Here is a 56,307-nt window from a genome sequence, read left to right on the forward strand (position 1 = left end):
GTTGGAAAACTCGTCATCGTCATTGTCGTTGCAAGTATTCTACTTCTTATCTTGGGTACCCTAGTGCCATTCTTATAGTCAAAAGGGGAAATACGGATGAAATCCTATATTACAGAATCAATCAAAGAGGATTTTCTTCAAAGTTTGAAAACAATCATCTCTTATCCTTCTGTTCTCAATGAAGGCGAAAATGGCACTCCCTTTGGTCAAGCCATTCAAGATGTCCTGAAAAAAACTCTGGACTTGTGTCAAGAACTTGGTTTTAAAACCTATCTGGATCCTCAAGGATATTATGGTTATGCAGAAGTTGGTGAGGGGGATCTCCTTGCTATCCTCTGCCACCTAGATGTCGTTCCTGCAGGCGATTTGACAGACTGGGAAACTCCTCCATTTGAAGCTAGTATCAGAGATGGACGGATTTATGGTCGGGGTGCGCAGGATGATAAAGGACCTTCTCTTGCAGCCCTTTACGCAGTCAAAAGCTTGCTTGACCAAGGAATTCAATTCAAAAAACGGGTTCGTTTCATATTTGGTACTGATGAAGAAACCCTTTGGCGTTGTATGGCAAGATATAATGCCATTGAAGAACAGGCCAGCATGGGATTTGCTCCTGACTCATCATTCCCATTAACCTATGCAGAAAAAGGGCTCCTTCAAGTCAAACTTCATGGACCTGGGTCAGAACAACTCTCCTTAGATATAGGTGGAGCCTTTAATGTCGTACCTGATAAGGCAACTTATCAAGGACCACTTATGGAACAACTCCAAGAAGGTCTAGTAGTTGCTTGTTATGATTATCAACAAAATGATCAGTCCCTTACTGTTCTAGGACTATCTAAGCATGCCAAGGATGCCAGTCAAGGGATTAATGCAGTCATTCGTCTAGCCACCATCCTTGATTCTATTCAATCCCATCCTGCACTGACATTTCTTGCCAAAGAAGTTGGTCAAGATGGTCAAGGAAAAGGAATCTTTGGTGATATCAGCGACCAGCCTTCTGGACATTTATCCTTTAATGTGGCCGCCTTAACCATTACTCCCGAAAGTTCTGAGATTCGAATTGATATCCGAATCCCAGTCCTTGCAGACAAGGATGCCCTTGTTCATCAGCTGAAAGAGCGCGCAAAAGCTTACCAACTTAGCTACCAAGAATTTGACTACCTAGCGCCACTTTACGTGGCAAGAGATAGTATGCTCGTCACTACACTCATGCAGGTTTATGAAGAAAAAACTGGTGACAATAGTCCCGCTCTATCATCTGGCGGCGCAACCTTTGCACGTACCATGCCAAACTGTGTCGCTTTTGGTGCCCTCTTCCCAGGAAGAGAGCAAACAGAACACCAAGCAAATGAATATGCTATCTTAGATGATCTCTATCATGCTATGGATATCTATGCTGAAGCTGTTTACCGATTAGCGACCTAAAAGACCTCCTAAACTCCGTCCCAAATCGGGACGGAGTTTTAGGAAAATTAGGAAAATTTTGAATAGCAAGCTACAACAAAAGCCAAGGAAGGGATTTTCTTGGCTTTTTGCAATAGTTTTAAGGTAAGTTACCAACTCAGGCACTCTTTTTTCATTAGGACACGAAAACGATTATTTTTCGCCAATGAGTTAGCAAGGCAGTTAGGACATACACTATCTAATCGTTACGACGTAAAGTTTTACGAATCGATAATATTCGTAAAACTTTACTAGTGGAGCGCCTAGCCAAGTTCCATAGAAACTTGGCGTTAGTTACTTAGATTGTTACACAATCAAGTAACTTTGGAGATCTACATCTTTTCCTCCAACTCTACATCTGGATACTTGTCCGCAAACCAACGGAGGGCAAAGTCATTCTCAAAGAGGAAGACTGGTTGGTCAAAACGGTCCTTGGCCAAGATATTACGACTAGATGACATCCGTTCATCCAAGTCCTCAGGCTTGATCCAGCGAACGGTCTTTTTACCCATTGGGCTCATAACCACTTCTGCATTGTACTCATTTTCCATACGATGTTTGAAGACTTCAAACTGCAATTGACCAACGGCACCCAACATATATTCACCTGTTTGGTAGTTGGTATAAAGCTGAATAGCTCCTTCTTGCACCAATTGCTCGATTCCCTTGTGGAAGGATTTTTGCTTCATAACATTCTTAGCAGAAACTTTCATGAAAATCTCAGGAGTAAAGGTTGGCAGCGGTTCAAATTCAAACTTGTTTTTTCCAACTGTCAAAGTATCCCCAACCTGATAAGTACCGGTATCGTAAACTCCAATAATATCACCTGCCACGGCATTGGTCACATTCTCACGACTTTCCGCCATAAACTGAGTGACATTAGACAGTTTAGCCCCCTTACCAGTACGAGGCAGATTAACACTCATCCCACGCTCAAATTCACCTGACACGATACGGACAAAGGCAATACGGTCACGGTGACGAGGGTCCATGTTGGCTTGGATTTTAAAGACAAATCCTGAGAAATCCTTGTCGTAAGGATCCACAATTTCGCCATCTGTTTTCTTATGCCCATGTGGTTCTGGAGCAAACTTGAGGAAGGTTTCAAGGAAGGTCTGCACACCAAAGTTTGTCAGGGCTGAACCGAAGAAGACAGGCGTCAATTCTCCAGCAAGGATTGCTTCCTCTGAAAACTCATTCCCAGCTTCATTTAAAAGCTCAATATCGTCTTTGACTTGCTCATAGAAAGGATTGCTTCCAAAAAGCTTGTCTCCATCTTCTAGGCTAGCAAAACGCTCATCCCCCTTGTAAAGTTCCAAGCGTTGGTTATAAAGATCATACAAGCCTTCGAAGGCTTTCCCCATCCCGATTGGCCAGTTCATCGGATAGCTCGCAATGCCCAAGACTTCTTCTAATTCTTGCAAGAGGTCCAGTGGCTCACGACCGTCACGGTCTAGCTTGTTCATAAAGGTAAAGACTGGAATGCCACGGTGTTTCACGACCTCAAACAATTTCTTGGTTTGAGCCTCGATACCCTTGGCAGAGTCCACGACCATAACAGCAGCATCCACCGCCATCAAGGTACGATAGGTGTCTTCTGAGAAGTCCTCGTGCCCTGGTGTGTCTAGGATATTCACGCGCTTGCCGTCGTAGTCAAATTGCATAACAGATGAAGTAACGGAAATCCCACGCTGCTTCTCGATATCCATCCAGTCAGACTTGGCAAAAGTCCCAGTTTTCTTTCCTTTTACGGTACCAGCCTCACGAATCTCGCCCCCAAAGTAGAGCAACTGCTCAGTAATGGTTGTTTTCCCCGCGTCCGGGTGAGAGATGATGGCAAAGGTACGACGTTTCTTAATTTCTTCTTGAATATTCATAAGTTCTCTTTCTTTGATTCTCTATTTTTCTTGTTTCAATAACTAAGAATGATTTCTACATTGGATTTTACCATTCCTTTCAACACTCCATTATATCGGATTTTGCCATTTTTTTCAATTTCTATTTTATGTTAGACTATACTTAGACTATACTTGAATAAAAGCTATTCCTTGTAGTCAAATATATCGAAAACCGTGACAATTCTAGCAAAAATGATATAATAAAAGAAAAAGGAGAAGCACTCATGTTCAAGGAATTTGGTGTAACTAATTTAGAAGTGACAAAAGATGATATTTACAAGAATCCAAGCAACCCTATTTTACGCATGTATGATGACGATGAATTAATTGGAACCTTTAGTATTCTAACTGGAGAAGTATTAGAAAATTTGGACTTGGCAGACTATGACATTCGTTTTGCTCAAAAGCAAATTGAGTTAAATCGCGATAACTACCTTGAAACATGGAAGGACTACGTGGGACTACTACATGCCTAAATATTCTTTCCTAATACTCTTCAAAAATCAAATTCAAACCACGTCAGCGTCGGCTTGTCGTACTCAAGTACTGCCTGTGCCTAGCTTTCTAGTTTTCTCTTTGATTTTTATTGAGTATAAAAGTATGGTATTGAAATTCATCCTAACGAACATAACCATAAAGGTCAAAAAGCGCATATTCACTTTTATATCCACGGAAAAGAAGTGGATTCAATGTTTCTGAACGGTGAACTGAGAGATGGTAAAGCAAAAGCAAAAGACCTAAAAATGATAAGGCAATATGTCTTAGAAAATGCAGATGAACTTCAGGATTTATGGAATGAATACCAAAAGAGTGCATATTAAAATCAAAGAATCTTAGTTTGCTAATCAACAACAAACAAAAACTATCTAGCAATTTTAATGCCTACTATTCAACTATTGCCCCACTTAGGTGCTAACCATCCTACTCCCCTTGCAATTTTTAAAGTAAATGTTGCAATGAATATAGAAAAAGGTGTTGCGACAACAACACCCCACAGAGCCGTTTAAGACGGTGGCTGTAATTACATAACTAAAAAATAGCTCGTTAACTCGCCAAAGTTAGGACGGCTATTTTTTTGTCTCTTTAAAAATCTCTTTCTTGACTTGCCAGATGTCTTTTTTCAGCTTTACCTCCCTTATTTATAGGAAAATATGGTAAAATAGAACAGATAAAGAATCATCATTTCACGAAAGGATGCAAGATGAAAATTACGCAAGAAGAGGTAACACACGTTGCCAATCTTTCAAAATTAAAATTCTCAGAAGAAGAAACTGCTGCCTTTGCGACAACCTTGTCTAAGATTGTTGATATGGTCGAATTGCTGGGCGAAGTTGACACTACTGGTGTTGAACCAACGACTACCATGGCAGATCGTAAGACCGTTCTTCGCCCAGACGTAGCCGAAGAAGGAACTGACCGTGATCGCTTATTTAAAAATGTACCTGAAAAAGACAATTACTATATCAAGGTACCAGCTATCCTGGACGATGGAGGAGATGCCTAATGACTTTTAACAATAAAACCATTGAAGACTTGCACAATCTCCTTGTATCCAAGGAAATTTCTGCAACCGAACTAACGCAAGCAACGCTTGAAGATATCAAGGCGCGCGAAGAGGCTATCAACGCTTTTGTTACCATCGCTGAAGAGCAAGCTCTTGCTCAAGCCAAAGCTATTGATGAAGCTGGAATTGACGCTGACAATGTCCTTTCAGGAATTCCGCTTGCTGTTAAGGATAATATCTCTACAGACGGTATCCTGACAACTGCTGCCTCAAAAATGCTCTATAACTATGAGCCTATCTTTGATGCAACAGCTGTTGCTAATGCAAAAGCGAAAGGCATGATTGTCGTAGGGAAAACCAACATGGACGAATTTGCCATGGGTGGTTCAGGTGAGACTTCACACTACGGAGCAACTAAAAACGCTTGGGACCAAAACAAGGTTCCTGGTGGCTCATCAAGCGGTTCTGCTGCAGCTGTAGCTTCTGGACAAGTCCGCTTGTCACTTGGTTCTGATACTGGTGGTTCTATCCGCCAACCTGCTGCCTTCAACGGAATCGTTGGTCTCAAACCAACCTACGGAACAGTTTCACGTTTCGGTCTTATTGCCTTTGGTAGCTCATTAGACCAGATTGGTCCTTTTGCTCCTACCGTTAAGGAAAATGCCCTCTTGCTCAATGCTATTGCTAGCGAAGATGCCAAAGACTCTACTTCTGCCCCTGTCCGCATCGCTGACTTTACTTCAAAAATCGGTCAAGACATCAAAGGCATGAAAATCGCTTTGCCTAAGGAATACCTTGGTGAAGGGATTGACCCAGAGGTTAAGGAAACTATCCTGAACGCAGCCAAACACTTTGAAAAACTCGGTGCTATCGTTGAAGAAGTTAGCCTTCCTCACTCTAAATACGGTGTTGCCGTTTACTACATCATCGCTTCATCAGAAGCCTCATCAAACTTGCAACGTTTTGACGGTATCCGTTATGGCTATCGTGCAGAAGATGCGACTAATCTTGATGAAATCTATGTAAACAGCCGTAGCCAAGGTTTCGGTGAAGAGGTAAAACGCCGTATCATGCTGGGCACTTTCAGTCTTTCATCAGGTTACTACGATGCCTACTACAAGAAGGCTGGACAGGTCCGTACCCTCATCATCCAAGATTTCGAACAAGTCTTTGCGGATTATGACTTGATTTTGGGTCCAACTGCTCCTAGTGTTGCCTATGACTTGGATTCACTCAACCACGACCCAGTTGCTATGTACTTGGCTGACCTCTTGACCATCCCAGTCAACTTAGCTGGTCTACCAGGAATTTCGATTCCTGCTGGATTCGCTCAAGGTCTGCCTGTTGGTCTACAATTAATTGGTCCTAAGTATTCTGAGGAGACCATTTACCAAGCTGCTGCTGCTTTTGAAGCAACAACAGACTACCACAAACAACAACCCGTGATTTTTGGAGGTGATAACTAATGAACTTTGAAACAGTCATTGGACTTGAAGTCCACGTAGAGCTCAACACCAATTCAAAAATCTTCTCACCTACTTCTGCCCACTTTGGAAATGACCAAAATGCCAATACCAACGTGATTGACTGGTCTTTCCCAGGAGTTCTGCCAGTTCTCAATAAAGGTGTTGTCGATGCTGGTATCAAAGCTGCTCTTGCCCTCAATATGGACATCCACAAAAAGATGCACTTTGACCGCAAGAATTACTTCTATCCTGACAATCCTAAAGCCTACCAAATTTCTCAGTTTGATGAGCCAATCGGCTATAACGGCTGGATTGAAGTCGAGCTAGAAGACGGTACGACTAAGAAAATCGGTATCGAACGTGCCCACTTAGAGGAAGACGCTGGTAAAAACACCCACGGTACTGATGGCTACTCTTATGTAGACCTCAACCGCCAAGGGGTGCCCTTGATTGAGATTGTATCTGAAGCCGACATGCGTTCGCCAGAAGAAGCCTATGCTTACCTAACTGCCCTCAAGGAAGTTATCCAGTACGCTGGTATTTCTGACGTTAAGATGGAAGAAGGGTCTATGCGTGTGGATGCCAACATCTCCCTTCGTCCTTACGGTCAAGAAAAATTCGGTACCAAGACTGAGTTGAAAAACCTCAACTCCTTCTCAAACGTTCGCAAGGGTCTTGAATACGAAGTCCAACGCCAGGCTGAAATCCTTCGCTCAGGCGGTCAAATTCGCCAAGAAACACGCCGTTACGATGAAGCGAATAAAGCAACCATCCTCATGCGTGTCAAAGAAGGTGCTGCAGACTACCGCTACTTCCCAGAACCAGACCTACCACTCTTTGAAATTTCTGACGAGTGGATTGAAGAAATGCGTACGGAGTTACCAGAGTTTCCAAAAGAGCGCCGTGCACGCTATGTCTCTGACCTCGGCTTGTCAGACTACGATGCTAGCCAGTTGACAGCTAATAAAGTTACTTCTGACTTCTTTGAGAAAGCTGTTGCCCTCGGTGGTGATACTAAACAAGTTTCTAACTGGCTCCAAGGTGAAGTCGCTCAATTCTTGAACGCCGAAGGTAAGACACTGGAACAAATCGAATTGACACCAGAAAACTTGGTTGAAATGATTGCCATTATCGAAGACGGTACTATTTCGTCTAAGATTGCCAAGAAAGTCTTTGTTCACCTAGCTAAAAATGGTGGTGGCGCTCGTGAATACGTGGAAAAAGCTGGTTTAGTTCAAATCTCAGATCCTGATGTTTTGATTCCAATTATTCATCAAGTCTTTGCGGATAATGAAGCCGCTGTTGCCGACTTCAAGTCAGGAAAACGTAACGCCGACAAGGCCTTCACAGGATTCCTCATGAAAGCAACCAAGGGTCAAGCCAACCCACAAGTCGCCCTTAAACTACTTGCCCAAGAATTGGCTAAGTTGAAAGAAGATTAATATGTAAAAGAAACCAGCCCTAAGGTTGGTTTTTCTTGACAAACGCAAGGAAAGCGTTTACAATATTACATGTAAAGTTTCCTAAAAGGAAAATTAAAAATCGCAACAATAAGGAGTTATTCATATGCCTACAATGAAAGCAGCTCGCTGGCATGCAGCAAAAGATGTTCGTATTCAAGAAGTAGAAGTCCCTGAGGTACTTCCGCACCAAGTAAAAGTTGCTGTTAAATTCACAGGAATTTGTGGTACTGACCTCCACGAATTTTTAGATGGCCCTATCTTCATCCCAACAGAAGAACATGTCTATTCTGGTCAAAAAGCACCAGTAACACTGGGACATGAATTTTCTGGTGAAATTGTAGAAGTCGGAAGCGATGTTACTCGTGTTAAAGTTGGTGATCGTGTTGCTGTAGAACCAATTCTAGCTAAGAATAACTTAGTTGGTAATTATAATTTGGATCCAAACCTTAATTTTGTCGGTTTGGCTGCAGACGGTGGATTTGCCAAATATTGTGTTTTAGACGGTGACTTAGTACATGTCATTCCAGATAGCTTAAGCTATGAGCAAGCTGCTCTCACTGAGCCAGCTGCTGTTGCAGTTTATGCAGTTCGTCAATCAGCACTAAAAGCTGGTGATACTGCTGCTGTCTTTGGCTTAGGTCCGATTGGTCTCTTAATTGTAGAAGCCCTTCGTGCAGCGGGTGCTTCTAAGATTTATGCTGTTGAACTATCACCTGAACGTCAAGCAAAAGCTGAAGAGTTAGGAGCTATCGTTGTCCGTCCGGAAGAAGGTGAAACAGCTGTTGAAGCTATTCATCGTTTAACAAACGGTGGTGTAGATGTTTCTTATGAAGTAACGGGTGTGCCAGTAGTTTTAGGACAAGCCTTAGCTGCCGTACATAAAGCAGGTGAGTGCATGGTGGTCTCTATCTGGGAACGAGAAGCAAATATTAATCCGAATGAATTTGCAATCCAAGAAAAGACACTAAAAGGAATCATTGCTTATCGTCATATCTTCCCTAAAGTATTAGAATTGATGGAACAAGGCTACTTCTCTGCTGAAAAATTAGTTACTAAGAAAATTAAATTGGAAAATATCATCGAAGAAGGCTTTATCGAATTAACTCAAGATAAGTCACAAATTAAAATTTTGGTAGAACCAGAATAAAAATCAATCTTTTTAAGACAATACTAACAGGTCGGAGTAAGCTTACTTCGGCCTTTTGAAATATAATACTCTTCGAAAATCTCTTCAAACCACGTCAGCGCCACATTACCATATATATGGTTACTGACTTCGTCAGTTCTATCCACAACCTCAAAACAGTGTTTTGAGCAGCTTGCGGCTTGCTTCCTAGTTTGCTCTTTGATTTCCATTGAGTATGAGAAGAAATATAGTGGATACTATTTAACATTAACCACTCCACCTGACTAGGCAATATTCTTTTTCTCCTCTACCATCTCCCAATAACTATTTTGGCTTTATTTCCAGAAGATTTTATGGTAGAATGAAGAGTAATAATATTTATAAAAGAGGTAAAAACATGATTGAAGCAAGTAAACTAAAGGCTGGTATGACTTTTGAAACAGCTGAAGGAAAATTGATCCGCGTTTTGGAAGCTAGCCACCACAAACCAGGTAAAGGAAACACTATCATGCGTATGAAATTGCGTGATGTCCGTACTGGTTCAACATTTGAAACAAGCTACCGCCCAGAAGAAAAATTTGAGCAAGCGATTATCGAAACAGTTCCAGCTCAATACTTGTACAAAATGGACGACACAGCTTACTTCATGAATACAGAAACTTATGACCAATACGAAATTCCTGTTGTAAATGTTGAAAACGAATTGCTTTACATCCTTGAAAACTCAGATGTAAAAATCCAATTCTACGGAACTGAAGTAATCGGTGTGACTGTACCAACTACTGTTGAATTGACAGTTGCTGAAACACAACCATCTATCAAAGGTGCTACTGTTACAGGTTCTGGTAAACCAGCAACAATGGAAACTGGTCTTGTCGTGAACGTTCCAGACTTCATCGAAGCAGGACAAAAATTGATTATCAACACTGCAGAAGGAACTTACGTTTCTCGCGCCTAATCTCTAGAAACTAGAAAGAGGTCATTCTATGGGAATTGAAGAACAACTTGGCGAAATCGTCATCGCCCCACGTGTACTTGAAAAAATCATTGCTATTGCAACTGCGAAAGTTGAAGGCGTACACTCTTTTTCAAACAAATCAGTATCTGACACCCTTTCAAAACTTTCTCTTGGTCGTGGCGTATATCTAAAAGAAGCCAACGATGAACTTACAGCTGATATCTACCTCTACCTAGAGTACGGTGTCAAAGTTCCTAAGGTTGCTATGGCTATCCAGAAAGCTGTTAAGGATGCTGTCCGCAATATGGCTGATGTTGAAATCACTGCAGTCAACATTCACGTTGCTGGTATCGTTCCAGATAAAACACCAAAACCAGAATTGAAAGACTTATTCGACGAGGACTTCCTCAATGACTAGTCCATTATTAGAATCAAGACGTGAGCTACGTAAATGTGCTTTCCAAGCTTTGATGAGTCTCGAATTTGGTTCAGATCTAGAAACCGCTTGTCGCTTCGCCTACACGCATGATCGCGAAGATGCAGATGTGCAACTTCCTAACTTCCTTGTGGAGCTCGTTTCTGGTGTCCAAGCTAAAAAGGATGATCTGGATAAACAAATCACTCAACATTTGAAAACTGGTTGGACCATCGATCGTCTGACTTTAGTGGAAAAAACTCTTCTACGCCTAGGAGTTTTTGAAATCACTTCATTTGATACTCCTCAGCTCGTAGCTGTTAACGAAGCCATTGAGCTTGCTAAAAGCTTTTCAGATCAAAAATCAGCCCGTTTTATCAACGGACTCCTCAGTCAATTTGTGACAGAAGAAGATTAAATAATATAGAAAAAGTGTTTGACAGTTATCAAACACTTTTTTCTTTGCCTTCCACTATCTAAAAAAGTGATAATAGACATAATTATAAACAAATATCCAGATGGGCTTGGCATAAGTGAGAAAGTTGAAAAAACTATGGCATAGGATTGTAATTCTCAGGTTCTTTGTCCAACGGTAGACAAGGGCATAGAAGAGACCGCCTAAACTATAAATGATCAAACTGATAGGATCTCGGTGAGTTAAGATCAAATGACTAAGTCCAAAGATAAGAGCAGATAGGATAACATCCAGATAGTACTTGGACTGGGGGAAAAAGGTATTCATAAAGTACCCTCTATGAATCAGTTCCTCCAATATAGGTCCGACGACTACTGTTAAACTAAAACTGAGAACAGTTGATAGAAAAGTTGGTTGTCCATTTGAATACAAGGCTGAAAGAAGGTCTTGAAAGATATACTTGTTATCAATGAAGTGATGAAACTGTAACTGAAAAGCATCCACCAATTGACGATCAAAATAAGTAGCCACTAGACCAACTACAAGGTAAAAGAATCTTGACTTCTTTGAACCCTTTTTTTCAAAAATATAGAGCATCTCTTTCTTTTTGAGCCAGTAGATAAATAATAGCAAAATAGCTATTACTTCAACTGTTAAAAAGATAGAATAGCCATTTATCCCCCATCCTAAAAACTTAGTCAGATGCACAATCCCTAACTCTGGTAGATAAACCGATAGAAATACCAGTAAGATAAAGACTCCAAAATGCCAAAGTTTTTTCATACTCATTCCTTAAAAAAATTAAAATTACCTTGATGGAGGGAAAAATTAACACCCCCCTATTCAGTTTATCAGTTATATACTGACATAGCACAGCATAAAATCTATAAAAACTTATACTCTTCGAAAATCAAATTCAAACCACATCAGCTTCACCTTGCCGTACTCAAGTACAGCCTTCGGCTAGCTTCCTAGTTTGCTCTTTGATTTTCATTGAGTATTAATCTATTCTCTGTAGCACTTATAGATTATCATTCCTTATTATAAAATATACATCTTTTTTAAACGCCCCTCAGTTCCATTTCCTCAACTGTCAATTATTAATCCTGAAATGTCTTTTTTTATAGAAGCTAAAAAGCTAGAACCACTTTTGTTCTAGCTTTCTTTTTAATATTTTCTAAAGCGTTGGTAACGTTCTTCAATGAGTTGATCTAGCGGAAGTTTGCCAAGTGCATCGAGTTCTGCTTGGAGTTGTTCCTTCACTTGCTTGATTAAATCTTTGCTTGAAAGACCAACTTCAGAAATAACCTTATCTACAACTTGCATATCCAACAACTCATACGAGGTGATTTTCATCAACTCAGCTGCTTCCATGGCGCGAGTTCCATCTTTCCATAAGATAGAAGCAAATCCTTCAGGACTCAGTACGGCATAGATGGAATTTTCAAGCATCCAAACACGGTCAGCTACTGCAAGGGCAAGGGCACCACCAGATCCACCTTCACCGATAATAATCGCAATGATGGGAACTTTTAAATCAGTCATTTCAAAGATGTTACGGGCAATAGCTTCACCTTGACCCCGTTCTTCTGCTCCTACACCAGGATAGGCTCCCGCAGTATTGATAAAGGTAACAACTGGACGACCAAACTTTTCAGCTTGCTTCATCAAACGAAGGGCCTTGCGGTAGCCTTCTGGATGGGGTTGTCCAAAGTTACGGTTAAGATTATCTTGTAAACTTTTACCTTTTTGGATTCCAACTACAGTTACTGCTTGGTCTCCCAACCATCCGATACCACCAATAACAGCACCATCATCTCTGAAAGAGCGATCCCCATGTAGCTCCACAAAGTCATCAAAAATTCCTGTTGCGAAGTCCAAGGCAGTTAAGCGGGTTTGTTCGCGTGCTTCTCTGACGATTTTCGCTATATTCATCAACGATCCCCCTTATGCAACCTTACTAATCGAGCAATCGTATCTGGCAATTCTCGCCGTTTAATAATTGCATCCACAAAACCATGTTCCAGTAAAAACTCTGCTTTCTGGAAATCCTCTGGTAAGTCTTCCCTTACCGTATTTTCAATCACACGGCGTCCAGCAAAACCTACCAAACTTTGGGGTTCTGCCAAGATGATATCCCCTTCCATAGCGAAGGAAGCTGTTACTCCTCCAGTAGTCGGGTCAGTAAGGATTGTCAGATAAAAGAGACCTGCATTGGAATGACGTTTGACTGCGGCAGAGATTTTGGCCATCTGCATCAAGCTCATGATTCCTTCTTGCATGCGTGCTCCACCAGAAGCTGTAAACAATACGACAGGTAATTTTTCAGCGGTCGCATATTCGAACAAGCGGGTAATTTTTTCACCAACAACTGTCCCCATTGAAGCCATGATAAAGTTAGAATCCATGATGCCAAGGGCAACCTTCTCTCCCTTAATCAAAGCTGTTCCTGTTACAACAGCCTCATCAAGACCTGTCTTTTCACGCATCAAAGTCAATTTTTTACGATAGCCTGGAAAATTCAAAGGATCCTGAGTCTCAATCCCTTTAAACATTTCCAAAAACGTACCCATATCAATGGTTAAAGCTAAACGCTCTTGAGCTGAAATACGGAAGGTATAGCCACAGTGAGGGCATATACGCTCACTCCCCAAGTCCTTTTGGTAAATCGTATATTTGCAACCTGGACATTGGGAGAAGAGCTCATCTGGAACCTCTGGTTTGATCTGAGGTTGATTTACAGTCGAACGATTGGGATTGATTCGAATATATTTATCTTTTTTACTAAATAGAGCCATACATCCCCCTTTTCGGTCTTATACTATTCTTATACTCAATGAAAATCAAAGAGCAAACTAGGAAGCTAGCTGCAGGTTGCTCAAAGCACTGCTTTGAGGTTGTAGATAAGACTGACGAAGTCAGTCACATATATAATCCAAGGCGAAGCTGACGCGGTTTGAAGAGATTTTCGAAGAGTATTACATTATTCTTTTTCTTGATAGTGTGGTAAGAAAGTTTCCATCAAGAATGAAGTATCGTAGTCCCCTGCTATCACTCGACGATCTGAAATCAGATCCAGTTGGAAATCAGCATTGGTGACCACCCCTTCAATTTCGAGTTCATAAAGAGCTCGTTGCATTTTCATGAGTGCATCAAAACGATTTTCACCATGAACAATAATTTTAGCAATCATACTATCATAGTATGGCGGAATGGTATAACCAGGATAGACTGCTGAATCCACACGCAAGCCCACACCACCACTTGGTAGATAAAGATTGGTAATCTTACCTGGACTTGGTGCAAAATTAAAGGCTGGGTTTTCCGCATTGATACGGCACTCAATAGCATGTCCTTTTAGAACAATATCTTCCTGCTTCAAAGTCAATGGTTGACCTGCTGCGATACGGATTTGTTCCTTGACAATATCCACACCAGAAACAAATTCGGTTACTGGATGTTCTACTTGGATACGCGTATTCATCTCCATAAAGTAGAATTTACCACTTGCTTCATCTAGTAAGAATTCAATGGTACCAGCGTTTTCGTAGCCTACAGACTCCGCTGCACGTACTGCCGCTGCACCAATTTCATTACGAAGGGTTTTTCCAATAGCAATCGAAGGACTTTCTTCTAAAACCTTTTGGTTATTCCGTTGAAGCGAACAGTCACGCTCACCTAGGTGAATAACATGACCCATCTGGTCAGCAAGAATCTGTACTTCAATATGGCGAGCAGGATAGATCACACGCTCAAGGTACATCGCTCCATTACCAAAGTTGGCTTTGGCTTCACTAGAGGCTGTTTCAAAGGCTGACACGAGATCTTCTGCTTTTTCAACCTTACGAATCCCTTTTCCACCACCTCCAGCTGAAGCTTTCAGCATAACTGGATAACCAATTTTTTCAGCAATAGCAAGAGCCTCTTCTGCAGTATGGACTTCTCCATCTGAACCCGGAATGACGGGAACATTAGCCTTAATCATTTGAGCACGGGCGTTAATTTTATCTCCCATGATATCCATGACACGAGCTGATGGTCCGATAAATTTAATCCCAACTTCTTCACACATGGTTGCAAATTTGGAATTTTCACTTAAAAAGCCAAATCCAGGGTGAATGGCTTCAGCTTCAGTCAAGACCGCAGCTGAAAGGATGGCATTGATGTTCAGATAAGATTCTGTAGCCTTCCCAGGGCCGATACAGATAGCCTCATCAGCCAAAAGCGTGTGGAGAGCTTCCTTGTCAGCAGTCGAATAGACAGCGACTGTTGCAATTCCTAATTCTCGTGCCGCACGAATAATACGAACAGCGATTTCACCACGATTGGCAATTAAAATCTTACGAAACATGGAAAACCTCCCTAGTTTCCAATAGCAAAGGTCAGAGTACCGCTTGCTGCAAGCTTACCATCTACTTCTGCCTTCGCTTCTACTACGGCGATTGTGCCACGACGTTTGACAAAAGTTGCTGTCATGACAAGCTGATCACCAGGAACAACTTGTTTTTTAAATTTAACTTTGTCCATACCAGCGTAGAAGACCAGCTTCCCTTTGTTTTCAGGTTTTGATAATTCCAAAACACCTGCTGTTTGTGCCAAAGCTTCCATAATGAGGACTCCAGGCATAACTGGGTATTGAGGAAAATGACCATTGAAGAAAGGTTCGTTAATCGTCACATTTTTAATAGCAACAATGGTATCTTCGCTAACTTCTAAGACACGATCCACTAAGAGCATGGGATAACGGTGTGGCAAAGCTTCTTTAATTCCTTGAATATCAATCATTTGATACGTACCAAGCCTTTCCCAAACTCAACCATTTCTTCATTTTCAACTAGAATTTCTGTTACAACACCATCTTTAGGTGCTGGAATTTCATTCATGATCTTCATGGCTTCGATGATGACCAAGGTTTGGCCTTTTTTAACAGTATCACCGACTGAAACAAAATTAGATTTGTCTGGTCCGGCAGCCAAGTAAGCAACTCCGACAAGTGGACTTTCTACAAGGTCCCCCTCAGCTACAGATTCACTAGCACTTGATTCTGAAACTACTTCTACAACTGGTGTAGTTTGAGCTTGAGGTGCTTGACTTGCTTCTGCAACAAGTTTTGCTTCATTTTTGCTGAAGACCAACTCATCCGTTCCATTTTTATAAGAAAATTCTCTCAAGCTCGACTGGTCAAACTGCGCCATCAAGTCTTTGATTTCATTTAAATTCATCTTTACTTATTCTCCCAACGTTTGAAAACAAGGACTGCATTATGCCCACCAAATCCAAAGGTATTTGAGATAGCACATGGAATTTCACGTTCCAAGCCTTGTCCATAAATAACGTTTGCTTCGATATAGTCTGATAATTCTTTCGTTCCGGCTGTCATTGGAACATAGCTCTGACGAATAGCTTCAATAGTAGCAATGGCTTCAACAGCCCCTGCTGCTCCCAGCAAATGACCTGTGAAGGATTTGGTTGAAGAAACTGGAACATCCTTACCTAGAACAGATACAATCGCTCCACTTTCTCCCTTTTCATTGGCAGGAGTCGAGGTTCCATGAGCATTGACATAGGCTACTTGGTCTGGAGAAATCTCAGCTTCTTCCAAGGCTAATTTGATAGCCTTAATAGCTCCTTGTCCTTCTGGATGTGGTGAAGTCATATGGTAGGCATCACAAGTGTTACCGTAACCAACAACTTCAGCTAAGATAGTTGCACCACGTTTTTCAGCATGCTCTAAACTTTCAAGTACCAACATACCTGATCCTTCACCCATGACAAATCCATTACGATCCTTATCAAATGGAATAGAAGCACGAGTTGGGTCCTCTGTTGTTGAAAGAGCTGTTAAGGCTTGGAAACCTGCAATCGCAAATGGAGTAATAGAAGCCTCAGAACCACCAACTAGCATAACATCTTGGTAACCAAACTTGATGGAACGAAAGGCATCCCCAATTGCATCATTTGAAGAAGCACAAGCAGTATTGATAGATTTACAAACACCGTTTGCTCCAAAACGCATAGCAACATTTCCTGATGCCATATTTGGTAAAGCTTTTGGAAGTGTCAATGGTTTTACACGTTTTGGTCCCTTATCATGAAGTCGAAGCACTTGATCTTCGATTTCCTTGATTCCACCGATACCTGAAGCAACGATGACACCAAAGCGGTCTCTATCAAGAGTCTCTACATCAAGATTAGCATTGTTCACTGCTTCTTGTGCTGCATATAGTGCATATAAAGAATAAGCATCAAAACGGTTGGTATCTTTTTTTACAAAATATTTGTCAAAAGGAAAATCCTGGATTTCTGCCGCATTATGCACCGCAAATTCACTATGATCAAACTTGGTGATTTCAGCAATTCCGATTTTTCCAGTTGTCAAACTATTCCAAAATTCTTCTGGTGTATTTCCGATTGGAGATGTCACTCCATAACCTGTCACTACTACTCGATTCAGTTTCATTCTTCTACCTCTATTTTAACTCTTATTGCATAGTTAGTCCACCATCAATTGCAATGACTTGTCCTGTTAGATAATCTTGACTAGCCAGAAAGGCTGTCACATCAGCAACCTGCTCAGCTTGGCCAAATTGTTTCATCGGAATTTGTGCCAACATGGCATCCTTTACTTTATCTGTCAAGACTGCGGTCATATCCGATTCAATCATCCCTGGCGCAATAGCATTGACACGTACATTGCGATTGGCAACCTCACGTGCTACTGATTTAGTAAATCCAATCAAACCAGCTTTGGATGCGGCGTAGTTGGCTTGACCGATATTTCCCATGAGACCAACAACACTAGACATATTGATGATAGCACCTTCGCGTGCTTTTATCATCGGTTTTAAGACTGATTGTGTCATATTGAAAGCCCCTGTCAAATTGACTTTCAAGACCTTCTCAAAATCTTCTTCTGTCATCTTGAGCATGAGAGTATCTTGAGTAATCCCAGCATTATTAACGAGGACATCAACTGAACCCAGCTCTTCAATGGCTTGGTCTACCATACGTTTTGCGTCCGCAAAATCAGACACGTCACCAGAAATAGCAAGAACCTTCACCCCGTATGGTTTAAATTCGGCAAGAAGTTCCTCGGAGATTTCACCACGACTATTCAAAACAACATTGGCTCCCAAGCTGGCAAATTTATGAGCAATGGCGAGACCAATTCCTCGACTTGAGCCTGTAATAAAGACATTTTTCTGTTCTAGTTTCATGTTTCTCCTTTCAGAACTTCTACCTCATGAAATTTAATTCTCTAGAAGTGCTTCTAAGCTTGCTTGATCTTCCACATTAGCAAGTTGAGCTGTTTTATCAATCTTTTTGACGAATCCTGACAAAACTTTACCAGGTCCAATCTCGATAAAACGAGTGACACCCGCTTCTTGCATGACTGCAATACTTTCATAAAAGCGAACGGGTTCCTTAACTTGACGAGTCAGGAGTTCTGCAATGCGTTCTTTTTCCACGACCTTTGCTTCTGTATTGCCAACAAGTGGACAAGCAAAGTCACTAAACTCAACATCTTCTAGGGCTTGAGCTAATTTCTGACTAGCAAATTTCAATAAAGCTGTATGGAAAGGTCCAGAAACATTTAGCGGAATTAAGCGTTTTGCTCCTGCTTCTTGCAAGAGTTCAACTGCACGATCCACAGCAACCACCTCACCACCAATAACAATCTGGCTTGGGGTATTGTAGTTAGCTGGAGTCACAACACCAAGTTGAGAAGCTTCTTGACAAGCTTGTTCAATTACTTCAACCGGTGTATTAAGCACAGCTACCATTTTCCCTGATCCTGCTGGTGCCGCTTCTTCCATATAAGCTCCACGTTTAGCAACTAGAGCCACTGCATCTTCAAAATCCAAGGCACCACTAGCTACCAGGGCAGAATATTCTCCAAGAGACAAACCTGCCACCATATCAGGCTGATAACCTTTCTCCTTTAGTAGTCGGTAAATAGCAACGGACGTAGCTAAAATAGCTGGTTGCGTGTAACGAGTCTGATTTAGCTTTGTTTCATCATTATCAATCAAGTCACGAAGGTCATAACCTAAGACCTGACTCGCTTGGTCAATTGTTTCCTTGACGATAGCATATTGATCATAGAGTTCACGGCCCATTCCAAGGTACTGGGCTCCTTGACCTGCAAATAGAAAGGCTGTTTTAGTCATTTCTTTTAACTCCTGCCCAACGAGCGGCTTCTGCTTGAATTTTTTCAGCTGCACCGTAGTAAATATCTTTTAAGATTTCTTCAACCGTTTCTTCTTTAGAAACCAAACCGGCAATCTGACCAGCCATCACCGAGCCACCATCCACATCACCGTGGACAACTGCTTTAGCTAAGGCTCCTGCACCCATCTGTTCAAAAATTTCTAAATCTGGATTTTCCTGTTTAAAGGCATCTTTTTCAGCTTGTTCAAAATCACGGGTCAATTTATTTTTAATAGCCCGAACTGCGTGTCCAAAATGTTGTGCTGAGATAGTTGTGTCAATATCACGAGCTTTTAAAATTTTAGCTTTATAGTTTGGATGGGCGTTTGATTCTTTAGCAACTACAAAACGAGTTCCTACTTGCACAGCTTCTGCACCGAGCATAAAGCCAGCAGCGGCTCCCTCACCGTCTGCAATGCCTCCAGCTGCAATAACAGGGATAGAAACAACAGCTGCAACTTGACGAACCAAGGTCATAGTTGTTAGTTTACCGATGTGTCCACCTGCTTCCATACCTTCTGCAATAACAGCATCTGCACCGATTTTTTCCATCCGTTTAGCCAAAGCTACGCTAGGAACTACAGGAATAACGGTGATTCCTGCTTCATGAAATCGATCCATATATTTACTTGGGTTTCCTGCACCAGTTGTGACTACCTTAACCCCTTCTTCAATGACGAGGTCAACAATATCATCAACAAATGGAGACAGAAGCATAATGTTGACACCAAAAGGCTTATCTGTTAAAGATTTAATCTTATCGATATTAGCTTTAACCACTTCTTTAGGAGCATTTCCTCCACCGATGATACCTAGACCACCTGCTTTTGAAACAGCTCCAGCAAGGTCACCATCTGCAACCCAGGCCATTCCCCCTTGAAAGATAGGATATTTAATGTTCAATAATTCTGTAATACGTGTTTTCATAGTGCCTCCATGAGTCTTGCTTAGGTAATAGTTCGACCACATTATACTTTGACTGTCAAACTATTACCTGAACAAGAGGGAGCGGGTTCCCCCTACTCCTTCTTCATTTATTTTAATTATTTTGTTTGCTCTTCAACGTAGGCAACCAAGTCACCAACTGTTTTCAAGTCATCTTCTGCTTCGATTTGAATATCAAAAGCATCTTCAATTTCTGAGATTACTTGGAACAAGTCCAATGAATCTGCATCCAAATCATCAAAAGTAGATTCAAGTGTTACTTCTGATGCATCTTTTCCAAGTTCTTCAACGATAATTTCTTGTACTTTTTCAAATACTGCCATGATAGACTCCTTTAAAATAAATAGTTTTTATAACAATGTGTTCACCACATGATTACCTAAATTGTAACAATAAGCGTGCCCCATGTCAAACCTCCGCCGAAGCCTGACAAGAGAATTTTTTGGCTTCCATCCAAACGAATGAGCCCTTCCTCTACACACTCTGAAAGTAGAATCGGAATACTTGCCGCACTGGTATTTCCATACTTGGTCATATTGGCAGGAAGCTTGTCTCGATCTACACCGATCTTTCTAGCCATTTTATCTAGAATGCGGATATTAGCTTGGTGAAGCAGGAGATAATCTAGTTCTTCTGCCGACAGAGGACTCTCTTCTATGGTATTTTTTATAGACTTAGCAACATCTCGAATCGCAAAATCAAAAACTGCTCGGCCGTCCATTCTCAAGAAAGCATCTGGATTTTCTTGAACTGAAAATGGCGAAGTCAAGCCTGTCTGCCCATAGGTCAAGCACTCACTACGTGAACCATCGCTATTGAGACTCTCCGCTAGGAAATGTTGCTTATCGCTTGCTTCTAACAAGACGCCACCAGCTCCATCTCCAAATAGGACAGCTGTTGAACGATCTGTCCAGTCCAAGGTTTTGGACATAGTTTCACTACCGATGACCAAGCCCTTGCCAAATCGTCCAGATGATATGAATTTCTCAGCAGTTGAAAGGGCAAAGGTGAAACCACTACAAGCGGCAGTTAGATCAAATGCAAAGGCCTTACGAGCACCAATACGAGCCTGTACACGTGCTGCAGTAGAAGGCATCATTGAGTCAGGTGTCATCGTAGCTAGGATGATAAAATCCAACTCTTCCGCAGAAATCCCTGACTTCTCTAGGAGTTGTTTTGCAACTTCCGTTGCCAAATCTCCTGTTGATTCTGTCTTAGAAATGCGACGTTCCTTAATCCCAGTTCGACTTGAAATCCATTCATCACTCGTATCCATAACCTGAGCCAAATCTTCATTTGTGACAATCTGCTCTGGAACATAATGAGCAACCTGGCTTATTTTCGCAAAAGCCATTATTTCAAATCCTCCAAAAATTGATAAAGATTGGTCAAACCTTTACTCATGACATCCATTTCCTCTGGGCTCATGCCTTCGATGATCCTTTCGACCATGGCCTTGTGAAAACGTCTATGGAGCCGATGTACCAAGCGACCTTTCTTTGTCAAATGCAGATGTACTACACGACGATCCTGATCTGATCGCAAGCGCTCGATATAACCTTTTCGTTCCAAGTTGTTCAAGCTAGTTGTCACGGTTCCTAGAGTTACCATCAACTCTTTGGACACTTGACTTGGAGTCACATCTGGAAACTTGCCAATCACATCGATCGTGTGCATTTCCTTGATGGAGATATCCTTGAAACGACTACCTCTCAAACTCACTTCCTCAATCACAAGGACGTTATTAAAAATAGATGTTAAATAGTCATTGATCCGTTGGTAGTCCAATTTTCTTCCCTCCCTCATCAAAAAAAGTTTAACTATCAAAACATTTGACAAAAAAAGTATATCAAACTTCAAAGAATTGCGCAAGTATTTTATTATTTCCCCAAAAATTTTGGACGTCTTCTTTCAGAATGTGCACGAACACCTTCTTTGAAATCCTCCGTATAAGATAGAGATTTTTGCAATTCCAATTCTAGCTGTGCGTACTCGTGCCACTGCTTAAACTCGCTCTCCCAGACTAACTTCTTAATAGCAGCATAGGAGTTAGAGGAGCCTCTTCTCAACTTCTTCAACAATTGTTCTCTTGTCTTTTCCAGTTGATCACTAGCACACATACGATAGACAGCACCTGCTTCTAAAGCATTCTCAGCTGTAAAAGCTTCACCGGTCATGGCAAGCTGCGTTGCCCGAGTCGTTCCTAGCGATCGTGTCAGCAAGAATAAACCTCCCGCGTCTGGAGCCAAGCCCACACCTACAAAGGCCTGGATGAATTTAGCTCTGTCAGAAGCAATACAGAAATCAACTGCCAAGGCCATATTAGCCGCAGCTCCAGCAGCTGCTCCATCCACTTCCATGATGACAGGCTTAGGAATTTGCTTCATTTTATAAGAAATGGCATTGACTAATTCTGCAATCTGAGCCAAGGATGCAATATCATCCTCATCGACAGCTCGTCTCATCTCTACCAAGTCCCCTCCGACAGAAAAAACCTTGCCTCTTGCATTGATAAGAATATAGGAAACAGCACTATCTTTTCCAGCTAATTCTAAGGCTTCTAAAATTTCCTGACACATAGGAATATGAAAACCATTGGCCACCTCAGGACGATTTAAAGTTAGTATCGCTAAATCGCCTTGAACTTGATAGAGAATATGATCCATAACCACTCCTTTAAATTTACAACGAAGATTAAATTGTTTTATTTTCAAATTATATCTTTTTCCAGCTTATAAGACAAGAGAAAAATCGACCGAAAGTGTATCGGCCGATTTTAAAAACTTAGTTTGGTCTCTAAAAATACAGGAAAACCAGTACTTGTATCATCCATGAAGTCATAAATGACTTCAAGCATCCGCCCTCCTTCTCTTTGATAGAGTTGTTCTTGATTGGAGCCTTTATGGTAGAATTCTCCTGAAACCATGTAAAAAACACGATTTGGATCTTCAAGGTAGGCAAAAAGATTTCCTGTAAAAGGAGTTTCCTTATCCCCGTCCTTGTTGACCAAACTTGTAGCTAAGAGTTTCGTGATTCCTCTAAATTGTCCACTCTCATCTGTTTGACAGTAAAACTTGACTCTAGCTTCATAGTTAGGATTGACGATAATCTTTTCAGAGAGAATTCGATAAGTCCTTGACTTACTATCTGATAAGCCGATAGACAAGATAATTTTAGCCCTCTCAACTGAAATCTGACCTTCCTGAGCATATTCAATAGCTAATTCTTCTCCGGTCAAACGACAACTGGGAAGAGGTTGAGACCTTGCTCCGATATTTGTAGGAATCATCACGAAGGTAAGGACTAGTATTAAACAAAACACTCTTTTAATCATCTTTCCCAACTCCTTTCATCAGAAGAGTTTTCCCCTACACCTTTATTATAAGCTTTCCTGATGAGACATTCAAACAATTATATAGGAAATTTTCCAGATTGAAAAAAGCCCCTCTTTCTGCTATAATCGTATAAAATACTTACTTTAGGAGTTCTTATGAAGGTTGTTAAATTTGGTGGAAGCTCGCTTGCCTCTGCTAGTCAATTAGAAAAAGTTTTAAATATTGTCAAAAGTGACCCAGAACGTCGTTTTGTGGTTGTATCTGCCCCTGGTAAACGTAATTCTGAAGATACTAAGGTTACAGATGCCTTGATTAAATACTACCGCGACTATGTAGCTGGTAACGATATCAGTAAACGTCAAAACTGGATTATTGATCGTTATGCTGCCATGGTTAGCGAATTAGGTCTTAAACCAGCCGTTTTAGATAAAATTTCAAAAAGCATTCGCTCTCTAGCTACTCTTCCAATTGAAGATAATAAGTTTCTTTACGATACCTTCCTTGCTGCAGGGGAAAACAACAATGCCAAATTGATTGCAGCCTACTTTAACCAAAATGGCTTGGAAGCGCGTTATGTTCATCCTAGAGAAGCTGGTATCGTTGTGACAAGCGAACCTGGAAATGCACGTATCATCCCATCAAGTTACGATAAAATCGAGGAATTGACAAATTCAACTGAAGTTCTTGTTATCCCTGGTTTCTTCGGTGTTACGAAAGAAGATCAAATTTGTACCTTCTCACGTGGGGGTTCAGATATCACTGGTTCTATCATCGCTGCTGGTGTCAAGGCTGACCTCTATGAAAACTTTACTGATGTAGATGGAATCTTTGCAGCTCACCCTGGTATTATCCATAAGCCACACTCTATCCCTGAATTGACTTACCGTGAAATGCGTGAATTGGCCTATGCTGGATTCTCTGTACTACACGATGAAGCACTTCTACCTGCCTACCGTGGAAAAATTCCTCTTGTCATTAAAAATACCAACAATCCAGACCACCCAGGTACTCGCATTGTGCTACAACATAGCAGCGACAAATTCCCAGTTGTTGGGATCGCTGGTGATTCTGGCTTTGTCAGCATTAATATGTCTAAGTATCTCATGAACCGCGAAATCGGTTTTGGTCGTAAAGTTCTTCAGATTCTTGAGGACCTTAATATTGGTTGGGAACACATGCCAACTGGTATCGATGACCTGTCTATCATCTTACGTTCACGAGAATTGACTCCGATCAAGGAAGAAGAAATCCTTCGTCAGTTAGTCCAAAAAGCAGAGGTAGACCACGCTGAAATCGAACACGACCTCTCTATCATTATGATTGTTGGGGAAAAAATGAAGCGTCATATCGGGGTAACTGCTACAGCCACTCGTGCCTTATCTGAAAACAACATCAACATCCAAATGATGTCACAAGGTTCTAGTGAAGTTTCTATCATGTTTGTTGTCCATAAAGACCAAGAAAAAGCCGCTCTTAAATCTCTCTATCAAGCATTTTTCGGTGAAAATAAGGAAGACTAAATATGGCACAATCCCTCAACAAGGTCGTCGACTTGCAAACAACTGGAACTTCCTATCTCTCCATTACAGGAAAGGTTGGAAAATTTCTGGTTGGAGATCATGCGCTAGAATTTTACGCAGATCGAAATGTCGAGGACTATATTCAAATTCCATGGTCCAGCATTAATCAAATCGGAGCCAATGTTTCAGGCCGCAAGGTTAGTCGTCATTTTGAAATCTTTACAGATCAAGGAAAATTTCTCTTCGCCTCAAAAGACTCTGGAAAAATTCTTAAAATAGCTCGTGAAAAACTGGGAAATGACAAGGTAGTCAAACTTCCTACCTTAGTCCAAATCATTGGTCGAAAAATTAAAAATCTATTTGCAAAAAAATAGAAAGTTTAGTATAATCATAGAAACGGATAAGTAGGTTACTTACTTCTTTCAGAAAGTCTGCGGGTGCTGCGAGCAGATAGAAGATTTAATTGAAATTCTACCGTTGTTACAAACTAAATACATAATCAAGTGCACACCTGTGAAGTTGGATGGAACCGTGGCCCTGCCACTCCAACGCTTTGTCGGGTGTGCTTTTTTCATAAAGGAGTTTATATGTTAGATATCAAACGTATTCGTACAGACTTTGATGCTGTCGCAGAAAAACTAGCTACACGTGGTGTAGATGCTGCTATCTTGAACGAGATGAAAGAAATCGATGCCAAACGACGTGACATCTTGGTCAAGGTTGAAACTCTCAAGGCTGAACGTAACACAGTTTCTGCTGAGATTGCACAAGCTAAACGTAACAAGGAAAATGCCGATGACAAGATTGCTGCGATGCAAACCCTCTCTGCCGAGGTAAAAGCTCTTGATGCAGAATTGGCTGAAATCGATGCTAAATTGACAGAATTTACCACTACACTTCCAAATATCCCAGCTGATAGCGTGCCTATCGGTGCAGACGAAGATGATAATGTAGAAGTTCGCCGTTGGGGAACTCCTCGCGAGTTCGACTTTGAACCAAAAGCTCACTGGGATCTAGGTGAAGATCTTGGTATTCTTGACTGGGAACGTGGTGGGAAGGTAACTGGAGCGCGCTTCCTCTTCTATAAAGGCCTCGGGGCTCGTTTGGAACGTGCTATCTACAACTTTATGTTGGATGAACATGGAAAAGAAGGCTACACTGAAGTCATCACACCTTACATGGTTAACCATGATTCTATGTTCGGTACAGGACAATATCCAAAATTCAAAGAAGATACATTTGAATTGAAAGATACGAACTACGTCCTCATTCCTACAGCTGAAGTTCCTCTGACCAACTACTACCGTGATGAAATTCTTGATGGAAAAGACTTGCCAATCTACTTTACTGCTATGAGCCCATCATTCCGTTCTGAAGCTGGTTCAGCTGGTCGTGATACTCGTGGTTTGATTCGTTTACACCAATTCCACAAGGTAGAAATGGTGAAATTTGCTAAACCTGAAGAATCATATGAAGAACTTGAAAAGATGACAGCTAACGCTGAAAATATCCTTCAAAAACTCAACCTTCCATACCGTGTAGTTGCTCTTTCTACAGGAGACATGGGCTTCTCTGCTGCTAAGACTTATGACTTGGAAGTATGGATTCCTGCGCAAAATACTTATCGTGAAATCTCAAGCTGTTCAAATACAGAAGATTTCCAAGCTCGTCGTGCCCAAATCCGTTACCGTGATGAAGCCGATGGTAAGGTTAAACTTCTTCATACTTTGAATGGTTCTGGACTTGCTGTTGGACGTACAGTCGCTGCTATCCTTGAAAACTATCAAAACGAAGATGGTTCTGTGACCATTCCAGAAGTTCTTCGTCCATACATGGGTGGAGCTGAAGTTATCAAACCATAATTAAATAGATGTAAAAAGAGGAGGCTGAGCTTCCTCTTTTTGAGTAATTCAAAAGAAACAGGTAGAAATCTTTCATTCTACCTGTTTTTATTTATTTCCTAGTAGCCACCCATCATAGATGGATCCATAGCTGGCGCTGGTGCAGCGGGTTCTGGTTTGTTAGCTACGACTGCTTCTGTTGTTAGAATCAAGCTTGCTACTGAAGCTGCGTTCTGAAGGGCTGAACGGCTAACCTTAACAGGATCGATAATTCCTGCTTCAATCATGTTGACCCATTCACCTGTTGCAGCATTGAAGCCTGTTCCAAGCTCTGCATTTTTCAAACGATCGATAACAATTGAACCTTCATAACCTGCATTGTAAGCGATTTGACGTACAGGTTCTTCCAAGGCACGAAGAACAATGTTACGTCCTGTTGCTTCATCACCTTCTAACTCCAAGGCCGCAACAGCAGAGATAACATTGACAAGGGCAGTACCACCACCTGCAACGATACCTTCTTCAACGGCTGCGCGAGTCGCATTGAGGGCATCTTCGATGCGGAGTTTCATTTCTTTCAATTCTGTTTCTGTTGCAGCACCAACCTTGATAACTGCTACCCCACCTGATAACTTAGCCAAGCGTTCTTGGAGTTTTTCACGGTCGAATTCTGAAGTTGTTGTTTCAATTTGTGATTTGATAACAGCAACACGATTAGCAATTGCTTCAGGATTACCTGCACCTTCTACAATGACTGTGCTATCTTTATCGACAGACACTTTGGCTGCTTGACCAAGAGCCTCGATAGTAGCATCTTTCAACTCAAGACCAAGGTCTTCGGTGATAACTGTTCCGCCTGTCAAGATAGCGATGTCTTCCAACATTGCTTTACGACGGTCACCGAAACCAGGAGCCTTAACAGCAACTACGTTGAAAGTTCCACGAATCTTATTCAAGACAAGTGTTGGTAGAGCTTCACCGTCAACATCATCAGCAATAATCAAGAGCGGACGGCTACTTTGAAGGATACTTTCTAGAAGTGGCAAGATTTCTTGGATATTTGAAATTTTCTTGTCAGTGATTAAAATGTATGGATTTTCAAGGTCTGCAACCATTTTTTCATTGTCAGTGACCATGTACTGCGATAGATAACCACGGTCAAATTGCATTCCTTCTACGACTTCAAGCTCTGTTTCCATACCACGTGATTCTTCAATAGTGATAACACCATCTTTACCAACTTTTTCCATGGCTTCAGAGATGTACTCACCTACTTTTTCAGAACGAGAGGATACAGCAGCAACCTGCGCGATAGCTTCTTTGTTGGCAACAGGAATGGCATTGTTTTTCAAGGCTTCTACAGCTGTAGCAACCGCTGCTTCAATCCCCCGACGAATACCGATTGGATTTGCTCCTGCTGTAACGTTTTTGATTCCTTCACGAACGATCGCCTGTGTCAAGACTGTTGCAGTAGTTGTCCCGTCACCAGCGATATCATTAGTCTTAGAAGCTACTTCTGATACCAATTTGGCACCCATATTTTCAAAATGGTCTTCTAGTTCAATTTCTTTAGCGATGGTCACACCGTCGTTGGTAATCAATGGTGAACCGAATGATTTTTCAAGAACAACGTTACGTCCTTTAGGCCCCAAGGTTACTTTAACTGTATCAGCTAGGATATCAACACCACGGACCATAGCTGAACGTGCATCAGATGAAAATTTAATCTCTTTTGACATACTTACTTCCTCCTATTATTCTTCAACGATTGCTAAGATGTTAGCTTCACCCACGATGATATATTTTTCGTCACCATCTTTGACCTCGATACCTGCATGAGCTTCGACTAAAACTTGATCTCCAACCTTTACACTTGGAGCGACTAGTTCACCGCTCAAGGTACGAACACCTTGTCCAGTAGCCACTACTGTAGCTGTTTTCGTTTCTTCTTGGGCTGATCCCGCTAGGACAAAGCCTCCGACAGTTTGTTCTTTTTCTTCAATTTTCAAGACCACACGGTCTCCTAATGGTTTCAACATCTGTTTTCCTCCATAATTCAATCATATTATTAGCACTCTTTTCATACGAGTGCTAAACCATAGTTCTATTGTATCACTTGGTCAAAAATAGTCAAGAAAAAAGTCTGATTTATAGCATAAAAAGAGTTGGAGAAAACTCTCAAACTCTTGTCATTTTAAAATGGAAGTTCCTCCTCTTCCAAAACCAAATCTGCCAAATCCTGTCCTGCATTATTTTCACGCATGGCACGTTGAGCACGACTTTCCAAGAGTTGGAATCCTGTGGCAAGAACTTCGGTCACGTAGTTCATCTGGCCATTTTTCTCAAAGCGACGAGTACGCAATTCTCCATCCACAGAGATAAGACTACCTTTAGTTGCGTAGCTTGCCAAGCTTTCTGCTAGTCTGCCCCATAGGACCATATTAACAAAATCGGCTTCGCGTTCCCCGTTTTGGTCTTTGTAACGACGGTTCACAGCGATAGTTGCTCGCGCTACCGACTTGTCATTGTTGGTTTTGTGCAATTCTGGTGTAGACGTTAAACGCCCAATCATGATAACTTTATTATACATATTTTCTTCCTCCTACTTATCTATTCGTAGGAAATCAAAAAAAGTTACAGAAATTTGTAACTTTCGAGGAAATTTTTTACTTTTTATGAACCATAAATCCTGTCGCCTGTTGATTGGCCATTATGGTCATATCTGTAATCTGCACACGGCGAGGTTGGCTGGTCACATAGACTACTGTGTCTGCAATATCCTGAGCTTGCAAGGCTTCGAGCCCCTGATAGACCGTCGCAGCCCGTGCCTCATCTCCATGGAAACGGACTTTTGAAAAATCAGTCTCTACAATACCAGGCTGAATGGTTGTCACCTTGATATCAGTCGCAATGGTATCAATCCGTAGTCCATCTGAAAAGGTTTTGACTGCAGCCTTGGTTGCTGAATAGACTGCTGCACCAGCGTAAGCGTAAATACCTGCGGTTGAACCCATATTAATGATATGGCCTTGATTTGCAGTCACCATAGAAGGCAAGAGACAACGAGTAACAGCCATCAGGCCCTTGACATTGGTATCCAGCATGGTCAGCATATCCCACTCTTCATAATCCTGATAGAGAGCTAAGCCTAAAGCAAGTCCAGCGTTATTGACCAATATATCAATCTGACCCACAGTTTTTAGAATATCTGAACAGACAGTCTTAACCATGCGCATATCCGTAACATCTAAAGGAAAGGTCCAAACTTTTTGATTTGGAAAGGTTGCCGCAAACTCGTTTTTTAGGACTTCGAGTCTTTCTGTTCGACGTCCCGTAAGAACGATATTCTCACCTTTTTCTAGATAGGCACGCGCAATAGCTTCACCAATACCTGATGTTGCACCTGTTATCACAACATTTTTTGCCATCTTACTTTCTCCTATCTAACTTAACAAATTTAAGCTGTCCAGTGTTTTGCTGGGTCAAATGGAGTTCCAACAACTTGGTCTTCGGACAATTCAATGACACCACGTTTTTGTGGAGCATTTGGCAAATGCAATTCACGAGGACTACACATCATGCCAAAACTCTTTTCACCACGAAGTTCCCCTGGGAAAATGAGATTGCCTTTTGGCATCATAGCTCCTGGAAGAGCTACAATGGTTTTCAAACCAAGACGCGCATTTGGAGCACCTGCCACGATTTGTACTGTTTTATCATTCCCAACAGCAACTTGACAGATATTGAGGTGGTCACTATCTGGATGCGCAACCATTTCTACAATTTCTCCAACCACAAATTTTGGTTCCTTGTCATTGATGATTTCCTCAGCAAATCCTTGAGCCTGCAATTCTTGATTCAAACGTGCTACTTGGTCGTCAGTTAAAAAGACTTGCCCGCGCTCAGCGATTTCAAACATGCTAGAAACTTCAAAAATATTCCAAGCAACAGTTTCACCAGTTTCCTTTAGGAAAACACGTGCCACATTGCCTTTACGCTCAACATCTAGTTTGGCATCGCCACTGTTTTTCACGATGACCATAAGGACATCACCGACATGTTCTTTGTTATATGTAAAAATCATTCTTTCTTTTCTCCTATTTTAATTCTGCTAAAAAGTCGTTTATTTGTGCCTTGGTTTTACGGTCACGATTAACAAAGCGTCCAATCTCCTTGTCCTTATCTAAGACAATTAGACTTGGAATCCCGTATACATCCCATAGTTTTGCAAGTTCCATGTACTCATCTCGGTCTACTCGTATAAAGGTAAACTCTGGATTGGTCTCTTCAATCTCTGGCAGAGCTGGATAGATATAGCGACAATCGCCACACCAATCCGCAACAAAAAGGAGGACCTTCTTGCCATCCTGTTCTACTAGATTTGCTAATTCTTCTATACTCTTAGGAGAAATCATAAGACTTCCTCCTCGTAGATGAGATCTTCATCTTCGTAGACAAAGGTATAGTGACGACCATCTTCAAAAATAACACCACCAACAAGACGTTCTAAGCTACTTTCGTACACTTGGACATAGAGAGTTCCAATCTCACCCATTTCTGAGAAATAGTCACGCACAATAGCAGTTAACTCTTCCTGTGTCTTCATGAGTTTGTGATCATCAGCGACTTTCTTAGCACCAAAGGCAAGTGCTCCAAGCCCTACCACGACTAAACCTGTTTTAATAATATTTTTCGTTTTCATGCTAACATTGTAACACAAAAAGATAAGTAGGACAAATCGTGAATGCTATTTTCGTTTGAACTATAGTGCCTCATTTCAAGAAATATTGATTCCTATCTCCTCCTATGGTACAATACCTCAAAGTAATGATTTACTTATCCATAAAATTCTAAGGAGACTCTATATGAACAAATAAAGTTATTTTGACGGGGATTACTCAGCTTTATCGGACACTCAATTGTCGCTTTTTTCATCATCGCCTTAACTCTAGGAATTGCCACACCTTGGGCCGTTTGTTTTATGCAAGATTGGAAAGTCCGACATACTGTCATCGATGGTCAACGTTTATATTTTGATGGAACTGGCGCCCAGTTATTTGGAAATTGGATCAAATGGTTCTTACTGACGATTATCACTCTTGGAATCTATTCATTTTGGTTAAAAATAAAAACAGAACAATGGATTACCAAGCATACCCATCATATGTAAAAAGTGCGGTTTATAGACCACACTTTTTTTATAGCTCTTAATAATGTCTCTCACCAAATAAACCTTCTGGTAAATCATGGAAATCCTTGCCTGCCTTAAAATTTTCAAACTTGCCTAGCAAGAACTGGTAGGCATCTAAGCGGCTTTCATAGCGAATCATGGCATCTTTAGCACGCTCATCTTGATCTTCTTCATAGACCTTTTGGCTTTCCTTGAGCGCCATATCATTAATCATGATTTGGGTATTAACCCAGGCTTCAAATTCCTTCATAAATTCTTGTTCGTAACTCATTGTTTCTCCTTATTCTATTCCTCGATAATAATCTGTATCAATCTCACGGTAAGGCTGGATATCCTGAACATACTCCAATACTCCTTGAAATTCTCCATTTTCATCGTATACAGCAGCATAAGTGATATGGACAAACTTGCCCCGTGACTCGGACTTGAACCACATCTCGTACTTGTCTTTTTTCCCTTCACGAAGACCTTGCATAATCGCTTTGACTTTCTCAAAATATTTTGGTGGATGACATAGCTCAACATTGCGCCCAACTTGAGACGGTGTCCGCTTGAAAATCATCTCATCTGCTGGCGTATTGTCATTGTAATACTGGAAGATATCATCCTTATTAACAAATGTAATCTCCATAGGCAAGTGGTTGAGGATAAGATTAGCTTGTTCAACTGAAAGATAGCCATTTCCAAAAGCCTGCTGACTATTTCGGTCCATCACTGCTTTCTTTTCCTTAAGTGTAAAGGTGATAGTAAACTGACCCTCTGGCGTATCGATCACTTGCTGAACTTGTCCATCTACAGTTTCTGGCTGACTTGGTTCTTCTACACTTTTCTCCTCAACAAAATTTTGACGCTCAGGAACCCATTTCTCAGACGGACGGATAATAGCATATCCATAGGCATCACTTTCCTCAGCAATCTGAATCCAGTCATCCTGGGTGAAGGATTCGAGCAGAATCATGAGGAGGATGGACTCTTCCTTGAAAATCATACTCTCAAATTCAGTCGCAAAAGCCTCAAAATCTGCCTTTACAATACTAATGGATGCTTCTGGTAGTGACCTAACTGTCCCCAAGGCTTTTTGATAGAGTTCCCTAATCTGGTCATCGACTCCCCACATGACTTTTGGAGGAGAATCATGTCCATAACGCTCCATGATAGGAAAGAAGAGTTCTTCTTTGCGCTGGTAGTGACGGTCAAACTGACCTACAAGCCCCATCTGACGAACCAACCCCTTACGCATCTCTGCAAGCATTTCCTCATCTTCCATAGACTCATATGTGTCTAACAATCTTCGAACACGAATCAAGGCAGCACGGAGGGCTAGATTTTCATCCTTAAAAACACGCACAGGATGACCTGGATGCTCTGTATCTTCAACTTCGACACCCTTAACAGCATTCTTAAAGAGATTGGCATGGACATCACAGAGCTCCATGACGTCTTCAAATGTCACACCTGAGTCCGAGTTCATCAACTCGTGCTCCATGAGAGAAATCTCGATAGCTGATACACCTGTAAAGGTTGCATCAAAGCGTTCCTGAACGGATTCAGGGGAGGCTCCATTATGCAATTCTAATAAAATATCCCGTAGGATATAAATACGTTCATCTGCCATTAGTCTATTCCAATCACTTCATAACCATTTGCTTCAAGTGTGCGTACAATCTTATCCATAGGGGTTCCCTCCAGTTTAGACCCCTGTTTGAGCGATACTTTTCGTCCGACTGTATTTCGCATCAATGGATTTGCAAGAGGTTTAAAACCGAGTTCTACTAGGATATCTAAAACTTCTGGATGCTTGTCCACAACTTCCGCAACAGGAATAGATACATCAATGATATTGTCCATCATAACCTCCATCATATTCTCTAACAGTTTTTTCTTTTTTATTATACCACAAGGGCAAAGATTAAAAAACTAGCAGTAGAAGACTTGCTAGTTTATTTCGTATAATTTCATTATTTCCAATTATATAGACTTTTCCTAGTAAAACCTCAAAGTCTTATCCTTACCATGATCATCAGAGAAGTTTGAAAAACCAATCTATTATCTTGAAAAGAATCTTATAGAACAGTAATTGGAAGGCGAAAGAGATTAGAAACCAGAGAATTTTTATCAAACCAACAATTGGTGTTATAAAAAGAAGAGTGAAGAGCCTCCAAAAAGATTTCATTCTTTATCCTCCGGCTTCATCAACCAAGTAGCTGTATCCATAAGCTTATCTACGAGAAATAATTTTCCCAAACTAACGACTGTGTTTTCATCTTTTTTTATGGTTTCTGCAACTTTTAAAGCTTGCCTTGTTAGAAGATAATTACCGTAGGTTTTGGCCAGTACTGTTATGATCCCCATGTCAATCTCCTTCTATGATTTCCACTTCTTTTCGGATAGTGGCAACATCTCTTTGATATTGTGCTTCATCGTAGTTAATCAATTTGGACAATTCTTTTTGCAATCTTTCTCCCATGGGTTTCATGGTCGCAAAGGTTAAGCCACCTGATAGGACTCCACCTAAGATAGGAATAACTTTCCCCATCCCCTTAGCCAATCCTCCCTTGGTCAGATTCACTCCAAAGATTTTCAGAACTTTTTCCAAAATTGGATACCAAAGAGTCTTTGTCAAAGCCTTTTTGTTTACAATTTTCATCACTTGCTTAGCAACTGTAACACCACCAGAACGAAGGAGAGCGCCCGCACCATTTACTCCCAACATCACTCCCAGATAGAGCAAGAGGGTATTTTTAGCTTCTTCGCTCAGCTCATTTCGCGAAGCCCAGAGATCATCATAGCCGTAAATATAGCCTAGCTCCTGAGCTAGTTTCAGTGAAAATGCGTAAAACTGGGCTACATCTGTCGGAATTGTAACGGCCATGGCAATACCTCCAGGTAATCCAGCCAAAACAGATGTTCCACTTGCTAGCAATACATTATCTCTAATACATGCATTAGCTACTCGATCTAAGGTTTCCTGAGGTAATAAAGCTGTCGGCCCTTCTTCCAATAATCTAGGAATATCCTTTGAAGCCACTTCCTTAGAGAATTTGTCCATTAAAAATTTTGACCGGTTCACTTTAACGACAGGAAGTTTTACTACCTGTTGCAACACTTGCATCGCCACATCTTCTTTAGCCATCTCTATCTCCATTTTTCATTCATATCAAGCTTTATCTTATCATATTTATGGAATAAATGATATTTTCAAGATTTATTTTATTTTCTGAATTTCTATTTATATAATCTGACTAGACAATGACCGACTTATAGCCACAAAAAAGAGGGTTGCCCCTCTTTCTGCTTAATGTTTATCCAGATTGCGTAGCATCTCGTCAATCTTGTTTCCATATTCGATGGATTCGTCTTTGACGAAAGTTAAGTCTGGAATTTTGTACAATTTCAAATTGCGACCAAGTTCACGTTTGATAGTACCAGTTGCTTTTTCAAGTCCAACTTGAGCTTTTTTATTATCTGAAGCCAGGTTACTCAAAATAGTGTAGTAGACCTTAGCAACAGACAAGTCACCTAGCATCTGAACATCAGTGATAGTCACACCTTGGACACGTGGATCACGGACTTTCTTTTGCAAAATCTCATTGACTTCGCGCTTGATCTCCATGCCCACACGATCCGTACGGAAATGATTTGCCATGCTTTTTTCCTTTCTCTCAATTGAATCAAAAGCTAGGCCAGCAGACCTAGCTTTGTCTAGTAGATAGAGGAACTAGAGCCATTTGAATCTAGGAAACAAGCCTTAGATAGAACTACGGGTTCATCAAGGCACTGTTGACGACGAGTCAAATCGGCTATCGTTTCTCTATTATCTCTTGATTTCTTCCATGATGTAGGCTTCAATCACATCATCCATCTGGATATCATTGTAGCCGTCAATCATGAGACCACCTTCACGGCCGTTTGTAACTTCTTTAACGTCATCTTTATAGTGTTTCAAGCTAGCTAGAGCACCATCGTAAATAACAACACCATCACGGATGACACGAACTTTAGAGTCACGGGTAACTTTACCGCTGGTAACCATGAATCCTCCGATTGTTCCCACTTTAGATACCTTGAAGGTTTCGCGGATGATCGCTTCACCAATAATTTTTTCTTTAAATTCTGGGTCAAGCATCCCTTTCATGGCTTCTTCCATCTCTTCAATCACCTTGTAGATGATGCTGTGGAGACGGATTTCTACATCGTCAGCTTCTGCTTGTTGACGAGCTTGTGGTGTAGGACGCACGTTGAAACCAACGATAAAGGCATTTGAAGCTTCGGCAAGAGTCACGTCAGATTCATTGATAGCACCAACTGCTGAGTGAACAATGGTCACTTTAACGCCTTCCACATCAATCTTTTGAAGTGATGCAGAGAGAGCTTCAACAGAACCTTGTACGTCGGCTTTGATGATGACGTTAACTGACTTGAGTTCTCCTGCTTTAAGGGTATCAAAGAGGTTTTCAAGGCTAACTCGTTGAGTAGCTTGACGTTGCTTCATAAGAGCACGTTTGGCACGTTCTTCACCAGCTGCACGCGCAGATTTTTCATCTTCGTAAACAGCAAAGTGGTCACCCGCCATTGGCGCTTCGTTCAAACCAGTGATCGATACTGGTGTTGATGGGCCTGCGACCTTCACACGACGTCCGAGGTCGTTGGTCATAGCACGGACACGTCCGAAAGTATTTCCGACAACGATTGGATCTTGAACGTTCAAAGTACCTTGTTGGACAAGGAGGGTCGCAACTGCACCTTTTCCTTTATCCAAACGAGCTTCAATAACAGTACCAATGGCACGAACTGTTGGATCTGCTTTGAGTTCTTGGATTTCAGCCACAAGTAGAACAGTTTCCAAGAGTTCATCGATATTTTGGTTGAATTTAGCTGAGATTTCTACAAACTCAGAATCTCCACCCCAGGCAGTTGACATAACACCGTGTTCAGCCAATTCACCGATCACACGTTCTGGGTTGGCACCTGGTTTATCGATTTTGTTGATGGCTACGATGATTGGAACATTAGCAGCTTTTGAGTGGTTGATGGCTTCGATAGTTTGAGGCATTACCCCGTCATCTGCCGCTACGACCAAGATGGTAATATCGGTAACAGAGGCACCACGCGCACGCATAGAGGTAAAGGCTGCGTGTCCTGGTGTATCAAGGAAGGTAATCTTCTTACCATTTTCCTCAATCTGATAGGCACCGATATGCTGAGTGATACCACCGGCTTCACCTGTTGCAACACGAGAATTACGAAGGGTATCCAAAAGGGTTGTTTTACCATGGTCAACGTGTCCCATGATCGTTACAACTGGTGGACGCTCTACGAGTTCATCTTCATTGAGATAACCCTCTTCAGCAAAGAAACGTTCAATATCAGCATTGTCGACTTCAACCTTTTGTTTCGCATCAATACCGTAATCTACCATGAGGAGTTCGATTGTTTCACCGTCCAAGGACTGGTTTTGTGTCGCCATCACACCCATCATGAAGAGTTTCTTAACAATCTCAGCTGGTTCGCGTTTGATACGTTTTGCGATTTCCGCAACGGTCATACCATCTGTATATTCAAATTCTGTTGGCAATTCATGGAACTTACGCTCTGTAACAGGTTTTGGTGCCTGATTACGGTTATTTTTGTTATTGCCTTTTTTATTCTTTTTGTTATTGTTCCAGTTACTATTTCTTTGATTTCTCACTTGATTTTGACTACTTCGATTCTTTTGTTGTTTTCTAGGACCATCTTCTTCGTGATCGTAATCATCACGATCTTTGTCTGGTCGGGCTTGTTTCTTACGACGTGTATCCACTACAGGTTCTTTAGCTGTAGGAGCAACTTCAACCACTGGTTGAACTGGCTGCGCTTGTTCAGCTAACTTAGCAGCTTCTTCAAAGATTTCCTCAGGTTCCTTGCGTTTGTTTGCTTGGGCCAAGGCTTCTTTAGCAGCTTGAGTTTGCTTGAAGCGTTCCTCACTTGAACGAGCATATTCTGCATTTTGCTCTGCCTTTAGAGCAGCTGCACGGGCTTTAAAGTCAACACGTGGGCCTGCTTGATTTGGACGTCTGTCCTCTTGCTTGCGGCGATCATTTCCGCGATTTTGCTGACCTTGTTGTTTTTTTCCTTGATCATTAAAGCGACGATTGTCGCGATTGCCTTGACCTTGTTTACCACCATTACGGTTATCATTTTTTTGACGGTTTCCGTTTTGTTGTTGGTCACGGTTATTGCCCTTATTTTGCTTGCGTCGTTCAGCCTGCTCTTTTGCACGAGCTTCACGCTCAGCCTTAAAGTTTCGACTCTGCGGTTTTACTGGTGCCACTCTTTCTTCTTTAGGGGCAACCGCTGCTGCTGGTTTTACCTCTTCCTTAGCTACAGCTGGTTTAGCTGGCTCAGATTTTTCGGCTTTCTTTTCTGTACTTGCTTTTGGTGCTACAGGTTTTGCTTCTACTTTCGGAGCAGCAGACTTAAAGCTGGCAGCGATTTTTGCAGCGACAGCTTCTTCCACACTTGATGAGTGGCTTTTTACATCCAAGCCCAACTCTTTTGCACGCGCTACAACTTCTTTACTTTCTTTTCCAAGTTCTTTTGCGATTTCGTACAATCTTTTCTTAGACAAATCATGTCCTCCTCTTCTATTCCATAAGAGACCTCATTTTCTTTGTAAATCCAGCATCTGTGACAGCCAAAACTTTTCTTGATTTTCCGACTGCTATGCTTAATTCCAGTGTTGAAAACACGGTAATAACTTCTACTTGATAATAATGACTTTTATCCTGAATCTTCTTGGTCAGATTGGGACCAGCATCATGGGCGAGAAATACCAGTTTTACTTTCTGGTCTTGGATAGCCTTGACGACCATTTCTTCACCCGAGATGATTTTCCCTGCTCTCTGAGCAAGACCCAAGAGATTGGCGATTTTTTGTTTATTCAAGTCCTAACTCTCTTCTTTTCACTTTGTGATCGACATAGGCAATCAACTCGTCATAAAAGCTTTCTTCAACTTCCATACTAAAGCTACGGTTAAAGACTTTTTTCTTTTTGGCCTCAAGGGCTTCTGCATTGTCTAGCTTGATATAAGCGCCACGACCATTAGCCTTGCCTGTCGGGTCGATAAAGACCTGTCCCTCTTTGTTCTTGACAATACGGAGCAAGTCACGCTTATCAATCACTTCATTAGACACAACAGACTTACGCAAAGGGATTTTTCTAGTTTTCATCCTTCCCTCCTCTGATCAGCTCTTATTCTTCGACCAATTCGTCTGTTTCTACCTGGTCAGCTTGTTCTGCTGCTTCCATGGCTTCAAACTCACTAGCAGACTTGATATCGATACGGTAGCCAGTCAAATGAGCTGCCAAACGAACGTTTTGTCCACGACGACCAATCGCAAGAGAAAGCTTGTTATCAGGAACAACAACCAAGGCACGTTTGCTGTCGTTTTCATCAAAAATAACTTGGTCAACTTCTGCAGGAGCAATAGCGTTGTAGATAAATTCAGCTGGATCGGCTACCCATTCGATAACGTCGATGTTTTCTTCGATTGGAACCATACGATCGCTCTTAGCATCGTAGCGAGCTGGGTGGAATTTGCTAGTAATTTTCTTGATGTTAGCACCACCACGTCCGACGATTGTCCCGATCGCATCCACGTTTGGATTGTGGCTACGAACAGCAACCTTAGTACGGTCACCTGCTTCACGAGCAACACTCATGATTTCAACAGTTCCGTCATAGACCTCAGGAATTTCTTGTTCCATCAAACGTTTAATCATTTCTGGATGGCTACGGCTCACAAATACGTTCACACCACGAGGATTGTCTTCAACCTTGTAGACATAAACTTCGATACGATCATGAGAAGCAAAAACTTCTCCAGGGATTTGGTCTTGTTTTGACAATTGTGCTTCGATGCTGCCAAGGTTGACATAGATAAAGCGGTTGTCAAATCGTTCTACCGTACCAGACATGATTTCTTGTTCATGCTCTTTGTAAGTATTGTAGGTAATGGCACGTGTTTGCTTGCGCATTTTTTCCATGATGGTTTGTTTGGCAGACTGAGCTGCTACACGACCAAACTCACCTGGTGCTTCTTCAAATTTAATCTTGTCCCCAAGCTCGTAAGCTGAGTTAATGGCAAGAGCATCTTTCAAGCTGATTTCCAAACGGCTATCAAATACTTCATCAACAACTTCACGAACAGTATAAACTGTAAAGTCACCTGTCTTTTCGTTGAAATCAATGGCTACACTATCAGACTGCCCATAGCGTCTGCGATAGGCTGAACGAAGTGATTCCACCACTGCATCAATGATGTCTTCTTTTTTGATTCCCTTGTCTTCTTCCAAAATGCGGAAGGCCTCTAGCATTTCTTTACTCATCTTCTATTCACTTTTGAATCTTCAAAAGCTTCCTTTCTTTTACTATAATTTTACTGCTAAACGTGCTTTCGATACCAGACTGTATGGGATTTGGACTGTTTTCTTACGTGTCTTGTCCATATATTCCATAGTCAACTCATCCTCTTCAAAGGCTAGCAAGGTTCCTTCAAAGACCTTTTGCTTATCGATGGCTTGGTAAAGTCCAACATGGATGTATTTCCCGACTGCTCCAGCGACCGCTTCCTTGGTTTTCAAAGGACGTTCCAAGCCTGGGCTGGTGATTTCTAGGAAATATTGTTCTGGGAAGGGATCTGGCTTGATAGTATCTAGGACAGGACTGATAATCTCTGTCAAGTCCGCTGTGTCGTTCAAGGTAATTCCCTCTGGTTTATCTACAAAAATACTAAGAATCATGTCACTGCCAATCTTTCCGTACTCGATATCAACGAGTTCAAAGGGAGCTTCAATGACAGGTTCTACGACTTCTCTGACTAATTCTACGATAGTTGCGATTGCGTCCACCTCCTCATAAGCAAGAGGCGAAGATATTTCCCCGCCTCACTTTCTCATATTCTTACTTATAGTATAGCACTTTTGACTACTTATGTAAAGCATAAGCACTCAGAAGGCTTGATTTTAAGCTTTTTCTTAAAATTCTGCACGATTTTATAGAAAGATATCACTTTACCAAGCAATCTGAATTCCTTACAAATCAACTGTTCCGCATCCAAGCAGCTGATCCTTTTCTAGTCATCTCCCCTCTTTACTGCAAAGTCCCTAATATCCCCAAGTCATATTTCCAAGATAAAATACGTCTCACAGACTCATCAATACGCTCTTCTGTCAGCTCTCCTGAGGAGACTTTCTTTAATAAATAAGGAATTTGAGTTTGGTACGAAGATCCTAAAATCAAATCATTACCCGCTAAAATTGCTTGAAGGGCAGCTTCATCCTGATTGACAAAATCAGCCAATCCTGCCATATCGAGATCATCCGTCATAATAACTCCATTGAAGTGGAGTTCTTTGCGAAGAATATCATTGATTTTTGGTGAGATCGATGACGGAACAGTATCAATCTTGGATAGAATATTGTGCGAAACCAAAACACTATCCGCACTGCATCTATGCCAGCTTGAAAAGGTAGCAAATCCGCTTGTCTTAACTCATCCAAGGATCGATTGTCTTGGATAATGTCGGTATGACTGTCTCCATTATCTCCATATCCAGGAAAATGCTTCAAGGTTGACCCAACCTTGTTTTTTTGAAGTTCTGTTACAACCTGCCCAACATAACTTGCAGTCGTTTGGGCATCTTGTCCAATGGTTCGATCATAGATGAAGGCTGATGGATTGCTGGCAAGATCTGCAACTGGAAAGAGTCCAGCATTGATACCAACAGATTTTAGTAGCTCTGCCTTCTGCCTAGTATCAGAACGGATTGCCTCCATCCCACCCTTTTGATAAAGTTCCAAAGGAGATTGGAAAGGAGTCTCTAAAATCGAACTGATACGAGTCACGGTTCCGCCTTCTTCATCTGAACCAATCAATAAAGGAATCTTTGAAGCAGCTTGGTAGCGATCTGTCAAAGCCTTCATATCCTCTAGGGTTTGTCCTTGAAAATCTCTCCCAAACAAGAGATAACCTCCAAAATGATAGGAATGAAGGTCTTCTAGCTGATGACTAGAAGGAACCCTAGCCCAGAACAACTGGCCTACTTTTTCTTCCAAAGTCATCGAGACTAATCTTTCTTCAACAACCTTATTCTTCTCTGTTTCACTAGTTTGAGTAGTTTTCTCAGTTTTTTCTACTTGCGACTCCACTTGTCTATGATGTTGATGGTCGGAAAAAATCAAACCACCTATCACAAGGAAAAAGAAAAGATAGACGACAATCGGTTTTATTCTTCTTCTCATAACACCTTCATTATACCACTTATCCGGTTGCAAGTATACACTTACCAAAATCTCGAATGAACCCTAACATCAGACTAAAAAGGCTTAGCTCTATGTACAGAACTAAACCCTTGATAAAATTATATATCTAACTTTTTGGTTATGATAGAGTTTTTGATTGATATATTTTTTACATTAAAACTGAGCCTCAACTCGATAGATGACCTGACCCTTACTTGAGAATTTTTCTTCATATTCTGTCATGACATTGCCTTCAAAGTCGCTGGCGTGCAAATCTAACCAAACTCCATTGAGCTTCATGCCATATTGAGAAAAACTCACTAGGCTATATTCAAACAAGCCACGGTTATCCGTTTTGAAATGAATTTCTCCATTTTCAGGCAAGATACGCTTGAAGGTATCCAAGAAACTCTTATAAGTTAGACGACGCTTTTCATGACGCTTTTTAGGCCACGGATCTGAAAAGTTTAGGTACAAGCGATCAATCTCACCATCTTCAAAGTAGTCGGTCAAATCAGAACCATCAACCCACAACAACTTAATATTGGGTACAGCGACTTCCAAGACCTTGTCCAAAGCATAACTCAAAACAGACTTTTGAATATCAATCCCGATATAGTTGATATTAGGGTTTTGCTTGGCCATACCTGACACAAAGGCTCCCTTACCACTACCAACCTCAACATGGATAGGATTGTCATTTCCAAATAAATCTCGCCATTTTCCTTTGGCTTCTAAAGGATTTAAGACAACATACTGAGGATTAGCCTCTAGTAATTCTGTTGCCCCTTTACGATTTCTAACTCTCATCTCTTCTTTCCATACTTGTCACGGAAGATGCGCAAGGCATAAATCTCCCGATTGACATTTTCTAGATCTTCATTTGTATAATATTTGGCAATCTGGCTCAAGAAGGATAACTGAGCATACCAAAATAGTTTGTTAATGACTGTTTGGTTGTATTTGTAACCGTAATAAGTCAACCACTCTTTCCACTGATAGTCTGGAATATAGTGACATAGCATATGCGCCACATCAAACATGCGATCCGTTAAACGAACGGAATCCCAATCCACTAAATAAACAAGACCGCTCTCTGTCTCAATCCAATTACTATGTCGTACATCTCCATGAACGATCGTTGCATAATCTTCCCTAAAGTTTGGCAAACTTCCTCGCAAATCCTCTACTACCATTCTTAGATATTGATTGTTCTTCAAGGATTCTGGAGCATCTTTTAACCAAGCCTGAAGCAAGTCAAAAGGTGTTTCTAAAGAATAGCCCAAACGAGTCAATTGCGTCATCAAAGGACGCGAACGATGCAAGCGGCTCAAAATATTGATAATCTGCTTGCGATTCATATCATAAGGGGTCAAAATTTTACCATTCAACCATTCTTGGGCACACATATCACGCCCATCCGATAAACGGCGAGTCCATAATAATTGAGGAGCGATTTGTTCCTTGGCTAAACCAGGTAGGATTGGAGAGGTGTTCATTTTAATAAAGACGCGCTTCCCATCAGGGTAGCTTCCCATATAAGCTTTTCCGCTTTTCCCAGGTATAGGGGTCAGCGTTAGCTCAATATCACCCAAGTCCATTTCTTTCCTCCGTATAAAGTTTCCTTACTATTCTACTAGTTTTTAGCTTATTCGTCAACCAGTCCCGACCTGATTCTCAAATAAAAGCCTCTGGGGTGGGTTATCATTATAGAAAGAAAAAGGTAAGCACAATCTCCTACTTACCTTTCATGGTTTTTATAAATAAAATAAGAGTGGCCAACTGTTGTAAAACATGTGGACTAGAGTAGAAACCCATAGATTTTGACTCTTTTTATAAGCAAAGCCCAGTAACAAGCCCCCAAGTAGATAAAAAATAAACGAAGGGACATTAGAAGGTCCATGCATGAAAGAAAAGAGAGAGGAAGTTAGAACAAGCCCTAACCACGAATTATCAAAAACCGCACCCTGAAGAAGTCCTCTGAAAATGAGTTCCTCCTGGATGGGTCCAAAAACTGCGGTAGTCAAAATCAAAGACAGGGAAATTCCTCTGCTGACTTCCGCCAAGTGTTGAACTCCTGCGCCAGAAGAAACAGCGAAGAAACGAATATAAACTAGCGTCTCAAGCACACTTAGAAGAAAGATTGCAATGAAAAGTAAAAGTTGTTTCTTGCTTAACATCCCAAAAGAAATCATTTCAAACTTTCTAGCATAAGCAACACTCAGCAAGGTTACAAGAAGACTTACAATAATCAGTGCAGGTTCATTTTGAAAAAAATCCCCATGGTTAATCGTATAAGGAACTGTAATGACGATTATTAGTACTAAAAATCCAAAACACAAGGCATGAAATTTATCAAAAAACTCCATAAAACTATCCTCCTCAACAAACAAACCTTCCTACAAATCATCCTTTAACTCAAGTCTTTCCAAAACAAACCATTTGAGTAACCAAAATCCGACCACATAGCCAGCCCCTAAGAAGATAGCCATTAAAGATAGCATGGGATTTAGGAAATAAAAGACCACCACAGATACAAAGGTTAGCACAAAAACATTAAAGGCAATGGTGTCAGAAGCCAAATCTAGAATATAGGGTGTCAACCAGTCTAAGGTTTTTGAATCTAGGAAAAATAAGTGTTTATACATGATGAACTCCTCTATGGCTGAAAAGCAAGCCTTTTGGTTTTTTACCCCAAGACCCTATGTAGAAAAGTGAGCAAAAATGGTAAGTTTGCGATGATATTATTAACAATATGAATCGTGTAAGAAGGATAGATAGTCTTGGTATAGCGTGTCAAACCACCAAATATACATCCAACTGCTGTATAAACCAGGATGTCTAGTAGACTAGGAAAACTTGAAAAATGGGGTAAGGCGAACAAAACCGACGGAAATAGAATATCCAGTCCCCATCTTGAATTCTTAAAGAAGGCATGTTGAAGTAGCCCCCTACATACCAATTCTTCCATCAGAGGTCCCAGTACGATTAAGGTTAGGTAAACACCAAACTCCGCAAAATTGGTCTCACTATAGGCAATAAACAAATTCCAACTTTCGTTTGTCCCCTGAACGTGTTTAGCTGTCAGATAGTTAAAGCTTATAAGAACGATAGCTGCTAACATCGTCAGAACAGAATAACTCAGCCACTTTTTCCTAGGGATACAAAAGAGATAAGCATGACCCAACCTGATCAAAATCCAAACCATCAGGCCGATAAAGAGAATGCTGATGATGTTTCGAATCCAGATGACATTTCCTACCCAAGACGAGAACTCCCAATAATTTCTCCAAAATTGGGTTGTCCAAAACAATCCGAAAAACAAAAACAAATAAGAAAGGACTGCACTAGTTTTGAAAAGAATAGAATATTTTTTCATAGAAACTCCCTAATGGCTTTGCTATCGTAACTGCCAACAATTATCATTTAATCCTCCAGCATTCAGTCTCGGTAGCTATCACCATGACTTTGATAATCCAATACATCTACCCTTGTGTACTTTTGTTACTGCTAAAAACTTTATATTTTTCATCATCTAGGCAGTCAATTCTTTTCAAAATGAGAGACCATCATCTTTTTTCTACCTAATCATTTTATAAAACTTGATAGTCTCGATGAAAAGCCTTGGCAGATACCACTCTATGATTTGTGAGGTCAAGATAATCTCCTGGATAGCCAAGGACATACATACTATAACCAGCAAAACCTCCTCCTGCTGTTCCGACTAGGCCAATTTTGAGATTGGTTGCAAGAGAAGACTGAAGTCCTGCCATTAAAATTCGGACATGATTGTCTAGCCATACTATGTAATTCTTTTGCAAGGCGTCTTCTACCCAATCTGGTTTAGGAGTATCTTTACCAATTTCCCAAACTTCTACTATTTGATTTTTATATTTTGCTTGCATCTTTTTAATCTTTCTTTTAAGATTCTCACAGGGTTTTTATGTTCTTCTTACCTGGTCTATGTTTTAACAGACTATAGATCGTAACAGGAGTACTCACCAATACCACAATATTTCTCCAGAGTTCATTAGAAATCATGAGTACTCTTATACAAAGAACAAGCGATATCAATATCACTACAACTCGGGCAAATAAATCTAAAAAATACACATACTTTTTCATATGATTCCTCCATCTATTGATTTCACATCTACCAGGTCAGTTCCCTAGTCACTATGACGCTAACTGATCATCCTCTACATTCCTTTGTAAATTTAACTACTGAAAACTACTAGAAGAATGATAAACAATTGTAACAGATATGGACTAAGATAGGCACCGATAGATTTTGACTCTTCTTATAAGCAAAGCCCAGCATCAAACCTCCAAATAGATAATAGAAAAACGAAGGAAAATCATAAGGTGCATGCATGAAAGAGAAGAGAGAGGCAGTCAGTACAAGCCCCAACCAAGAATTTTCAAAAACCGCACCTTGAAGGATACCTCTGAAAACAAATTCCTCCAGAATAGGCCCAAAAACTGTCACGCTTGCAATAAAGGATAATGAAATTCCTGTACTAGTAGCCTCAAGGTGTTGATATCCAGCACCAGAAGATACTGTAAAAAAACTATAATAACCTATATTTACCAGCACACAAATAAGAAAGCTTCCAATAAAAAGTAGAATTTCTTTCTTCGTTAACCTTCTTAGCGAAACCATATCAAACCATTTCGCATAGGCAACACTCAGTGAAATCCAGAAAGTCTTTGCGATAATAAATAGGTACTCGTTTTGAAAAAAATCTCCTTGATTGATGGTATAGCCTACTGTAGTAACTATTATAAAGGCTAAAAACCCAACAAACACAGCATGACATTTATTAAAAATGGCCATAAACACAACCTCTCTCCTATTTAGAATCATCAAAATAAGGATGCAAAAATTTTTATTTATGAACTCTTTGTTTCCACTTGATCATACCTGAAGTAATCAAGAGTGCAACAGCTATACGTAATAGATTGTAACTTTCTTCCTCTCCTGTATTAGGTAGTAATTGTTTGCTCAAATGAATGGTTTGGGAGGCAGAATCATTCCCCTTAACTTCGGATAAAGAAGTTTGTAACTTATCAGTATTTTCAGAGATTGTCTTAGATGTATCTCCTCGCTTCTTCTTATCTGTCATTACCAAATCTTCAGGCTGAACAGTTATAGTGTTAGAAGGAGGAATATTATTCTTCAATTGTTCTCTACTATCACTATTATTAGTTAAATTTTCCTTTGAATTCTCCACCTCTCCTGTTTTATCATCACGGACACTTTCTGTTACTGTATCCTCAGAAGATGCTACTGTTTCCGTTTGCTTAGGTGAGTTTCTCGAGTACATATAATCATAAACCTGTTGTGCAGTTGCCCCGCCACCAACCCATCCAGATATCGGACGTCCGTTTCTTAAATACAAAATTGTTGGTGTTCCTGGAATACCGACTTTTTTAAATAGAAACTCTCTCGCTTCCCCGTCAAAATCTTTACCATCCAAATCATAATATTCTAACTTCTTTTCAATTAAGTTATTAAATTCTTTCAATTCAGGAGAAAATTGACGACAATGAGAACAAGTTTTTCTACCAAAATATATAGTATGTTCCAATTGATCCTCTGTAAAAGATTGACGAACGGCTTCAATATCTATCTTTTTAAATTCCGCAACATTCTGCTCATACTCTTCGGGAGTTACAACGGAAGGTTTATGCTCAACATTTTCCGTACCCGATTGCAGATCTGGTGCCACAACAGAACTATCATTAGCCTGGATAGAGGAAGAAGTAGTCTGTTCTTCTGCATATACAACACCCGTAGTAATAGATGCAAATACAAGTGGTACAAGTAATAGCGATTTTATCTTTTGATTCTTCATAAGAATACTCCTTTACATTTGATATATTTATCTTACCTTATTTAAGATTACAAATTCATCTAAATCTTAAATGGTCATCAAAACATCTTGAATTGTAAAAACTTCATTAAAAAAGGTAAGCATTTTGAAAACACTTACCCTTTTATACTTCATTAACCTCTACTTTTTATAATACTTCAAGCCCCAAATGAGCAGAAGCATGATAGTTAAGCAGAGGGCAGCGCCAATATAGGCGATTAGTTGTTGATAGGATTCTACTGCTGTGATACCTCTATACAGACAAATAATAGACATAAAGCCTGTCAAGCCGATGAACATGAGTTGATTGGTTCTAGGACTAACCAAATCATCATCTTCAAACTCTCTTATCCTCATTTCCCTAGTGAGATAAACAGTAGCCAAAATAGAAGCCAAGTTAATAACTACTAAAAGAAATTGGAGAACTACGGAAAAATTTAAAAACTGACGAGATAGAAATAGATAAGTAGAAACAACCAAAGGTATCTGTCCGAACAACAACCTCACTAAGAAAACATTGCGTTTTGTTGCAAATATTTTTTTCATTACTATCTCCTTTCCTAGGCTAACAGGTGAGTGCACCACCAATCCCACCTAGTACAGCACCAATTGCACCTGTTCCTATAGCATATGGTCCCAATAGAAATGTCGAACCATAAGTTGTTGCATACCCATCAAGTGCGCCATACGCAATCCCTGCTCCACAAGCAATTGTTCTTCCCCAATCAATATCTCCACCTTCAACGCAAGCAAGCATTTCATTATCCATAACAGAAAATTGTGACATCATTTTTGTATCCATGACAAATACTCCTTTTTTAAAAAACTAAAATAAATCAGAATAGAATCCTCATAATTTTACTATAAGTCTTACCAACTTAGTCCCAATTTATCACCAACCATACCTCCTAAGCATGTTAATCCACCCCCAATTGCACCAATGTGTGCTCCAACAAATGCACCAGCAAGTCCAGCTACTCCTAAAGTGGCCAAACCTGCTCCAGTTCCACCAGTTATAATTCCCGTAGTGACTCCTGTAATCAGTGCATTTTGACAATCAGTGGAGCTATACCCCCCTTCAACTTTCGCAAGCATTTCAGTATCCATAACCTCTAACTGTGACAACATTTTTGTATTCATGATGAATACCTCCTTTTTATTTTCAATTTGTTACTAAAGTCTTAAATTCAATAAACAAATAGATTTTTTATAGTATCTTTTTGATTTTCTTAAAAAAGTATATACGTCTACTATCTTCTTAAAGGTAGCAGTACCTATTTTTTAGTCTAAGATTTCAATAATCTTGAGTATCTAAAATATCTTAATTTCGTTATTCTCCTTGCAATAAAAAGTTTTACTATACTATTTATTAACTTGCAGAAAGCAAAAAATATTAGTAAATAATAGTTTATAGTTAAGTTTTTTATTCCTACCAATCCATCAACTAAGTAAAGCATCAACGATTACATAAACGATTGATAATATAATTAAAATTTTGCTAACTATCTTATTCTCATCATTCTTAGATAACTTTGATATTTTGTAAGTAAGTAAATAAGACAGTAAATTAATAGCGATAATAATACTATATTTAAGAATCATAATCTTACAAAGAGGACATAATTCCTGAACCTACACAAATAAGTGTTGCTGCTCCCCCAGTTATCGGACCAGTCGCAGCAGCTAATAGTACTGCTCCAATACAACCACCGATTGCAGATCCTAAATTGCCTCTTCCTCCACTAACTATTTCGAGTTCTTCAATATCCATAATCTCAAATTGTTCCATCATTTTTGTATTCATGACAAATACTCCTTTTTTATTTTTAATTTTTGTCCTGTTGCAACTTTGACAATTTCAGTATAGCACTATTTGTTAAAGTTTTTCATCCAAATCTTGAATTGTCATCGAAACATCTTGAATTGAAAAAACTTTCTTATTACCAACATAACGAATACTATTCAGAAATCAAAAAAAAAATATAGTATCACGATTTTTTTGGAAAATTGTTAATGAGCTTACCATTCTTATCTTCAATCAAAAATCAATATTTAAAGAAAGCTAGGAAAATAGTTACAGACAATACTGCTTTATGGCGAGATGATGTTGCAGTAGTTTGAAGAATATTTCTTGGGGTCGAAACTAAATACCATAGTATGTGAGGTTCATTAAATGAATAAGAAATCCTATTTTATCATCTGTTCTACGTTGATTATAGCACGGACTAATAGTCACATAACAAGGCAAAAAGCAACGGTTTTAAAGCCGTTGCTTTTTGCATGAGTCAGAGAGAGTGTTATCTCAGGCTCTATTAAAACTGTATCAAAACCACAAGTTGAGTCACAATATTGTATATTTAAAATGTTTAAGAGTAATTAAACAATGAAAATAATAAATTAATCCCCGTGAAGATATAAACTAGTACATGCATAGCCTAATCTAAAACCAGCTGCACCTGCCACAAGCAAACCTGCCAAACCAGCAGGTCCTGCCGCAATTGCTAACGCACTGGCACCAATACCATACGCACAATCAGCAATGTTCCCACCTCCAGAAATTTCTTCTAGAGTAGTTTGATCAATATTTTTCATAATTATCTCCTTAATCACCAGTGTAATACCATGCACCACAAGAATATCCTGTGCCAAATCCAGTAGCCGCTGCTCCAACCGCCAGCAGTGCAAAAGTTCCCCAGCCAATCGGACCTGAAGCGGCTGCTAAAATGGCACCACTCATGCCAATTCCGGTCGCACAAGACAACGCATTCCCTCCGCCAACAACATTTTCTAAGTCATTAATGGCTAAATCAATCATTTTTTCTCCTTTTGTATTTCTTATAATTAACATGATACGATATAATGGAAGTAATAATTAACGTACCTCCAATAATAAAGTTTAATAAATCCTGATGTTCTACAATTAAGTACAGACCAAATAAACATAGGCCAAATTGTGAACTACAGTTTTGAAATTTCATCAAGCCCCCCATTTTACAAAATTGATATACACTCTAATCTGGTTCATACAATATACTTTATAAGTATTTACTATGAGTAAAACCTGTAAGATTGATACATTTCTTTTTTGTCTTGTTGCAACTTTGACAAGTTTAGTATATCGCTGTTTATTAAATTTTTTCATCCAAATCTTGAATTGTCATCGAAACGTCTTAAATTAGCTTTTTTATTTAAAACCACCTCTAAAATTTTTTTAAAAGATAATTTCTAATCACTTTTTTACCATTCAGGAAGTTTCAATGACTATTCAAGATTTTATAAAATATGAACTTATTATTATGGCATAATATACCTATCTACTATATGAAAGGAATTGCCAATGACTTCTTATAAACGTACATTTGTTCCTCAAATAGATGCTAGAGACTGCGGTGTTGCTGCCTTAGCCTCGATTGCTAAATTCTATGGTTCAGATTTTTCTCTAGCTCACTTGAGAGAACTTGCAAAGACCAATAAAGAAGGAACGACTGCTCTTGGCATTGTAAAAGCCGCTGATGAAATGGGCTTTGAAACAAGACCTGTTCAAGCAGATAAAACTCTCTTTGACATGAGTGATGTCCCCTATCCATTTATCGTTCACGTTAACAAAGAAGGAAAACTCCAACATTACTATGTTGTCTATCAAACAAAGAAAGACTATCTGATTATTGGTGATCCTGACCCTTCTGTAAAAATCACCAAAATGTCAAAAGAACGCTTTTTCTCTGAATGGACTGGAGTAGCTATTTTTCTAGCTCCCAAACCCAGCTATCAACCCCATAAAGATAAAAAGAATGGTCTACTAAGCTTCCTTCCTCTGATTTTCAAGCAAAAATCTCTCATTGCTTACATCGTTCTCTCAAGCTTATTGGTCACGATTATCAATATCGGTGGTTCTTATTATCTTCAAGGAATCTTGGATGAATACATTCCAAATCAGATGAAATCAACTTTAGGAATCATCTCAGTTGGTCTGGTTATAACCTATATCCTCCAACAAGTCATGAGCTTCTCCAGAGATTATCTCCTAACCGTTCTGAGTCAAAGATTAAGTATTGATGTGATTTTATCCTATATTCGCCATATTTTTGAACTTCCTATGTCTTTCTTTGCGACACGTCGTACAGGGGAAATCATTTCACGGTTCACAGATGCCAACTCTATCATAGATGCCTTGGCTTCTACCATTCTCTCTCTTTTTCTTGATGTTTCCATTCTGATTCTTGTAGGGGGCGTCTTACTTGCACAAAACCCTAGTCTCTTCCTTCTTTCTCTTATTTCCATTCCTATATACATGTTCATCATCTTTTCTTTTATGAAGCCTTTTGAAAAAATGAACCACGATGTCATGCAAAGTAATTCTATGGTTAGTTCTGCCATCATCGAAGATATTAACGGGATTGAAACCATCAAGTCACTCACAAGTGAAGAAAATCGCTACCAAAATATAGACAGCGAATTTGTAGATTATTTGGAAAAGTCCTTTAAACTCAGCAAATATTCTATTTTACAAACGAGTTTAAAGCAGGGAACAAAATTAGTTCTGAATATCCTTATCCTATGGTTTGGCGCTCAATTAGTCATGTCGAGTAAAATTTCTATCGGTCAGCTGATTACTTTTAACACACTTCTTTCTTACTTTACAACTCCTATGGAAAATATTATCAACCTCCAAACCAAACTCCAATCTGCGAAGGTCGCTAATAACCGTTTGAACGAAGTCTATCTAGTCGAATCTGAGTTTCAAGTCCAAGAAACTCCTGTTCATTCACATTTTTTGATGGGCGATATTGAATTTGATGATCTTTCTTATAAGTATGGTTTTGGACGAGATACCTTAACGGATATTAATCTAACGATTAAACAAGGAGATAAGGTAAGCCTGGTTGGAGTTAGTGGTTCTGGTAAAACAACTCTAGCCAAAATGATTGTTAATTTCTTTGACCCTTACAAAGGACATATTACCATCAATCATCAGGATATTAAAAACATTGATAAAAAAGTCTTACGACGTCATATTAATTACCTGCCTCAACAAGCCTATATCTTTAATGGCTCTATATTGGAAAATTTAACCTTAGGAGGTAATCATATGATTAGCCAAGAAGATATTCTAAAAGCTTGTGAATTAGCTGAAATCCGTCAAGACATTGAAAGAATGCCTATGGGCTATCAAACCCAGCTCTCTGATGGAGCTGGTCTATCAGGAGGACAGAAGCAACGAATAGCCCTCGCTCGTGCTCTTTTAACTAAAGCTCCTGTTTTAATACTAGATGAAGCTACTAGCGGTCTTGATGTCTTGACTGAGAAAAAAGTTATAGATAATCTTATGTCCCTAACTGATAAAACCATTCTCTTTGTAGCCCATCGTCTCAGTATAGCCGAACGAACTAATAGTGTTATTGTTCTTGACCAGGGTAAAATCATTGAAGTTGGTAGTCATCAAGAGTTAATGAAGGCGCAGGGCTTCTACCATCATCTATTCAACAAATAAGGGGAATGTTATGAATCCTAATCTTTTTAGAAGCGTCGAGTTTTATCAGAGACGTTACCATAATTATGCGACAGTATTAATCATACCACTTTCATTACTGTTTACTTTCATCGTGATTTTCTCCCTTGTTGCTACAAAAGAGATTACTGTTACATCGCAAGGAGAAGTCACTCCTACAAGTGTCATTGCATCCATTCAGTCAACCAGTGATAATACTATCTTAGCTAATCATTTAGTGGCAAATCAAGTAGTTGAGAAAGGTGATTTACTCATCAAATACTCTGAAACAATGGAAGAGAGCCAGAAAACTGCCTTAGAAACTCAATTACAAAGACTTGAGAAGCAAAAAGAAGGACTTGGAATTTTGAAACAAAGCTTAGAAAAAAATACCGATCTTTTTTCTGGTGAGGATGAGTTTGGCTACCATAATACCTTTATGAATTTTACCAAACAAGCTCGTGATATTGAACTGGGTATATCAAAGACTAACACTGAGGTTTCAAATCAAGCCAACCTTGCCAATAGCAGTTCATCAGCTATCGAACAAGAAATCATAAAAATCCAACAACGAATTGGAGAATATGAAGAACTGAGAGATGCTATCATAAATAAAAAATCTCGATTACCAACTGGTAATCCACACCAGTCAACCTTGAATAGTTATCTTGTAGCATCACAAGGACAGACACAAGGAGCTATAGATGAGCAATTTTTCTCTCAAATTAATCAAAGTGTTACAGGTCTCGAATCATCTATCGCCAATCTTAAAATTCAACAAGCTGGTATTGGAAGTGTAGCAACTTATGACAATAGTTTAGAAACCAAAATTGATGTACTTCGCACTCAGTTTTTACAGACAGCTTCTCAGCAACAACTAACCGTGGAGAATCAATTAACAGAATTAAAAGTACAACTAGATCAAGCGACACAGCGCTTAGAAAACAATACCTTAACCGCTCCAAGTAAAGGTATCGTTCATCTGAACAGTGAATTTGAAGGTAAAAATAGAATTCCAACTGGTACAGAAATTGCTCAAATATTCCCTATTATAACAGATACAAGAGAAGTACTAATCACTTACTACGTATCATCTGACTATCTCCCCTTACTAGATAAAGGACAAACTGTAAGATTAAAGCTTGAGAAGATTGGAAATCATGGCATTACCATCATCGGCCAACTTCAGACAATTGATCAAACTCCTACCAGAACAGAGCAAGGAAATCTCTTTAAATTAACCGCTCTTGCAAAACTATCTAATGAGGATAGTAAACTCATCCAATATGGCTTACAAGGTCGCGTCACTAGTGTAACTGCAAAGAAAACATATTTTGATTATTTCAAAGATAAAATTTTAACACATTCTGATTAATTTTCAGATAACACTCTATAACTATTTATTATCTTATAAAACAGGAGAATTGTAACATGGATAAGAATCAAAATCTAACCTCATTTCAAGAACTAACAACTACCGAACTCAACCAAATTACAGGTGGAGGATGGTGGGAAGATATCTTATACAGCCTTAATATAATTAAGCATAACAATACGAAAGGACTTCATCATCCAATACAACTATAAAAAATAAGACCGAGAAACAAGCACTCTCGGTCTTATTTTTTCATCATTCTATAGGTATCATAGTAAGCACCTGACGAAAGACTTGATCTTGACAGGTGGTATTGAGACTAGCATTGGGATAACTTTCCACAATCTTCATGACAGTATAAAGACCAACACCTCTGTCCTCCCCTTTAGAACTAACTCCAAAAGAGAAGATTTCAGAAATATTTATGCCCTCTTCTTTGATGGAATTTTCGATGATGAAGGTCTCCTGTGCTCCACTTTTTAAAAAGGCGATTGAAACATGAGGTTGACTGGCCTCTACACTGGCTTCAATGGCATTGTCACAAAGGATAGATACGATGGTCAAAAAATCAAGCAGGTTCATACTCTCGACTTGAATCTCCTCAGGAACTTCGACATTAAAGACAATGTCCTTTTCTCTAGCTTTTATAAATTTTCCAGCTAGAAGACTTTTGAGGGCACGATCCCGAACATTCACCAATCTGCCAAGGTCATATTTATTGTCCTGCAATTTTTGGCTGAAGTCCTTCAAGACGGAGTCGTAGACCTCTTTTATCTGCTCTATATCCTCCTCTTCAATGCCTAGTCGTAAGCTGGTCAAGAGGTTGGTGTAGTCATGGCGAAAACTCCGTACTTCCTTGTAAAGCTCCTCTATATGCAGACTATACCGCTCCATATCTTTGTAGCGCAAGTCCTGCTCTTGGTCCAGTCTCTCATGGAGTTTGTCCTTCAAATAGGTATCCAATTTCTTGATAACCCCCATAAAAAAGAGTAGGTAAAACACTAGGATGAGATGGCGAACAGTCGTTGATTGAATACCTTGCTCATATTCAAAGTAAGACAGACTTTGTATCACCAAATAGTAAGCCCCCATTATCCAGTTAATCTGAGTCAGGGACTTTTGAAAGGCTTTATCTAGAATCTCCCTTCTCAAACTAGTAAAATCATAGTCCAACCATTTCAAAAAGGCTAGAGAAATGAAGAAATTGAAAATTATTATACATAACCCAGTAAATGAGTAGTCATCATATACTTGCCCTTGTCCCAAAAATGGAAGCACAAAATAGGAGACCCCTCTATAAAAGAGATTCACCAATATCATTGGAAAGAGACCATAAAAGAAGAGAAGTTTTTTAGGAAGCCCTCTTAACAGTAAGAAAGACAAGCCGATGCCATACAAGGGTTCCATAAAATAAGATAGGTAAATATTTCCTACTATATAGCCAATCATTACAAAAACAAAGGCCAACAGTATCTTAAAAAGAAAGGCCTTAAAAATCCTCTCGAAAGTGAGACCAATTCCATCCACCTTAAAGAAAATGACAATTTCTAGCCCA

67 protein-coding genes and 1 pseudogene (2 of these 68 running past the window's edge) are annotated in these 56,307 nt (G+C 40.0%); 18 read left to right on the forward strand and 50 right to left on the reverse strand.

Annotated elements, in window-relative coordinates; genetic code table 11:
• Together RQ973_RS02185 and RQ973_RS02190 are read left to right on the forward strand one after the other, a co-directional pair.
• Nucleotides 1-78, forward strand: partial view of a YfcC family protein gene (locus tag RQ973_RS02185; RefSeq protein ID WP_311522606.1) — the 3' end only. It extends 1,431 nt beyond the left edge of the window; 78 of the gene's 1,509 nt are visible here — the last part of the coding sequence; the start codon falls outside the window, past its left edge; the stop codon is at nt 76-78.
• Between the two features lie 18 nt (nt 79-96).
• Nucleotides 97-1,425, forward strand: coding sequence for a dipeptidase (locus tag RQ973_RS02190; RefSeq protein ID WP_311522607.1), 1,329 nt, complete (start codon nt 97-99; stop codon nt 1,423-1,425).
• 350 nt (nt 1,426-1,775) lie between these two features.
• On the opposite strand, the gene RQ973_RS02195 is transcribed toward RQ973_RS02190, so the two are convergent.
• Nucleotides 1,776-3,320 (reverse strand): peptide chain release factor 3, encoded by a 1,545-nt coding sequence (locus RQ973_RS02195; RefSeq protein ID WP_311522608.1) that lies wholly within the window; start codon nt 3,318-3,320, stop codon nt 1,776-1,778.
• Between the two features lie 245 nt (nt 3,321-3,565).
• Between RQ973_RS02195 and RQ973_RS02200 the strand changes: the two genes are divergently transcribed.
• The 9 genes from RQ973_RS02200 (at nt 3,566) to nusB (ending at nt 10,691) form a co-directional block, all read left to right on the forward strand.
• Nucleotides 3,566-3,817 carry a hypothetical protein gene (locus RQ973_RS02200; RefSeq protein WP_000471833.1) on the forward strand — a complete coding sequence of 84 codons (252 nt, stop codon included), beginning with the start codon at nt 3,566-3,568 and terminating at the stop codon, nt 3,815-3,817.
• Nucleotides 3,818-3,946: 129 nt separating this feature from the next.
• Complete coding sequence (locus RQ973_RS02205; RefSeq protein WP_311522643.1) at nt 3,947-4,162, forward strand: DUF4160 domain-containing protein; 216 nt, start codon at nt 3,947-3,949, stop codon at nt 4,160-4,162.
• Nucleotides 4,163-4,542: 380 nt separating this feature from the next.
• Complete coding sequence (gene gatC, locus RQ973_RS02210) at nt 4,543-4,845, forward strand: Asp-tRNA(Asn)/Glu-tRNA(Gln) amidotransferase subunit GatC (RefSeq protein WP_311518865.1); 303 nt, start codon at nt 4,543-4,545, stop codon at nt 4,843-4,845.
• Nucleotides 4,845-6,311, forward strand: a complete 1,467-nt coding sequence (gene gatA / locus RQ973_RS02215) for an Asp-tRNA(Asn)/Glu-tRNA(Gln) amidotransferase subunit GatA (protein WP_311522609.1) — start codon at nt 4,845-4,847, stop codon at nt 6,309-6,311. The genes gatC and gatA overlap by 1 nt, the downstream gene beginning before the upstream one ends.
• Complete coding sequence (gene gatB / locus RQ973_RS02220) at nt 6,311-7,753, forward strand: Asp-tRNA(Asn)/Glu-tRNA(Gln) amidotransferase subunit GatB (RefSeq protein ID WP_153225076.1); 1,443 nt, start codon at nt 6,311-6,313, stop codon at nt 7,751-7,753. Before gatA ends, gatB begins: the two co-directional genes overlap by 1 nt.
• A 124-nt stretch (nt 7,754-7,877) precedes the next feature.
• A complete protein-coding gene (locus tag RQ973_RS02225) occupies nt 7,878-8,921 on the forward strand; it encodes a 2,3-butanediol dehydrogenase (RefSeq protein ID WP_311522610.1) in 1,044 nt (347 codons plus the stop codon).
• A gap of 376 nt (nt 8,922-9,297) precedes the next feature.
• The gene (gene efp, locus RQ973_RS02230; RefSeq protein ID WP_000568646.1) at nt 9,298-9,858 is read left to right on the forward strand and encodes an elongation factor P; all 561 of its coding nucleotides are present in this window, start codon (nt 9,298-9,300) and stop codon (nt 9,856-9,858) included.
• 28 nt (nt 9,859-9,886) lie between these two features.
• A complete protein-coding gene (locus tag RQ973_RS02235) occupies nt 9,887-10,276 on the forward strand; it encodes an Asp23/Gls24 family envelope stress response protein (protein ID WP_049548992.1) in 390 nt (129 codons plus the stop codon).
• Nucleotides 10,269-10,691 (forward strand): transcription antitermination factor NusB, encoded by a 423-nt coding sequence (gene nusB / locus RQ973_RS02240; protein ID WP_281335152.1) that lies wholly within the window; start codon nt 10,269-10,271, stop codon nt 10,689-10,691. Before RQ973_RS02235 ends, nusB begins: the two co-directional genes overlap by 8 nt.
• A gap of 54 nt (nt 10,692-10,745) precedes the next feature.
• Here nusB and RQ973_RS02245 read toward each other — a convergent pair whose 3' ends face one another.
• The 15 genes from RQ973_RS02245 to RQ973_RS02315 form a co-directional block, all read right to left on the reverse strand.
• Nucleotides 10,746-11,471 (reverse strand): type II CAAX endopeptidase family protein, encoded by a 726-nt coding sequence (locus tag RQ973_RS02245; protein ID WP_311522611.1) that lies wholly within the window; start codon nt 11,469-11,471, stop codon nt 10,746-10,748.
• A 384-nt stretch (nt 11,472-11,855) separates the two neighbouring features.
• Entirely contained in the window at nt 11,856-12,623 is a 768-nt protein-coding gene (locus tag RQ973_RS02250) for an acetyl-CoA carboxylase carboxyl transferase subunit alpha (RefSeq protein WP_311522612.1), read from the reverse strand.
• Nucleotides 12,623-13,486: an acetyl-CoA carboxylase, carboxyltransferase subunit beta gene (gene accD / locus RQ973_RS02255; protein ID WP_311522613.1), complete on the reverse strand. Its 864-nt coding sequence runs from the start codon at nt 13,484-13,486 to the stop codon at nt 12,623-12,625. The genes RQ973_RS02250 and accD overlap by 1 nt, the downstream gene beginning before the upstream one ends.
• Nucleotides 13,487-13,671: 185 nt before the next feature.
• Nucleotides 13,672-15,039 (reverse strand): acetyl-CoA carboxylase biotin carboxylase subunit, encoded by a 1,368-nt coding sequence (gene accC / locus RQ973_RS02260; RefSeq protein ID WP_311522614.1) that lies wholly within the window; start codon nt 15,037-15,039, stop codon nt 13,672-13,674.
• A gap of 11 nt (nt 15,040-15,050) precedes the next feature.
• Complete coding sequence (fabZ, locus tag RQ973_RS02265; protein WP_000565515.1) at nt 15,051-15,473, reverse strand: 3-hydroxyacyl-ACP dehydratase FabZ; 423 nt, start codon at nt 15,471-15,473, stop codon at nt 15,051-15,053.
• On the reverse strand, nt 15,470-15,910 hold the full coding sequence (gene accB / locus RQ973_RS02270) for an acetyl-CoA carboxylase biotin carboxyl carrier protein (protein ID WP_311522615.1): 441 nt from the start codon (nt 15,908-15,910) through the stop codon (nt 15,470-15,472). Before accB ends, fabZ begins: the two co-directional genes overlap by 4 nt.
• A 2-nt stretch (nt 15,911-15,912) precedes the next feature.
• Nucleotides 15,913-17,148, reverse strand: coding sequence for a beta-ketoacyl-ACP synthase II (gene fabF, locus RQ973_RS02275; protein WP_311522616.1), 1,236 nt, complete (start codon nt 17,146-17,148; stop codon nt 15,913-15,915).
• A 22-nt stretch (nt 17,149-17,170) separates the two neighbouring features.
• Nucleotides 17,171-17,905, reverse strand: coding sequence for a 3-oxoacyl-[acyl-carrier-protein] reductase (gene fabG / locus RQ973_RS02280; protein ID WP_248034678.1), 735 nt, complete (start codon nt 17,903-17,905; stop codon nt 17,171-17,173).
• Between the two features lie 33 nt (nt 17,906-17,938).
• Complete coding sequence (fabD, locus tag RQ973_RS02285; RefSeq protein WP_311522617.1) at nt 17,939-18,859, reverse strand: ACP S-malonyltransferase; 921 nt, start codon at nt 18,857-18,859, stop codon at nt 17,939-17,941.
• Nucleotides 18,852-19,826: an enoyl-[acyl-carrier-protein] reductase FabK gene (fabK, locus tag RQ973_RS02290; RefSeq protein WP_311522618.1), complete on the reverse strand. Its 975-nt coding sequence runs from the start codon at nt 19,824-19,826 to the stop codon at nt 18,852-18,854. Before fabK ends, fabD begins: the two co-directional genes overlap by 8 nt.
• 116 nt (nt 19,827-19,942) lie before the next feature.
• Nucleotides 19,943-20,167 (reverse strand): acyl carrier protein, encoded by a 225-nt coding sequence (locus RQ973_RS02295; RefSeq protein WP_000257838.1) that lies wholly within the window; start codon nt 20,165-20,167, stop codon nt 19,943-19,945.
• 56 nt (nt 20,168-20,223) lie between these two features.
• The gene (locus RQ973_RS02300; protein WP_248034681.1) at nt 20,224-21,198 is read right to left on the reverse strand and encodes a beta-ketoacyl-ACP synthase III; all 975 of its coding nucleotides are present in this window, start codon (nt 21,196-21,198) and stop codon (nt 20,224-20,226) included.
• The gene (locus RQ973_RS02305; protein WP_075232026.1) at nt 21,198-21,632 is read right to left on the reverse strand and encodes a MarR family winged helix-turn-helix transcriptional regulator; all 435 of its coding nucleotides are present in this window, start codon (nt 21,630-21,632) and stop codon (nt 21,198-21,200) included. Before RQ973_RS02305 ends, RQ973_RS02300 begins: the two co-directional genes overlap by 1 nt.
• 92 nt (nt 21,633-21,724) lie before the next feature.
• Nucleotides 21,725-22,510: an enoyl-CoA hydratase gene (locus RQ973_RS02310; RefSeq protein ID WP_311522619.1), complete on the reverse strand. Its 786-nt coding sequence runs from the start codon at nt 22,508-22,510 to the stop codon at nt 21,725-21,727.
• 110 nt (nt 22,511-22,620) lie between these two features.
• Nucleotides 22,621-23,133: a hypothetical protein gene (locus tag RQ973_RS02315; protein WP_311522620.1), complete on the reverse strand. Its 513-nt coding sequence runs from the start codon at nt 23,131-23,133 to the stop codon at nt 22,621-22,623.
• Nucleotides 23,134-23,334: 201 nt separating this feature from the next.
• On the opposite strand from RQ973_RS02315, the gene RQ973_RS02320 reads away from it, so the two are divergent.
• From RQ973_RS02320 to serS, 3 genes are all read left to right on the forward strand, one after another.
• Complete coding sequence (locus RQ973_RS02320) at nt 23,335-24,699, forward strand: aspartate kinase (protein WP_311522621.1); 1,365 nt, start codon at nt 23,335-23,337, stop codon at nt 24,697-24,699.
• A 2-nt stretch (nt 24,700-24,701) separates the two neighbouring features.
• On the forward strand, nt 24,702-25,073 hold the full coding sequence (locus RQ973_RS02325) for a DUF956 family protein (RefSeq protein WP_049508922.1): 372 nt from the start codon (nt 24,702-24,704) through the stop codon (nt 25,071-25,073).
• A 213-nt stretch (nt 25,074-25,286) separates the two neighbouring features.
• Nucleotides 25,287-26,561 carry a serine--tRNA ligase gene (gene serS / locus RQ973_RS02330; RefSeq protein ID WP_000884217.1) on the forward strand — a complete coding sequence of 425 codons (1,275 nt, stop codon included), beginning with the start codon at nt 25,287-25,289 and terminating at the stop codon, nt 26,559-26,561.
• Nucleotides 26,562-26,659: 98 nt separating this feature from the next.
• Here serS and groL read toward each other — a convergent pair whose 3' ends face one another.
• The 7 genes from groL to RQ973_RS02365 form a co-directional block, all read right to left on the reverse strand.
• The gene (gene groL / locus RQ973_RS02335) at nt 26,660-28,279 is read right to left on the reverse strand and encodes a chaperonin GroEL (protein ID WP_061862700.1); all 1,620 of its coding nucleotides are present in this window, start codon (nt 28,277-28,279) and stop codon (nt 26,660-26,662) included.
• Nucleotides 28,280-28,294: 15 nt separating this feature from the next.
• Nucleotides 28,295-28,579: a co-chaperone GroES gene (gene groES, locus RQ973_RS02340; RefSeq protein ID WP_049549641.1), complete on the reverse strand. Its 285-nt coding sequence runs from the start codon at nt 28,577-28,579 to the stop codon at nt 28,295-28,297.
• Between the two features lie 155 nt (nt 28,580-28,734).
• Nucleotides 28,735-29,130: a single-stranded DNA-binding protein gene (locus RQ973_RS02345; RefSeq protein ID WP_049549642.1), complete on the reverse strand. Its 396-nt coding sequence runs from the start codon at nt 29,128-29,130 to the stop codon at nt 28,735-28,737.
• A gap of 76 nt (nt 29,131-29,206) precedes the next feature.
• The gene (locus tag RQ973_RS02350; RefSeq protein WP_311522622.1) at nt 29,207-29,968 is read right to left on the reverse strand and encodes an SDR family NAD(P)-dependent oxidoreductase; all 762 of its coding nucleotides are present in this window, start codon (nt 29,966-29,968) and stop codon (nt 29,207-29,209) included.
• Between the two features lie 29 nt (nt 29,969-29,997).
• Nucleotides 29,998-30,624: a YtpR family tRNA-binding protein gene (gene ytpR / locus RQ973_RS02355; RefSeq protein ID WP_311522623.1), complete on the reverse strand. Its 627-nt coding sequence runs from the start codon at nt 30,622-30,624 to the stop codon at nt 29,998-30,000.
• Nucleotides 30,625-30,637: 13 nt separating this feature from the next.
• Nucleotides 30,638-30,955, reverse strand: a complete 318-nt coding sequence (locus RQ973_RS02360; protein ID WP_075227609.1) for a thioredoxin family protein — start codon at nt 30,953-30,955, stop codon at nt 30,638-30,640.
• On the reverse strand, nt 30,952-31,242 hold the full coding sequence (locus RQ973_RS02365) for a DUF4651 domain-containing protein (RefSeq protein WP_311522624.1): 291 nt from the start codon (nt 31,240-31,242) through the stop codon (nt 30,952-30,954). The genes RQ973_RS02360 and RQ973_RS02365 overlap by 4 nt, the downstream gene beginning before the upstream one ends.
• Before the next feature lie 204 nt (nt 31,243-31,446).
• On the opposite strand from RQ973_RS02365, the gene RQ973_RS02370 reads away from it, so the two are divergent.
• On the forward strand, nt 31,447-31,710 hold the full coding sequence (locus tag RQ973_RS02370; RefSeq protein ID WP_311522644.1) for a DUF898 family protein: 264 nt from the start codon (nt 31,447-31,449) through the stop codon (nt 31,708-31,710).
• Nucleotides 31,711-31,747: 37 nt separating this feature from the next.
• Here the strand turns inward: RQ973_RS02370 and RQ973_RS02375 are convergent, their stop codons facing one another.
• The 26 genes and pseudogenes from RQ973_RS02375 to RQ973_RS02500 all read right to left on the reverse strand — a co-directional run bounded on the left by RQ973_RS02375 (nt 31,748) and on the right by RQ973_RS02500 (nt 50,650).
• Complete coding sequence (locus RQ973_RS02375; protein WP_049527031.1) at nt 31,748-32,002, reverse strand: DUF1912 family protein; 255 nt, start codon at nt 32,000-32,002, stop codon at nt 31,748-31,750.
• Between the two features lie 9 nt (nt 32,003-32,011).
• On the reverse strand, nt 32,012-33,346 hold the full coding sequence (locus RQ973_RS02380) for a DUF438 domain-containing protein (protein ID WP_311522625.1): 1,335 nt from the start codon (nt 33,344-33,346) through the stop codon (nt 32,012-32,014).
• On the reverse strand, nt 33,346-33,579 hold the full coding sequence (locus RQ973_RS02385; RefSeq protein ID WP_000368731.1) for a DUF1858 domain-containing protein: 234 nt from the start codon (nt 33,577-33,579) through the stop codon (nt 33,346-33,348). The genes RQ973_RS02380 and RQ973_RS02385 overlap by 1 nt, the downstream gene beginning before the upstream one ends.
• Before the next feature lie 321 nt (nt 33,580-33,900).
• Nucleotides 33,901-34,083 (reverse strand): hypothetical protein, encoded by a 183-nt coding sequence (locus tag RQ973_RS02390; protein WP_049504271.1) that lies wholly within the window; start codon nt 34,081-34,083, stop codon nt 33,901-33,903.
• Between the two features lies 1 nt (nt 34,084).
• Nucleotides 34,085-34,864: a hypothetical protein gene (locus RQ973_RS02395; RefSeq protein ID WP_070460198.1), complete on the reverse strand. Its 780-nt coding sequence runs from the start codon at nt 34,862-34,864 to the stop codon at nt 34,085-34,087.
• A gap of 162 nt (nt 34,865-35,026) precedes the next feature.
• Nucleotides 35,027-35,377, reverse strand: coding sequence for a 30S ribosome-binding factor RbfA (gene rbfA, locus RQ973_RS02400; protein ID WP_311522627.1), 351 nt, complete (start codon nt 35,375-35,377; stop codon nt 35,027-35,029).
• Nucleotides 35,378-35,545: 168 nt separating this feature from the next.
• Nucleotides 35,546-38,338 carry a translation initiation factor IF-2 gene (gene infB, locus RQ973_RS02405; protein ID WP_311522628.1) on the reverse strand — a complete coding sequence of 931 codons (2,793 nt, stop codon included), beginning with the start codon at nt 38,336-38,338 and terminating at the stop codon, nt 35,546-35,548.
• Nucleotides 38,339-38,354: 16 nt separating this feature from the next.
• Nucleotides 38,355-38,654, reverse strand: coding sequence for a YlxQ-related RNA-binding protein (locus tag RQ973_RS02410; protein WP_223140590.1), 300 nt, complete (start codon nt 38,652-38,654; stop codon nt 38,355-38,357).
• On the reverse strand, nt 38,647-38,940 hold the full coding sequence (gene rnpM, locus RQ973_RS02415; RefSeq protein WP_000857562.1) for an RNase P modulator RnpM: 294 nt from the start codon (nt 38,938-38,940) through the stop codon (nt 38,647-38,649). Before rnpM ends, RQ973_RS02410 begins: the two co-directional genes overlap by 8 nt.
• Before the next feature lie 22 nt (nt 38,941-38,962).
• Entirely contained in the window at nt 38,963-40,099 is a 1,137-nt protein-coding gene (gene nusA / locus RQ973_RS02420) for a transcription termination factor NusA (RefSeq protein WP_000032287.1), read from the reverse strand.
• Nucleotides 40,100-40,141: 42 nt separating this feature from the next.
• Nucleotides 40,142-40,621: a ribosome maturation factor RimP gene (rimP, locus tag RQ973_RS02425; RefSeq protein WP_000338687.1), complete on the reverse strand. Its 480-nt coding sequence runs from the start codon at nt 40,619-40,621 to the stop codon at nt 40,142-40,144.
• Between the two features lie 241 nt (nt 40,622-40,862).
• Nucleotides 40,863-42,013, reverse strand: a pseudogene (locus RQ973_RS02430) (glycoside hydrolase family 3 protein).
• Nucleotides 42,014-42,187: 174 nt separating this feature from the next.
• Nucleotides 42,188-42,823 (reverse strand): tRNA (guanosine(46)-N7)-methyltransferase TrmB, encoded by a 636-nt coding sequence (gene trmB, locus RQ973_RS02435; protein ID WP_311522629.1) that lies wholly within the window; start codon nt 42,821-42,823, stop codon nt 42,188-42,190.
• Nucleotides 42,820-43,614 carry a cell cycle regulator CcrZ gene (gene ccrZ, locus RQ973_RS02440; protein WP_000362994.1) on the reverse strand — a complete coding sequence of 265 codons (795 nt, stop codon included), beginning with the start codon at nt 43,612-43,614 and terminating at the stop codon, nt 42,820-42,822. The genes trmB and ccrZ overlap by 4 nt, the downstream gene beginning before the upstream one ends.
• 156 nt (nt 43,615-43,770) lie before the next feature.
• Entirely contained in the window at nt 43,771-44,382 is a 612-nt protein-coding gene (locus RQ973_RS02445) for a type II CAAX endopeptidase family protein (RefSeq protein WP_311522630.1), read from the reverse strand.
• A 30-nt stretch (nt 44,383-44,412) separates the two neighbouring features.
• Nucleotides 44,413-44,661, reverse strand: a complete 249-nt coding sequence (gene blpZ / locus RQ973_RS02450; protein WP_042900368.1) for an immunity protein BlpZ — start codon at nt 44,659-44,661, stop codon at nt 44,413-44,415.
• Nucleotides 44,662-44,702: 41 nt separating this feature from the next.
• Nucleotides 44,703-45,392 (reverse strand): type II CAAX endopeptidase family protein, encoded by a 690-nt coding sequence (locus RQ973_RS02455; protein WP_311522631.1) that lies wholly within the window; start codon nt 45,390-45,392, stop codon nt 44,703-44,705.
• Nucleotides 45,393-45,606: 214 nt separating this feature from the next.
• Nucleotides 45,607-45,918 (reverse strand): role in replication, encoded by a 312-nt coding sequence (locus tag RQ973_RS02460; RefSeq protein WP_311522632.1) that lies wholly within the window; start codon nt 45,916-45,918, stop codon nt 45,607-45,609.
• 329 nt (nt 45,919-46,247) lie between these two features.
• Nucleotides 46,248-46,850: a type II CAAX endopeptidase family protein gene (locus RQ973_RS02465; RefSeq protein ID WP_311522633.1), complete on the reverse strand. Its 603-nt coding sequence runs from the start codon at nt 46,848-46,850 to the stop codon at nt 46,248-46,250.
• 52 nt (nt 46,851-46,902) lie between these two features.
• Nucleotides 46,903-47,871 carry a thioredoxin domain-containing protein gene (locus tag RQ973_RS02470; protein WP_061862675.1) on the reverse strand — a complete coding sequence of 323 codons (969 nt, stop codon included), beginning with the start codon at nt 47,869-47,871 and terminating at the stop codon, nt 46,903-46,905.
• A 159-nt stretch (nt 47,872-48,030) separates the two neighbouring features.
• Nucleotides 48,031-48,435 (reverse strand): immunity protein, encoded by a 405-nt coding sequence (locus RQ973_RS02475; RefSeq protein WP_311522634.1) that lies wholly within the window; start codon nt 48,433-48,435, stop codon nt 48,031-48,033.
• 19 nt (nt 48,436-48,454) lie between these two features.
• Nucleotides 48,455-48,691, reverse strand: coding sequence for a Blp family class II bacteriocin (locus RQ973_RS02480; protein ID WP_033684811.1), 237 nt, complete (start codon nt 48,689-48,691; stop codon nt 48,455-48,457).
• Between the two features lie 68 nt (nt 48,692-48,759).
• Entirely contained in the window at nt 48,760-49,029 is a 270-nt protein-coding gene (gene blpJ, locus RQ973_RS02485) for a bacteriocin-like peptide BlpJ (protein WP_001093248.1), read from the reverse strand.
• A 466-nt stretch (nt 49,030-49,495) separates the two neighbouring features.
• Nucleotides 49,496-49,693, reverse strand: a complete 198-nt coding sequence (gene blpI / locus RQ973_RS02490) for a bacteriocin-like peptide BlpI (RefSeq protein WP_311522635.1) — start codon at nt 49,691-49,693, stop codon at nt 49,496-49,498.
• A gap of 593 nt (nt 49,694-50,286) precedes the next feature.
• Nucleotides 50,287-50,481 (reverse strand): hypothetical protein, encoded by a 195-nt coding sequence (locus RQ973_RS02495; RefSeq protein WP_061862669.1) that lies wholly within the window; start codon nt 50,479-50,481, stop codon nt 50,287-50,289.
• A gap of 10 nt (nt 50,482-50,491) precedes the next feature.
• Nucleotides 50,492-50,650 (reverse strand): hypothetical protein, encoded by a 159-nt coding sequence (locus RQ973_RS02500; protein ID WP_311522636.1) that lies wholly within the window; start codon nt 50,648-50,650, stop codon nt 50,492-50,494.
• A 576-nt stretch (nt 50,651-51,226) separates the two neighbouring features.
• On the opposite strand from RQ973_RS02500, the gene blpA reads away from it, so the two are divergent.
• From blpA to blpC, 3 genes are read left to right on the forward strand one after another with little or no spacing between them, the layout of a single operon-like run.
• The gene (gene blpA / locus RQ973_RS02505; protein WP_061862668.1) at nt 51,227-53,380 is read left to right on the forward strand and encodes a peptide cleavage/export ABC transporter BlpA; all 2,154 of its coding nucleotides are present in this window, start codon (nt 51,227-51,229) and stop codon (nt 53,378-53,380) included.
• Nucleotides 53,381-53,390: 10 nt separating this feature from the next.
• The gene (locus RQ973_RS02510; protein WP_061862667.1) at nt 53,391-54,752 is read left to right on the forward strand and encodes a bacteriocin secretion accessory protein; all 1,362 of its coding nucleotides are present in this window, start codon (nt 53,391-53,393) and stop codon (nt 54,750-54,752) included.
• Between the two features lie 56 nt (nt 54,753-54,808).
• Nucleotides 54,809-54,964 (forward strand): quorum-sensing system pheromone BlpC, encoded by a 156-nt coding sequence (blpC, locus tag RQ973_RS02515; RefSeq protein WP_061862666.1) that lies wholly within the window; start codon nt 54,809-54,811, stop codon nt 54,962-54,964.
• Between the two features lie 43 nt (nt 54,965-55,007).
• Here blpC and RQ973_RS02520 read toward each other — a convergent pair whose 3' ends face one another.
• Nucleotides 55,008-56,307, reverse strand: the 3' portion of a protein-coding gene (locus tag RQ973_RS02520; RefSeq protein WP_311522637.1) for a sensor histidine kinase. 41 nt of this gene lie beyond the right edge of the window; the window shows 1,300 of its 1,341 coding nt (coding positions 42-1,341); its start codon lies beyond the right edge, outside the window; its stop codon occupies nt 55,008-55,010.

The organism is uncultured Streptococcus sp., from assembly GCF_963511325.1.
GTDB lineage: Bacteria > Bacillota > Bacilli > Lactobacillales > Streptococcaceae > Streptococcus.

Excerpts from the sequence above, each read along its gene's own strand:
- accD (WP_311522613.1), bottom strand. The coding sequence starts at position 13,486 with ATGGCTCTATTTAGTAAAAAAGATAAATATATTCGAATCAATCCCAAT.
- blpZ (WP_042900368.1), bottom strand. The coding sequence starts at position 44,661 with ATGTATAAACACTTATTTTTCCTAGATTCAAAAACCTTAGACTGGTTG.
- RQ973_RS02200 (WP_000471833.1), top strand. The coding sequence starts at position 3,566 with ATGTTCAAGGAATTTGGTGTAACTAATTTAGAAGTGACAAAAGATGAT.
- fabD (WP_311522617.1), bottom strand. The coding sequence starts at position 18,859 with ATGACTAAAACAGCCTTTCTATTTGCAGGTCAAGGAGCCCAGTACCTT.
- trmB (WP_311522629.1), bottom strand. The coding sequence starts at position 42,823 with ATGAGAGTTAGAAATCGTAAAGGGGCAACAGAATTACTAGAGGCTAAT.
- RQ973_RS02245 (WP_311522611.1), bottom strand. The coding sequence starts at position 11,471 with ATGAAAAAACTTTGGCATTTTGGAGTCTTTATCTTACTGGTATTTCTA.
- RQ973_RS02465 (WP_311522633.1), bottom strand. The coding sequence starts at position 46,850 with ATGGCCATTTTTAATAAATGTCATGCTGTGTTTGTTGGGTTTTTAGCC.
- RQ973_RS02375 (WP_049527031.1), bottom strand. The coding sequence starts at position 32,002 with ATGAGTTACGAACAAGAATTTATGAAGGAATTTGAAGCCTGGGTTAAT.
- RQ973_RS02250 (WP_311522612.1), bottom strand. The coding sequence starts at position 12,623 with ATGAATATAGCGAAAATCGTCAGAGAAGCACGCGAACAAACCCGCTTA.
- fabF (WP_311522616.1), bottom strand. The coding sequence starts at position 17,148 with ATGAAACTGAATCGAGTAGTAGTGACAGGTTATGGAGTGACATCTCCA.
- groL (WP_061862700.1), bottom strand. The coding sequence starts at position 28,279 with ATGTCAAAAGAGATTAAATTTTCATCTGATGCACGTTCAGCTATGGTC.
- RQ973_RS02320 (WP_311522621.1), top strand. The coding sequence starts at position 23,335 with ATGAAGGTTGTTAAATTTGGTGGAAGCTCGCTTGCCTCTGCTAGTCAA.
- RQ973_RS02470 (WP_061862675.1), bottom strand. The coding sequence starts at position 47,871 with ATGAAGAATCAAAAGATAAAATCGCTATTACTTGTACCACTTGTATTT.
- RQ973_RS02480 (WP_033684811.1), bottom strand. The coding sequence starts at position 48,691 with ATGGATACAAAAATGATGTCACAATTTTCTGTTATGGATAATGAAATG.
- RQ973_RS02455 (WP_311522631.1), bottom strand. The coding sequence starts at position 45,392 with ATGAAAAAATATTCTATTCTTTTCAAAACTAGTGCAGTCCTTTCTTAT.
- RQ973_RS02350 (WP_311522622.1), bottom strand. The coding sequence starts at position 29,968 with ATGGCAAAAAATGTTGTGATAACAGGTGCAACATCAGGTATTGGTGAA.
- RQ973_RS02365 (WP_311522624.1), bottom strand. The coding sequence starts at position 31,242 with ATGAAAACGAAAAATATTATTAAAACAGGTTTAGTCGTGGTAGGGCTT.
- gatC (WP_311518865.1), top strand. The coding sequence starts at position 4,543 with ATGAAAATTACGCAAGAAGAGGTAACACACGTTGCCAATCTTTCAAAA.
- RQ973_RS02195 (WP_311522608.1), bottom strand. The coding sequence starts at position 3,320 with ATGAATATTCAAGAAGAAATTAAGAAACGTCGTACCTTTGCCATCATC.
- RQ973_RS02300 (WP_248034681.1), bottom strand. The coding sequence starts at position 21,198 with ATGGCTTTTGCGAAAATAAGCCAGGTTGCTCATTATGTTCCAGAGCAG.
- RQ973_RS02510 (WP_061862667.1), top strand. The coding sequence starts at position 53,391 with ATGAATCCTAATCTTTTTAGAAGCGTCGAGTTTTATCAGAGACGTTAC.
- blpA (WP_061862668.1), top strand. The coding sequence starts at position 51,227 with ATGACTTCTTATAAACGTACATTTGTTCCTCAAATAGATGCTAGAGAC.
- RQ973_RS02325 (WP_049508922.1), top strand. The coding sequence starts at position 24,702 with ATGGCACAATCCCTCAACAAGGTCGTCGACTTGCAAACAACTGGAACT.
- RQ973_RS02460 (WP_311522632.1), bottom strand. The coding sequence starts at position 45,918 with ATGCAAGCAAAATATAAAAATCAAATAGTAGAAGTTTGGGAAATTGGT.
- RQ973_RS02310 (WP_311522619.1), bottom strand. The coding sequence starts at position 22,510 with ATGGATCATATTCTCTATCAAGTTCAAGGCGATTTAGCGATACTAACT.
- RQ973_RS02390 (WP_049504271.1), bottom strand. The coding sequence starts at position 34,083 with ATGGGGATCATAACAGTACTGGCCAAAACCTACGGTAATTATCTTCTA.
- ccrZ (WP_000362994.1), bottom strand. The coding sequence starts at position 43,614 with ATGGACTTGGGTGATATTGAGCTAACGCTGACCCCTATACCTGGGAAA.
- accB (WP_311522615.1), bottom strand. The coding sequence starts at position 15,910 with ATGAATTTAAATGAAATCAAAGACTTGATGGCGCAGTTTGACCAGTCG.
- rbfA (WP_311522627.1), bottom strand. The coding sequence starts at position 35,377 with ATGGCAAATCATTTCCGTACGGATCGTGTGGGCATGGAGATCAAGCGC.
- gatA (WP_311522609.1), top strand. The coding sequence starts at position 4,845 with ATGACTTTTAACAATAAAACCATTGAAGACTTGCACAATCTCCTTGTA.
- rnpM (WP_000857562.1), bottom strand. The coding sequence starts at position 38,940 with ATGAAAACTAGAAAAATCCCTTTGCGTAAGTCTGTTGTGTCTAATGAA.
- RQ973_RS02395 (WP_070460198.1), bottom strand. The coding sequence starts at position 34,864 with ATGGCTAAAGAAGATGTGGCGATGCAAGTGTTGCAACAGGTAGTAAAA.
- RQ973_RS02360 (WP_075227609.1), bottom strand. The coding sequence starts at position 30,955 with ATGATTTCTCCTAAGAGTATAGAAGAATTAGCAAATCTAGTAGAACAG.
- RQ973_RS02385 (WP_000368731.1), bottom strand. The coding sequence starts at position 33,579 with ATGGACAATATCATTGATGTATCTATTCCTGTTGCGGAAGTTGTGGAC.
- RQ973_RS02345 (WP_049549642.1), bottom strand. The coding sequence starts at position 29,130 with ATGTATAATAAAGTTATCATGATTGGGCGTTTAACGTCTACACCAGAA.
- blpJ (WP_001093248.1), bottom strand. The coding sequence starts at position 49,029 with ATGAATACAAAAATGTTGTCACAGTTAGAGGTTATGGATACTGAAATG.
- RQ973_RS02295 (WP_000257838.1), bottom strand. The coding sequence starts at position 20,167 with ATGGCAGTATTTGAAAAAGTACAAGAAATTATCGTTGAAGAACTTGGA.
- RQ973_RS02225 (WP_311522610.1), top strand. The coding sequence starts at position 7,878 with ATGCCTACAATGAAAGCAGCTCGCTGGCATGCAGCAAAAGATGTTCGT.
- RQ973_RS02315 (WP_311522620.1), bottom strand. The coding sequence starts at position 23,133 with ATGATTCCTACAAATATCGGAGCAAGGTCTCAACCTCTTCCCAGTTGT.
- RQ973_RS02190 (WP_311522607.1), top strand. The coding sequence starts at position 97 with ATGAAATCCTATATTACAGAATCAATCAAAGAGGATTTTCTTCAAAGT.
- blpI (WP_311522635.1), bottom strand. The coding sequence starts at position 49,693 with ATGAATACAAAAATGATGGAACAATTTGAGATTATGGATATTGAAGAA.
- nusA (WP_000032287.1), bottom strand. The coding sequence starts at position 40,099 with ATGAGTAAAGAAATGCTAGAGGCCTTCCGCATTTTGGAAGAAGACAAG.
- fabK (WP_311522618.1), bottom strand. The coding sequence starts at position 19,826 with ATGAAAACACGTATTACAGAATTATTGAACATTAAATATCCTATCTTT.
- fabG (WP_248034678.1), bottom strand. The coding sequence starts at position 17,905 with ATGAAACTAGAACAGAAAAATGTCTTTATTACAGGCTCAAGTCGAGGA.
- serS (WP_000884217.1), top strand. The coding sequence starts at position 25,287 with ATGTTAGATATCAAACGTATTCGTACAGACTTTGATGCTGTCGCAGAA.
- blpC (WP_061862666.1), top strand. The coding sequence starts at position 54,809 with ATGGATAAGAATCAAAATCTAACCTCATTTCAAGAACTAACAACTACC.
- RQ973_RS02380 (WP_311522625.1), bottom strand. The coding sequence starts at position 33,346 with ATGGCAGATGAACGTATTTATATCCTACGGGATATTTTATTAGAATTG.
- ytpR (WP_311522623.1), bottom strand. The coding sequence starts at position 30,624 with ATGATTTTTACATATAACAAAGAACATGTCGGTGATGTCCTTATGGTC.
- nusB (WP_281335152.1), top strand. The coding sequence starts at position 10,269 with ATGACTAGTCCATTATTAGAATCAAGACGTGAGCTACGTAAATGTGCT.
- efp (WP_000568646.1), top strand. The coding sequence starts at position 9,298 with ATGATTGAAGCAAGTAAACTAAAGGCTGGTATGACTTTTGAAACAGCT.
- gatB (WP_153225076.1), top strand. The coding sequence starts at position 6,311 with ATGAACTTTGAAACAGTCATTGGACTTGAAGTCCACGTAGAGCTCAAC.
- fabZ (WP_000565515.1), bottom strand. The coding sequence starts at position 15,473 with ATGATTGATATTCAAGGAATTAAAGAAGCTTTGCCACACCGTTATCCC.
- RQ973_RS02445 (WP_311522630.1), bottom strand. The coding sequence starts at position 44,382 with ATGGAGTTTTTTGATAAATTTCATGCCTTGTGTTTTGGATTTTTAGTA.
- RQ973_RS02495 (WP_061862669.1), bottom strand. The coding sequence starts at position 50,481 with ATGAAAAATATTGATCAAACTACTCTAGAAGAAATTTCTGGAGGTGGG.
- RQ973_RS02475 (WP_311522634.1), bottom strand. The coding sequence starts at position 48,435 with ATGAAAAAAATATTTGCAACAAAACGCAATGTTTTCTTAGTGAGGTTG.
- RQ973_RS02235 (WP_049548992.1), top strand. The coding sequence starts at position 9,887 with ATGGGAATTGAAGAACAACTTGGCGAAATCGTCATCGCCCCACGTGTA.
- accC (WP_311522614.1), bottom strand. The coding sequence starts at position 15,039 with ATGTTTCGTAAGATTTTAATTGCCAATCGTGGTGAAATCGCTGTTCGT.
- groES (WP_049549641.1), bottom strand. The coding sequence starts at position 28,579 with ATGTTGAAACCATTAGGAGACCGTGTGGTCTTGAAAATTGAAGAAAAA.